Annotated in this window: 55 protein-coding genes and 1 tRNA gene (1 of these 56 running past the window's edge); 39 read left to right on the top strand and 17 right to left on the bottom strand. The window is 65.2% G+C overall.

Annotated elements, in window-relative coordinates:
- The 5 genes from AC1EJR_RS17560 to AC1EJR_RS17540 form a co-directional block, all read left to right on the top strand.
- On the top strand, positions 1-1,372 hold the 3' portion of the coding sequence (locus AC1EJR_RS17560) for an FAD-binding oxidoreductase (RefSeq protein WP_092300258.1). 20 nt of this gene lie to the left of the window's left edge; the window shows 1,372 of its 1,392 coding nt (coding positions 21-1,392); its start codon lies beyond the left edge, outside the window; it ends in the stop codon at positions 1,370-1,372.
- Positions 1,373-1,443: 71 nt separating this feature from the next.
- A complete protein-coding gene (gene arfB, locus AC1EJR_RS17555) occupies positions 1,444-1,848 on the top strand; it encodes an alternative ribosome rescue aminoacyl-tRNA hydrolase ArfB (RefSeq protein ID WP_092300419.1) in 405 nt (134 codons plus the stop codon).
- A gap of 186 nt (positions 1,849-2,034) precedes the next feature.
- Positions 2,035-5,238, top strand: coding sequence for a bifunctional cytochrome P450/NADPH--P450 reductase (locus AC1EJR_RS17550; protein ID WP_477113461.1), 3,204 nt, complete (start codon positions 2,035-2,037; stop codon positions 5,236-5,238).
- Positions 5,239-5,499: 261 nt separating this feature from the next.
- Complete coding sequence (locus AC1EJR_RS17545; protein WP_454757413.1) at positions 5,500-6,711, top strand: MFS transporter; 1,212 nt, start codon at positions 5,500-5,502, stop codon at positions 6,709-6,711.
- Positions 6,712-6,774: 63 nt separating this feature from the next.
- The gene (locus tag AC1EJR_RS17540; protein WP_092300250.1) at positions 6,775-7,800 is read left to right on the top strand and encodes a GlxA family transcriptional regulator; all 1,026 of its coding nucleotides are present in this window, start codon (positions 6,775-6,777) and stop codon (positions 7,798-7,800) included.
- Positions 7,801-7,827: 27 nt separating this feature from the next.
- On the opposite strand, the gene htpX is transcribed toward AC1EJR_RS17540, so the two are convergent.
- Both htpX and AC1EJR_RS17530 read right to left on the bottom strand, forming a co-directional pair.
- On the bottom strand, positions 7,828-8,706 hold the full coding sequence (gene htpX, locus AC1EJR_RS17535) for a protease HtpX (protein ID WP_477113460.1): 879 nt from the start codon (positions 8,704-8,706) through the stop codon (positions 7,828-7,830).
- 120 nt (positions 8,707-8,826) lie between these two features.
- Positions 8,827-9,162, bottom strand: a complete 336-nt coding sequence (locus AC1EJR_RS17530; RefSeq protein WP_477113459.1) for a hypothetical protein — start codon at positions 9,160-9,162, stop codon at positions 8,827-8,829.
- 176 nt (positions 9,163-9,338) lie between these two features.
- Here AC1EJR_RS17530 and AC1EJR_RS17525 point away from each other — a divergent pair, with 176 nt between their 5' ends.
- The 4 genes from AC1EJR_RS17525 to AC1EJR_RS17510 all read left to right on the top strand — a co-directional run bounded on the left by AC1EJR_RS17525 (position 9,339) and on the right by AC1EJR_RS17510 (position 11,256).
- Positions 9,339-9,773 carry a Cd(II)/Pb(II)-responsive transcriptional regulator gene (locus AC1EJR_RS17525; protein ID WP_092300241.1) on the top strand — a complete coding sequence of 145 codons (435 nt, stop codon included), beginning with the start codon at positions 9,339-9,341 and terminating at the stop codon, positions 9,771-9,773.
- A 125-nt stretch (positions 9,774-9,898) separates the two neighbouring features.
- Positions 9,899-10,045: a hypothetical protein gene (locus AC1EJR_RS17520; RefSeq protein ID WP_477113458.1), complete on the top strand. Its 147-nt coding sequence runs from the start codon at positions 9,899-9,901 to the stop codon at positions 10,043-10,045.
- A gap of 163 nt (positions 10,046-10,208) precedes the next feature.
- Positions 10,209-10,637 carry a nucleoside diphosphate kinase regulator gene (rnk, locus tag AC1EJR_RS17515; protein ID WP_092300238.1) on the top strand — a complete coding sequence of 143 codons (429 nt, stop codon included), beginning with the start codon at positions 10,209-10,211 and terminating at the stop codon, positions 10,635-10,637.
- Positions 10,638-10,902: 265 nt separating this feature from the next.
- Positions 10,903-11,256: a hypothetical protein gene (locus tag AC1EJR_RS17510; RefSeq protein WP_092300235.1), complete on the top strand. Its 354-nt coding sequence runs from the start codon at positions 10,903-10,905 to the stop codon at positions 11,254-11,256.
- A gap of 138 nt (positions 11,257-11,394) precedes the next feature.
- On the opposite strand, the gene ypfJ is transcribed toward AC1EJR_RS17510, so the two are convergent.
- From ypfJ to gcl, 6 genes are all read right to left on the bottom strand, one after another.
- Complete coding sequence (gene ypfJ, locus AC1EJR_RS17505; protein ID WP_092300232.1) at positions 11,395-12,279, bottom strand: KPN_02809 family neutral zinc metallopeptidase; 885 nt, start codon at positions 12,277-12,279, stop codon at positions 11,395-11,397.
- Between the two features lie 135 nt (positions 12,280-12,414).
- The gene (gene pyk, locus AC1EJR_RS17500) at positions 12,415-13,899 is read right to left on the bottom strand and encodes a pyruvate kinase (RefSeq protein WP_477113457.1); all 1,485 of its coding nucleotides are present in this window, start codon (positions 13,897-13,899) and stop codon (positions 12,415-12,417) included.
- Positions 13,900-13,960: 61 nt separating this feature from the next.
- Positions 13,961-15,292, bottom strand: coding sequence for a glycerate kinase type-2 family protein (locus tag AC1EJR_RS17495; RefSeq protein WP_477113456.1), 1,332 nt, complete (start codon positions 15,290-15,292; stop codon positions 13,961-13,963).
- A gap of 89 nt (positions 15,293-15,381) precedes the next feature.
- Positions 15,382-16,305, bottom strand: a complete 924-nt coding sequence (glxR, locus tag AC1EJR_RS17490; protein ID WP_092300223.1) for a 2-hydroxy-3-oxopropionate reductase — start codon at positions 16,303-16,305, stop codon at positions 15,382-15,384.
- Positions 16,306-16,362: 57 nt separating this feature from the next.
- The gene (hyi, locus tag AC1EJR_RS17485; RefSeq protein WP_477147322.1) at positions 16,363-17,145 is read right to left on the bottom strand and encodes a hydroxypyruvate isomerase; all 783 of its coding nucleotides are present in this window, start codon (positions 17,143-17,145) and stop codon (positions 16,363-16,365) included.
- A gap of 17 nt (positions 17,146-17,162) precedes the next feature.
- Entirely contained in the window at positions 17,163-18,947 is a 1,785-nt protein-coding gene (gene gcl, locus AC1EJR_RS17480; protein WP_092300216.1) for a glyoxylate carboligase, read from the bottom strand.
- Between the two features lie 295 nt (positions 18,948-19,242).
- Here gcl and AC1EJR_RS17475 point away from each other — a divergent pair, with 295 nt between their 5' ends.
- A complete protein-coding gene (locus AC1EJR_RS17475; RefSeq protein ID WP_441593529.1) occupies positions 19,243-19,923 on the top strand; it encodes a hypothetical protein in 681 nt (226 codons plus the stop codon).
- A 63-nt stretch (positions 19,924-19,986) separates the two neighbouring features.
- The gene (locus tag AC1EJR_RS17470; RefSeq protein ID WP_477105913.1) at positions 19,987-20,904 is read left to right on the top strand and encodes a LysR family transcriptional regulator; all 918 of its coding nucleotides are present in this window, start codon (positions 19,987-19,989) and stop codon (positions 20,902-20,904) included.
- Positions 20,905-21,087: 183 nt separating this feature from the next.
- Here the strand turns inward: AC1EJR_RS17470 and AC1EJR_RS17465 are convergent, their stop codons facing one another.
- Both AC1EJR_RS17465 and AC1EJR_RS17460 read right to left on the bottom strand, forming a co-directional pair.
- Positions 21,088-21,780 carry a GntR family transcriptional regulator gene (locus tag AC1EJR_RS17465; RefSeq protein WP_092300207.1) on the bottom strand — a complete coding sequence of 231 codons (693 nt, stop codon included), beginning with the start codon at positions 21,778-21,780 and terminating at the stop codon, positions 21,088-21,090.
- 62 nt (positions 21,781-21,842) lie between these two features.
- Positions 21,843-23,264, bottom strand: coding sequence for a C4-dicarboxylate transporter DctA (locus tag AC1EJR_RS17460; protein ID WP_477105914.1), 1,422 nt, complete (start codon positions 23,262-23,264; stop codon positions 21,843-21,845).
- A gap of 290 nt (positions 23,265-23,554) precedes the next feature.
- Between AC1EJR_RS17460 and AC1EJR_RS17455 the strand changes: the two genes are divergently transcribed.
- Both AC1EJR_RS17455 and AC1EJR_RS17450 read left to right on the top strand, forming a co-directional pair.
- Positions 23,555-24,823 carry an allantoate amidohydrolase gene (locus tag AC1EJR_RS17455; protein WP_092300202.1) on the top strand — a complete coding sequence of 423 codons (1,269 nt, stop codon included), beginning with the start codon at positions 23,555-23,557 and terminating at the stop codon, positions 24,821-24,823.
- An 84-nt stretch (positions 24,824-24,907) separates the two neighbouring features.
- A complete protein-coding gene (locus AC1EJR_RS17450) occupies positions 24,908-26,158 on the top strand; it encodes a M20/M25/M40 family metallo-hydrolase (RefSeq protein ID WP_477147337.1) in 1,251 nt (416 codons plus the stop codon).
- 89 nt (positions 26,159-26,247) lie between these two features.
- On the opposite strand, the gene AC1EJR_RS17445 is transcribed toward AC1EJR_RS17450, so the two are convergent.
- Positions 26,248-26,754, bottom strand: a complete 507-nt coding sequence (locus AC1EJR_RS17445; protein ID WP_477113455.1) for a MarR family winged helix-turn-helix transcriptional regulator — start codon at positions 26,752-26,754, stop codon at positions 26,248-26,250.
- 90 nt (positions 26,755-26,844) lie between these two features.
- On the opposite strand from AC1EJR_RS17445, the gene AC1EJR_RS17440 reads away from it, so the two are divergent.
- Genes AC1EJR_RS17440 through AC1EJR_RS17430 form a run of 3 tightly spaced genes read left to right on the top strand, consistent with a single transcriptional unit; the run spans position 26,845 to position 28,403 of the window.
- Positions 26,845-27,309, top strand: a complete 465-nt coding sequence (locus AC1EJR_RS17440; RefSeq protein WP_092300416.1) for a carboxymuconolactone decarboxylase family protein — start codon at positions 26,845-26,847, stop codon at positions 27,307-27,309.
- On the top strand, positions 27,306-27,761 hold the full coding sequence (locus AC1EJR_RS17435) for a GNAT family N-acetyltransferase (RefSeq protein WP_092300193.1): 456 nt from the start codon (positions 27,306-27,308) through the stop codon (positions 27,759-27,761). The genes AC1EJR_RS17440 and AC1EJR_RS17435 overlap by 4 nt, the downstream gene beginning before the upstream one ends.
- 3 nt (positions 27,762-27,764) lie before the next feature.
- Positions 27,765-28,403, top strand: coding sequence for an FMN-dependent NADH-azoreductase (locus AC1EJR_RS17430; protein WP_092300190.1), 639 nt, complete (start codon positions 27,765-27,767; stop codon positions 28,401-28,403).
- On the opposite strand, the gene AC1EJR_RS17425 is transcribed toward AC1EJR_RS17430, so the two are convergent.
- Positions 28,404-28,961, bottom strand: a complete 558-nt coding sequence (locus AC1EJR_RS17425) for an N-acetyltransferase family protein (RefSeq protein ID WP_477113454.1) — start codon at positions 28,959-28,961, stop codon at positions 28,404-28,406.
- A gap of 123 nt (positions 28,962-29,084) precedes the next feature.
- On the opposite strand from AC1EJR_RS17425, the gene arsC reads away from it, so the two are divergent.
- On the top strand, positions 29,085-29,444 hold the full coding sequence (arsC, locus tag AC1EJR_RS17420; RefSeq protein WP_454757408.1) for an arsenate reductase (glutaredoxin): 360 nt from the start codon (positions 29,085-29,087) through the stop codon (positions 29,442-29,444).
- Positions 29,445-29,541: 97 nt separating this feature from the next.
- Here the strand turns inward: arsC and AC1EJR_RS17415 are convergent, their stop codons facing one another.
- From AC1EJR_RS17415 to AC1EJR_RS17405, 3 genes are all read right to left on the bottom strand, one after another.
- The gene (locus AC1EJR_RS17415; protein ID WP_454757407.1) at positions 29,542-29,769 is read right to left on the bottom strand and encodes a hypothetical protein; all 228 of its coding nucleotides are present in this window, start codon (positions 29,767-29,769) and stop codon (positions 29,542-29,544) included.
- Positions 29,770-29,874: 105 nt separating this feature from the next.
- Positions 29,875-30,546, bottom strand: a complete 672-nt coding sequence (locus AC1EJR_RS17410) for a 3'-5' exonuclease family protein (protein WP_477113453.1) — start codon at positions 30,544-30,546, stop codon at positions 29,875-29,877.
- A gap of 10 nt (positions 30,547-30,556) precedes the next feature.
- Positions 30,557-31,207, bottom strand: coding sequence for an MBL fold metallo-hydrolase (locus AC1EJR_RS17405; RefSeq protein ID WP_477113452.1), 651 nt, complete (start codon positions 31,205-31,207; stop codon positions 30,557-30,559).
- A gap of 408 nt (positions 31,208-31,615) precedes the next feature.
- On the opposite strand from AC1EJR_RS17405, the gene AC1EJR_RS17400 reads away from it, so the two are divergent.
- Positions 31,616-32,281 carry a septal ring lytic transglycosylase RlpA family protein gene (locus tag AC1EJR_RS17400; RefSeq protein WP_477147336.1) on the top strand — a complete coding sequence of 222 codons (666 nt, stop codon included), beginning with the start codon at positions 31,616-31,618 and terminating at the stop codon, positions 32,279-32,281.
- 77 nt (positions 32,282-32,358) lie between these two features.
- On the opposite strand, the gene rsmI is transcribed toward AC1EJR_RS17400, so the two are convergent.
- Complete coding sequence (gene rsmI, locus AC1EJR_RS17395) at positions 32,359-33,294, bottom strand: 16S rRNA (cytidine(1402)-2'-O)-methyltransferase (protein ID WP_477147321.1); 936 nt, start codon at positions 33,292-33,294, stop codon at positions 32,359-32,361.
- 15 nt (positions 33,295-33,309) lie between these two features.
- Between rsmI and AC1EJR_RS17390 the strand changes: the two genes are divergently transcribed.
- The 18 genes from AC1EJR_RS17390 to AC1EJR_RS17305 all read left to right on the top strand — a co-directional run bounded on the left by AC1EJR_RS17390 (position 33,310) and on the right by AC1EJR_RS17305 (position 51,039).
- Positions 33,310-33,711 carry a YraN family protein gene (locus AC1EJR_RS17390; protein WP_477147320.1) on the top strand — a complete coding sequence of 134 codons (402 nt, stop codon included), beginning with the start codon at positions 33,310-33,312 and terminating at the stop codon, positions 33,709-33,711.
- Between the two features lie 30 nt (positions 33,712-33,741).
- A complete protein-coding gene (locus AC1EJR_RS17385) occupies positions 33,742-34,329 on the top strand; it encodes a phosphoheptose isomerase (protein WP_092300167.1) in 588 nt (195 codons plus the stop codon).
- Between the two features lie 186 nt (positions 34,330-34,515).
- Positions 34,516-35,331, top strand: a complete 816-nt coding sequence (locus tag AC1EJR_RS17380; RefSeq protein ID WP_255370963.1) for a BON domain-containing protein — start codon at positions 34,516-34,518, stop codon at positions 35,329-35,331.
- A gap of 21 nt (positions 35,332-35,352) precedes the next feature.
- On the top strand, positions 35,353-35,757 hold the full coding sequence (locus AC1EJR_RS17375) for a c-type cytochrome (protein WP_255370962.1): 405 nt from the start codon (positions 35,353-35,355) through the stop codon (positions 35,755-35,757).
- A 10-nt stretch (positions 35,758-35,767) separates the two neighbouring features.
- Positions 35,768-37,060, top strand: coding sequence for an FCSD flavin-binding domain-containing protein (locus AC1EJR_RS17370; protein WP_454757403.1), 1,293 nt, complete (start codon positions 35,768-35,770; stop codon positions 37,058-37,060).
- Positions 37,061-37,110: 50 nt separating this feature from the next.
- Entirely contained in the window at positions 37,111-38,004 is an 894-nt protein-coding gene (locus AC1EJR_RS17365; protein ID WP_477147319.1) for an EamA family transporter, read from the top strand.
- A gap of 226 nt (positions 38,005-38,230) precedes the next feature.
- Entirely contained in the window at positions 38,231-38,557 is a 327-nt protein-coding gene (locus tag AC1EJR_RS17360) for a c-type cytochrome (RefSeq protein WP_092300152.1), read from the top strand.
- A gap of 120 nt (positions 38,558-38,677) precedes the next feature.
- Complete coding sequence (soxY, locus tag AC1EJR_RS17355; RefSeq protein WP_092300149.1) at positions 38,678-39,133, top strand: thiosulfate oxidation carrier protein SoxY; 456 nt, start codon at positions 38,678-38,680, stop codon at positions 39,131-39,133.
- Positions 39,134-39,209: 76 nt separating this feature from the next.
- Positions 39,210-39,521 (top strand): thiosulfate oxidation carrier complex protein SoxZ, encoded by a 312-nt coding sequence (gene soxZ / locus AC1EJR_RS17350; RefSeq protein ID WP_092300146.1) that lies wholly within the window; start codon positions 39,210-39,212, stop codon positions 39,519-39,521.
- Positions 39,522-39,543: 22 nt separating this feature from the next.
- Positions 39,544-40,017: a DsrE family protein gene (locus tag AC1EJR_RS17345; RefSeq protein WP_092300143.1), complete on the top strand. Its 474-nt coding sequence runs from the start codon at positions 39,544-39,546 to the stop codon at positions 40,015-40,017.
- 135 nt (positions 40,018-40,152) lie between these two features.
- Complete coding sequence (gene soxA / locus AC1EJR_RS17340) at positions 40,153-40,992, top strand: sulfur oxidation c-type cytochrome SoxA (protein WP_092300140.1); 840 nt, start codon at positions 40,153-40,155, stop codon at positions 40,990-40,992.
- Positions 40,993-41,009: 17 nt separating this feature from the next.
- Positions 41,010-41,705, top strand: a complete 696-nt coding sequence (soxX, locus tag AC1EJR_RS17335) for a sulfur oxidation c-type cytochrome SoxX (protein ID WP_477113451.1) — start codon at positions 41,010-41,012, stop codon at positions 41,703-41,705.
- Positions 41,706-41,724: 19 nt separating this feature from the next.
- Positions 41,725-43,446, top strand: coding sequence for a thiosulfohydrolase SoxB (soxB, locus tag AC1EJR_RS17330; protein WP_477147318.1), 1,722 nt, complete (start codon positions 41,725-41,727; stop codon positions 43,444-43,446).
- A 77-nt stretch (positions 43,447-43,523) separates the two neighbouring features.
- Positions 43,524-43,599, top strand: a tRNA-Ala gene (locus tag AC1EJR_RS17325).
- A 112-nt stretch (positions 43,600-43,711) separates the two neighbouring features.
- A complete protein-coding gene (locus tag AC1EJR_RS17320; RefSeq protein ID WP_477147317.1) occupies positions 43,712-44,845 on the top strand; it encodes a site-specific integrase in 1,134 nt (377 codons plus the stop codon).
- 491 nt (positions 44,846-45,336) lie between these two features.
- A complete protein-coding gene (locus AC1EJR_RS17315; RefSeq protein WP_477113448.1) occupies positions 45,337-46,677 on the top strand; it encodes a DNA methyltransferase in 1,341 nt (446 codons plus the stop codon).
- 86 nt (positions 46,678-46,763) lie between these two features.
- Positions 46,764-49,250, top strand: a complete 2,487-nt coding sequence (locus tag AC1EJR_RS17310) for a sensor histidine kinase (protein ID WP_477147316.1) — start codon at positions 46,764-46,766, stop codon at positions 49,248-49,250.
- Positions 49,243-51,039 (top strand): hypothetical protein, encoded by a 1,797-nt coding sequence (locus AC1EJR_RS17305; protein WP_477147315.1) that lies wholly within the window; start codon positions 49,243-49,245, stop codon positions 51,037-51,039. The genes AC1EJR_RS17310 and AC1EJR_RS17305 overlap by 8 nt, the downstream gene beginning before the upstream one ends.
- 255 nt (positions 51,040-51,294) lie before the next feature.
- On the opposite strand, the gene AC1EJR_RS17300 is transcribed toward AC1EJR_RS17305, so the two are convergent.
- Complete coding sequence (locus tag AC1EJR_RS17300) at positions 51,295-51,573, bottom strand: antitoxin VbhA family protein (RefSeq protein WP_477113445.1); 279 nt, start codon at positions 51,571-51,573, stop codon at positions 51,295-51,297.
- Between the two features lie 476 nt (positions 51,574-52,049).
- Between AC1EJR_RS17300 and AC1EJR_RS17295 the strand changes: the two genes are divergently transcribed.
- The 3 genes from AC1EJR_RS17295 (at position 52,050) to AC1EJR_RS17285 (ending at position 56,248) form a co-directional block, all read left to right on the top strand.
- Positions 52,050-52,493, top strand: coding sequence for a hypothetical protein (locus AC1EJR_RS17295; protein ID WP_477113444.1), 444 nt, complete (start codon positions 52,050-52,052; stop codon positions 52,491-52,493).
- Positions 52,494-53,171: 678 nt separating this feature from the next.
- The gene (locus AC1EJR_RS17290) at positions 53,172-54,035 is read left to right on the top strand and encodes a hypothetical protein (protein ID WP_477113443.1); all 864 of its coding nucleotides are present in this window, start codon (positions 53,172-53,174) and stop codon (positions 54,033-54,035) included.
- 2 nt (positions 54,036-54,037) lie between these two features.
- Positions 54,038-56,248 carry a UvrD-helicase domain-containing protein gene (locus AC1EJR_RS17285; RefSeq protein ID WP_477113442.1) on the top strand — a complete coding sequence of 737 codons (2,211 nt, stop codon included), beginning with the start codon at positions 54,038-54,040 and terminating at the stop codon, positions 56,246-56,248.
- Positions 56,249-56,912: the final 664 nt, after the last annotated feature.

Genomic DNA, 56,912 nt, shown 5'->3' with positions numbered 1-56,912 from the left:
CCATCTCGACATGCTGCGCCAGTCCGTGCGCGGCAAGGTCCTGCTGCCCGCCGACCCCGGCTACGACACGGCCCGCACCGTCTGGAACGCCACCGTGGACAAGCGGCCGGCCGTGATCGTGCAGTGCACGGGCACCGCCGACGTGATCCAGGCCGTCAACTTCGCGCGGGACCGGGGCCTGGTGCTGGCCGTGCGCGGCGGCGGACACAATATCGCAGGCAGTGCGATCTGCGCCGACGGGCTGGTCATCGACCTCTCCGCGCACCGCAGCGTCCAGATCGATCCCAAGGAAAAAGTGGCCTGGGTCAGCGGCGGCGCCTTGCTGGCCGATTTCGACCACGAGGCGCAGGCGCTCGGGCTGGCCACGCCGCTCGGCATCAACTCCACCACCGGCGTGGCCGGGCTGACGCTCGGCGGCGGGTTCGGCTGGCTGACGCGCCAGTACGGCATGACTGTGGATAACCTGCTCGGCTGCGAGGTCGTCACCGCCGATGGCCAGCGCCGCTGGGCCAGCGCCACCGAGGAGCCCGACCTGTTCTGGGCCTTGCGCGGTGGCGGCGGCAACTTCGGCGTGGTCACGCTGTTCCAGTTCAAGCTGCACGATGTCGGGCCGATGGTCACCACCGGGCTGCTCGTCTTCCCGGCCGCCGAGGGCAAGTCGGTGCTGCGCCAGTACCGCACCTTCGCGGAAAACACGATGCCGGACGACCTGAACGTGTGGGTCGTGCTGCGCAAGGCGCCGCCGCTGCCGTTCCTGCCTTCCTCCGCGCATGGCAGCGACGTGGTGATCCTGGCCGTGTTCTACAACGGCGATCCCGACAAGGCCGACGCGGCCATCGCCCCGCTGCGCCAGTTCGGCCAGACCGTGGGCGAGCACGTGGGGCCGGCGCCGTACGCAGCGTGGCAGCAGGCGTTCGATCCGCTGCTCGGCCCGGGCGCGCGCAACTATTGGAAATCGCACAATTTCTCGCGCCTGGACGACGCCGCCATCGACGCGATGACGGACTTCGCGCTGCGCCTGCCGTCGCCGCTGGCCGACATCTTCATCGGCCAGGTGGGCGGGGTGGCCAACCGCGTGGCGCCCGATGCCACCGCCTACGCGCACCGCGACGCCCGCTACGTGATGAACGTGCACGCGCGCTGGGAGCGCAATGACGAGGACAACGCCTGCATCGCCTGGGCGCGCGACTTCTTCCGCGCGACCGAGCCGTACGCCACGGGCAGCGTCTACGTGAATTTCCTGACCGAGGAGGAAACCGCGCGCGTGGGCGCCGCCTATGGGCCGAACTACGACCGGCTGGCGCGCATCAAGCGTCAATACGATCCGCACAACCTGTTCTGCACGAACCAGAACATCGCCCCGGCGCCGTAGCGGCATTGCCCGACTGTGGCGGACACGTTCCGCCACACATCGCCGGCGCATGCGTTGCTATGATGGCGGCCATGGCCGGCGACTTCCTCATCCCTCATCACGAATACGAGATCACCGCGATCCGCGCCCAGGGCGCGGGCGGGCAGAACATCAACAAGGTGTCCAACGCGGTGCACCTGCGCTACGACGTACGCACGGCGTCGCTGGCGGCCGACCACAAGGAGCGGCTGCTGGCCCTGCACGACCACCGCATCACCCGCGACGGCGTGATCGTCATCAAGGCGCAGCAGCACCGCAGCCTGGAGATGAACCGCGAGGAAGCGGTTCGGCGCCTGCACGAGCTGGTGGAGAGCGTGGCCACGCCGCCGCGCACCCGGCGCGCCACGCGGCCCACGCTGGCATCGCGCAAGCGGCGCATCGAGGCCAAGACCCAGCGCGGCCAGATCAAGGCGCTGCGCGGGCGGGTGGTCGATTAGTCGTTAGTCACCCAGTCAACGCCAGTCACCGATCGGTCACTTTATTCGAACGTTTATTTCAAACGCACGGCGGATGCCTCGCGGCGGCGGGAATTGGAGGGCATGCTCGGTGTCCGCGCGTTGACTTCGCCCCCGAAACTCGGCGATTGTCTACGGCAGTCAAGACCCGCCCCCAGGCCCGCCCCCATGTCCATCGTCCAGCCCGCCGTTGCCCTCCAGCCCATTCCGCGCGACCCGGGCTGGCCCATCGTCGGCAATCTGTTCCAGATCACGCAGGGCGAGGTCGGGCAGCATCTGCTGGCGCGCAGCCGGCACCATGACGGCATCTTCGAGCTGGACTTCGCGGGGCGGCGCGTGCCGTTCGTGTCGTCCGTGGCGCTGGCCAGCGAGCTGTGCGACGCCACGCGCTTCCGCAAGATCATCGGCCCGCCGCTTTCCTACCTGCGCGACATGGCCGGCGACGGCCTGTTCACCGCGCACAGCGACGAGCCGAACTGGGGCTGCGCCCACCGCATCCTGATGCCGGCGTTCAGCCAGCGCGCGATGAAGGGCTATTTCGACGTGATGCTGCGCGTGGCCAATCGCCTCGTGGACAAATGGGACCGTCAGGGCCCGGACGCCGATATCGCCGTGGCCGACGACATGACCCGGCTCACGCTGGACACCATCGCGCTGTCCGGTTTCGGCTACGACTTCGACTCGTTTTCCAGCGAACGGCTAGACCCGTTCATCGTGGCGATGGTCGGCGCGCTGCAGGAGGCGATGAACAAGCTCACGCGGCTGCCGATCCAGGACCGCTTCATGGGCCGCGCCCACCGCCAGTGCGCCGCGGACATCGCCTATATGCGCAACCTGGTGGACGATGTGATCCGCCAGCGCCGTGCCGCGCCCACCGCCGGCATGGACCTGCTGAACCTGATGCTGGAGGCGCGCGACCCCGAGACCGACCAACGCCTGGACGACGCGAACATCCGCAATCAGGTCATCACCTTCCTGATTGCCGGGCACGAGACCACCAGCGGCCTGCTGACCTTCGCGCTCTACGAACTGCTGCGCAACCCCGGCGTGCTGGCGCAGGCCTATGCGGAGGTGGACGCCGTGCTGCCCGGCGACGCCGCGCCGGTCTACGCCGATCTCGCCCGGATGCCCGTGCTGGACCGCGTGCTCAAGGAGACGCTGCGGCTCTGGCCGACCGCGCCGGCGTTCGCCGTGGCGCCGTTCGACGATGTGGTGATCGGCGGGCGCTACCACCTGCGCAAGGATCGGCGCATTTCGGTGGTGCTGACCGCGCTGCACCGGGACCCACAGGTGTGGGCCCACCCGGAGCGGTTCGATATCGACCGTTTCCTGCCCGAGCACGAGGCGCGGCTGCCGGCGCACGCCTACATGCCGTTCGGGCAGGGCGAGCGCGCGTGCATCGGCCGGCAGTTCGCGCTGACCGAGGCCAAGCTGGCGCTGGCGCTGATGCTGCGCCACTTCGCCTTCCACGATCCGTACGACTACCAGTTCAAGCTCAAGGAAACGCTGACGATCAAGCCCGACAACCTCGTGCTGCGCGCGCGGCGGCGCCGCCCGCACGAGCGCATCGCGGCCCAGCCCGTGGCGGCGGAGGCCACGCCCGCCGCGCAGGCCGAGGTACGCGGCCACGGGCAGGCGCTGACCGTGCTGTGCGCGTCGAGCCTGGGCACCGCGCGCGAGCTGGCCGAGCAGATCCACGCCGGGGCGGTGGGCGCCGGTTTCGCGGCGAAGCTGCAGGATCTCGACGACGTCGTCGGCGCGCTGCCGGCGTCGGGCATCGTGGTGATCGTCGCCGCTACCTACAACGGCCGCGCGCCGGACTCGGGCCGCCGCTTCGAGGCGATGCTGGACGCCCACGCGGCGGCCGGCTATCGCGCCGATGGCCTCCGGCTGGCGCTGCTCGGCTGTGGCAATTCCCAATGGGCGACGTATCAGGCGTTCCCGCGCCGCGTGTTCGACTTCTTCACATCGGCGGGCGCCGTGCCGCTGCTGGAACGCGGCGAAGCCGATGGCAACGGCGACTTCGACCAGTCCGCCGAACGCTGGCTGGGCCAGCTCTGGCAGGCCTTGCAGGCCGAGGGCGTGGACCCGGGCGGGGCGGGCACGGGCGGCATCGTCGCGGAGGTCCGCAGTCTGGCGGCGATCCGCGCCGAGACGCTGCCGGCCGGGACGCAGGGCTGCACGGTCTTGTCGAATACCGAACTTGTGAACGATCCGAGCGGCCTGTGGGATTTCTCTCTTGAGGCGCCGCGCACCTCCACGCGCGACATCCGCCTGCAACTACCGCCCGGCGTGACCTACCAGACCGGCGATCACCTCGCCGTCTGGCCGCAAAACGGCGCCGCGCTGGTGGAGGCGCTGTGCGAACGGCTCGACCTCGACGCGAACGCCATGGTCACGCTCTCCGCGCCGCAAGGCACCGGGCGGGGCCTGCCGATTGGCCAGCCGCTCCCGCTGCGGCAGTTGCTGACACACTTTGTTGAATTGCAGGACGTGGTTTCCCGGCAGACGCTGCGCGGGCTGATGCGCGCCACGCGCTGCCCGTTCACGCAGCAGGCGCTGGCAATGCTGGCCTCGGACGATGCCGAGCGCGGCTACGCGGCGCAGGTGGCGGCGCGGCGGCTGGGTCTGCTCGACGTGCTGGTGGCGCACCCGGCGATCACGCTGTCGCTGGAGGGCCTGCTCGGTTGCGTGGTGCCGATGCGGCCGCGTTTCTATTCGATTGCCTCGTCGCCGCTGGTGTCGCCGGACGTGGCGACGCTGCTGGTCGGCACGGTCTGGGCGCCGGCGCTGTCCGGGCGCGGGCAGTTCCGGGGCGTGGCCTCGACGTGGTTGCAGGGGCTGGCGCCGGGTGCGCGCGTCGCGGCGTCCATCCGCACGCCGAACCCGCCGTTCGCGCCCGAGGCCGACCCGCGCGTGCCGATGCTGCTGATCGGCCCGGGCACCGGCATCGCGCCGTTCCGGGGCTTTATCGAGGAACGGGCGGCGCAGCGCGCGGCGGGGCAGGCCGTGGCGCCGGTGCAACTCTACTTCGGCTGCCGCCATCCTTCGCACGACTGGCTCTACGGCGACGAGATCGCCGCCTGGGCCGGGCAGGGCGTGGCCGAGGTTCATGTCGCCTATTCGGTGGTGCCGGAGGCGCCGCGCTATGTGCAGGATCTGCTCTGGCAACGGCGCGACGCCGTCTGGGCGCAGATCGAAGCCGGCGCCACGGTCTACGTCTGCGGCGACGGCCGACGCATGGCGCCGGCGGTACGCCAGACGCTGATCGACATCGGCACGCAGGTAGGCGGGATGGACGCCACGCAGGCGTCCGACTGGTTCGCCGGGCTGGTGGCGCAGGGGCGGTACCGGCAGGACGTGTTCAACTGACGGCGCGTATTGAGGTGCTGTCCCTCTCCCCCGGCCCCTCTCCCGCAAGCGGGCGATGGAGACCCCGCTCGGTTTGCCAATCGGCGAGGGAGACGACCCTTCGGTTTGCTMCCCTCTCCCTCTGGGAGAGGGGCCGGGGGAGAGGGCAGGCGCCTGCCGGAGCCCCACCGCTTCCTGGCAGAATTCGACGGATCATTGTCCGTCAGCCGCCCCGCGTCGCCCGTACGCTGGTAGCCATCCCACTCTTATCCGGAGAATCCGATGGCTACCTCCGCCATGCGGCAGGCGCGCGTGCTGGCGCTGTGCCAGGCGCTATACACCGCCGCGCTGTCCGTTGACCTGACGCTGACCGGGCTGGTCGGCTACACGCTCGCGCCGGACAAGGCGCTGGCCACCTTGCCGTTCGCGCTGATTACCGTGGCCTCGGCGCTGACCGCCATCGCCGCCGCATTCCTGATCGAGCGCTTTGGCCGCCGGCTGGCGTTCTCGCTCGGGGGGCTGGCCTGCGCGCTGGGCGGCGTGGTCTCGGTCTGGGCGATCTATACCCATCACTTCGTGTTGTTCTGCGTCGGCACGGCGCTGGTCGGCGTGTTCCAGGCGTTTGCGCGCTTCTACCGGCTCGCCGCCGCCGATGCCGCGCCCGCGCCGGACAAGCCGCGCGCCATCTCGGCCGTGCTCACCGGTGGCGTGGTCGCCGCCGTCTGCGGGCCGGCCATCGCCGCGTGGAGCGCGGACATGATGCAGCCGCTGCCGTTCGCGGGCTCGTACGCGGTGGTCGCCGTGTTCGGCGTGCTGACCATGCTGGTGCTGGCCTTCGCCTACCGCGAGCCGGCCTCGCTGGCCGCCGGCAGCGCCGCCAGCGATGGCCTGCCCGCGCGCCCGCTCGGCGAGATCGTGCGCCAGCCGATCTTCCTCGCCGCGTTCGCCAACAACGGCATCGGCAACGCGGTGATGATGTTCGTGATGACGGCCACGCCGATTGCCGCCGTGGCGTGCCAGCACACGATCACGCAGGGCGCGCAGATCATCGAATGGCACCTGGTCGGCATGTACGCGCCGTCGTTCTTCTCGGGCTGGCTGCTGCAACGCTTCGGCAATCCGGCGATGCTGGCCAGCGGCATTGCGCTGTCGGCGCTCGCGGCGGTGGTGGCACTGTGCTCGACCGCGCTGCCGGCCTTCTACCTCGCGCTGCTGTGCCTCGGCATCGGCTGGAATTTCATGTTCGTGGGCGGCACCACACTGCTGGCGGGCAGCTACCGCACCGCCGAGCGCGCGCGCACCCAGGCGACGGCCGAGTTTTCCGCCGCCGTGCTGACGGCGCTGGCCACGCTGGCGGCGGGGCAGGTGCTCTATCACTGGGGCTGGCAGGCTGTGAACGTGGCCGTGCTGCCGGCGCTGGCACTCGCGCTGGTCATCACGCTGCGCTGGCAGCGGCATGCGCGGCGGGTGGGGGCGATGGCGGCCCCGGCCTGATCGACAGCACGCGGCCCGGCGTATGATCGGGGCCACCTCATCCGTTCCCATCGCTCGATTCCCATGCCCACCGACCTCCATCTCATCGCCGCATCGCCCCGCGTGGTGGTGATCGTGGCGCCGGACCCGGCGCAGGAGCTTGACGTCACCGGGCCGACCGCCGTGTTCGGCGCGGCCAACAAGCTGTGCGGGCGGGCCGAGCCGTTCTACGACGTGCGCGTGGTCAGCGTCAGCGACGACGCCATCGTGCGCACCGAAAGCGGCGTGCGGATGCTGGCCGACGCGCCGTACCACCAGATCGCCGACGCCATCGGCCAGCCCATCGACACCCTGCTGATCTCGGGCGGCTCCGGCCACGCGGCGGCGTCTGACGACGCGCGGTTGATCGGCTGGATCCGCGAGCAGGCGCCCCGGGTGCGGCGGCTCGGCGCGGTCTGCACCGGCGCCTTCGTGCTCGCCCGCACCGGGCTGCTGGACGAAGCGCGCGTGACCACGCACTGGCGCCACGCGGACCGCCTGGCCACGCGCTACCCCCGGCTGACCGTCGATGCGGACCCGATCTGGATTCGCGCGGGCCGCTACTACACCTCGGCCGGCGTGACGGCGGGCATGGACCTGTCGCTGGCGCTGGTGGAGGAAGACCTCGGGTACGCGGTGTCGCTCGAAGTGGCGCGCGAACTCGTCCTGTTCCTGCGTCGACCGGGCAACCAGGCGCAGTTCTCCACCTCGCTGCGCGCGCAGGCGGCCGAGAGCGTGGAGTTGCGGGCCTTGCAGGGATGGATGGCGGATCACCTCGACCGCGACCTCTCGGTAGCCGTACTGGCCGAGCGGGTGGCGATGAGCCCGCGCAACTTCGCGCGCGTGTTCGCCAAGCAGGTGGGGGAGACTCCGGCGCGTTACGTGGAGCGGCTGCGGGTGGAGGCGGTGCGGCGGATGCTGGAGGCCAGCGACCGCCGGCTGGAGAGCATCGCCCACGCCACCGGCTTCGCCAACGCGGACGTCATGCGGCAGGCCTTCCTGCGGCATGTGCAGACCACGCCCGAACGCTACCGGGCCGCCTTCCGGGCGGAACGGGGCGCGGCGGCCTAGCGACCGCCGACCCGCGCCCTTATCCCATTAACGGCTGGATTGCAGCGCCGCGATGCGCTGTTCGATCGGCGGATGGCTCGAGAACATCGCCAGCCACTTGCGGCCGCCCGAGATCCCCATCGCCTGCATGTTCTGCGGCAGGCCATCGGCATCGAGGCCGCCCAGGCGGCGCAGCGCCGAGACCATCGGGGTGGGCGTGCCCATCAGGCCGGCCGCGCCTGCGTCCGCACGGAACTCGCGCTGGCGCGAGAACCACGCCACGATCACGCTGGCCAGGATGCCGAAGAGCAGCTCGCAGATCACCACGGTGATCATGTAGCCGATGCCGGGGCCGCTCGACTCCTCGTCGTTGCGGCGCAGCCACGAATCCACGAAGTAGCCGACCACGCGTGCCATGAAGATCACGAAGGTGTTCACCACGCCCTGGATCAGCGTCAGGGTGACCATGTCGCCATTGGCGATGTGGGCCACCTCGTGCGCCAGCACGGCTTCCACTTCGTCGTGGGACATCGACTGGAGCAGGCCGGTGGACACCGCCACCAGCGAGCTTTTTTTCGACGCGCCCGTGGCGAAGGCATTCGGCTCGCCGTCATAGATCGCCACTTCGGGCATCGGCAGGCCGGCCCGGGTGGCGAGTTTCTCGACGGTCTGCATCAGCCACAGCTCGGTGCTGGTGCTCGGATGGGTGATGATCTGGGCACCGACCGACCACTTGGCGATGGTCTTGGACATCAGCAGCGAGATGAACGAGCCGCCGAAGCCCATCAGCGCGGCGAACGCCAGCAGCATGCCGAGGTTGAGGCCGTTGGATGTCAGGTAGCGGTTCACGCCCAGCAGGCTGGCCGCGACGCTGAGGACGAGCATGACGGCGATGTTGGTCGCCAGGAACAGGAAAATACGTTTCATGGTGTGTGGGGCAAGGATAAAGACGCGGACGAGCCGCAGGCGCTCACGGCGCTGACTGGGCGCCGCACGACAAACGGAACGCGCACGGCCGGCCAGTGGCGGCCACGCGCGCAATGGGGATCAGCCGCGCGGCGGGCGCGGCAAGCGGGGAAGGTGGGGGTCCGGCAGCGTGATGCCGGCATAGCGCGGCAAGGCGCCGCGCACAGAGGGGGCGGCCACACGCGGCATCGGCGCGGGCAACAGCTGTTCGGCGAAGTCGGCGCCCGGCGGCGAGGGCTCGGCGCTATCGGCCGGCATCGGCAGGCGTGGCTCCGCCGGCGCGGCGAAGTCGGCCTGATCGGCCAGCACCGGGTCGGCGGCAATCATCACCGCCTGCATCGACGTCTCCACCTGGGCCACCGGCGTGCTGACGCCTGCCCAGGCCTGCAACGGCAGGAAGGCAAGCAGCACGATCATCAGCAGGAGCCGAAGCGGTTGCACGGAGCGGTGTGACGAGGGGGACGACATTGGCGTCGATTCTACCGCAGGGGGCTGGCGGCCGTTGCCCCGCAGCAAGCTGACGGCAAATCGCCTACACTCCCTCCGTAACCCTGTAATTGCTACAGGGATTTCCGAACCCGGAGAACCAGACCATGCGTATCGGCGAACTGTCCCGCCACAGCGGTTGCGACGTCGAGACCATCCGCTATTACGAGCGCGAGGGGTTGCTCGATGCCCCGCAGCGGGAAGACAACGGCTATCGCCGGTACGGCGACCCGCATCTCGTGCAGCTCAACTTCGTGCGCCATTGCCGTTCGCTGGGGATGAGCCTGTCCGATGTGCGCCGGCTGCGGGATTTCCAGCGCAATCCGTCGCTGGCGTGTGGCGATATCGACACGCTGCTCGACCGCCAGATCGACCAGATTCACGCCCAACGCGTGGCGCTGGAAGCGCTGGAAGGGCAGTTGCGTGCGCTGCGGCATACCTGCGAGAACCCGAACCCGCATCCGGCCAGCGAGTGCGGCATTCTCCAGAACCTCCAGCAGGCAGCCGAAGGGGCGGCCTGCGAATGTCATCCACGGCATTGATGTGATGGGCTCCATTGCATAAGAGCGTATCAATGCGGCGCATAGGGTACACCCTCAGCCCGCGCCATCGGACGGCTGTGCTAGCATGGCCGTTCGTTTTCCCTGCATCTCAGATCATTCTCACGATGTCCCGTCATCTGCCGTTCACCGCATTCGCCATGGTCCGCTTCCAGCGGCCGGCGGGCGCGTGCGTGCGGGTGAAGCGCATCGCCATGCGCAGCATCGACCGCCGGATCAACGCCCCGCTTGATCCCGCCCGGTTCCCGGCCTGACCGATCCCCACCAAGCGGGCCCGGCGCCGAACCGGGCCCGAGTCACCGCAGTTTCCATCCTGCCGGCGTCGCCCCATTGCGCCGGCCATTGAATTCCTGACACCCTGGCCGCCGCGCGCCTGAATCTGCGCTCGGCTGCCGCCTTGCGAGAGAGACCTTTGCCATGGCCAAGTCCAACGGCGTTTCCAGCAACGCCCCCACCCTGTACCTGACCGAACTGGACGTGACGCGCCTGGAAGGTATCGCCAGCCGCGCCGCCACCGCCGAACTCGACGAAATGCTGGACGCGCTGCTCACCCGCGCGGCCATCGTGCCGCCGGACGCGATCCCCAAGGACGTGGTGACGATGAACTCGCGCGTGGTCTGCGCACTGGAAGGGGAGCCGGCGCCGCGCGACTGGACGCTGGTCTATCCGGACGATGCCGACCTGGCCGGCGGCCGCCTCTCGGTGCTCTCCCCGGTGGGGCAGGCGCTGCTCGGCGCCCGCGCCGGCCAGACCGTGGACTACCGCCTGCCGGACGGCCGCCAGCAACGCGTGACCGTGCTGGAAGTGGCCTTCCAGCCCGAAGCCAGCGGCCAGTTCACGCTCTGATCTCGCGCTGATTCCCCCGGTCATCCGCCTGGATTGACCGGTCAACGCGGCTGGCACCCCGCCAGTCGCGCCCCCGCGGCCACCGTTCATCGGCAGGTCCAGCGTTTCACGGCGTGCAACGCACCATTCGTCGCAGCGGTATTTCTCGTTGGCGGCCGACCCACTAACCTTCACTCCGTGCTCAGATGGCAACGCAGATTGTTCATCCGGGCAGCAGTTCAGCTGTCTACATAAAAAAGCAGTGAATCAGTTGAAGGAGTCCCAGATGAACGCCAAACGTATCCTTGGCGGCGCCCTTGTGTTCGCCGCATTCGCAGCGTCAGCCGCGGCCATGGCCGCGCCGGCCGCCACCAGCAAGGCTGGTAAGTTCGACGTCTATGCCGATGCCTTGCGCACCGGCAGGTTCGATGTCTACACGGACGGTGCAAAAACCGGCCCGTTCGACACCTATACGGATGGCGCCCGCCAAGGCCCGTTCAACCCGTTCGGCGAAGGCACCCGGCAAGGCAAGTTCGACAGCTTCAGCGAAGGCAGCCGCACGTTCAGTGGAGAGATCTCCGCGACGCCGGTCGACAACTCGCGCAATGGCGACTTGTACGGCTACAACTATCGCGTCTGAACCTAGCTCGTCCTGACGGACAACGCGGCCACTTAGGTGGCCGCGACAGTTTTCTCTCCCACCTGCCCGGCCGACCTCCTCCTTCTCTCTCTCCGCCTGGGMAGGTGATTTTTGCTCCCGCCGTTCCCGCTTCCCCGCTTACAGCTTCTTCGCCGCAAACGTATCGCATTTGCGGATATCCCCCGTGGTCAGCCCCTGCCTGAGCCAGCGCACACGTTGTTCGCTCGTGCCGTGGGTGAACGCCTCCGGCACCACGTAGCCCTGCGCTTGCCGTTGCAGCCGGTCGTCACCAATCGCGGCGGCGGCTTTCAGTCCTTCCTCCACATCGCCCGGTTCCAGCAGTGCCTGATTGGCCTTTTGCGCCGTCGCGGCCCAGACGCCGGCCAGGCAGTCGGCCTGTAGCTCCAGACGCACGGATAGCTGGTTCGCCTGCGCCTCGCCCATGCGGCGGCGCGCGGCGTCCACCTTGGCGGACACCCCGAGCAGGTTCTGCACATGGTGGCCAATCTCGTGGGCAATCACGTACGCCTGGGCGAAGTCGCCGCTGGCGCCGAAGCGCTTGCGCAGCTCGTCATAGAAGGCCAGGTCGATGTAGACCTTCTGGTCACCCGGGCAGTAGAACGGCCCCATCGCCGACTGACCGGTGCCGCACGCCGTGGGCGTGGCGCCCGAGAACAGCACCAGCGTGGGCGGCGCGTAGCGGCGGTTCAGGTCGGTTTCGAAGATGTGCTCCCATGTCCGCTCGGTATTGCCGAGCACCTTGCGCGTGAACACGGTGAGCTGGTCGGTGGCCGGCGGGCGGTGCGCCTGGGACTGCGGCGCCTGCTGCGGCTGGCCCTGGATGACCGAGGCGCCCTGGAAAATCACCGACGGATCGACCCCAAAGAAATACGAGGCGGCCAGCGCGATAACGATGGTGCCGATACCGATCGATTTGCCGCCGATGGGGAAGCCGCCGCCGCCAAATCCGCCGCCACGGCGGTCTTCCACATTCTGGCTTTCGGCTTCGTCGTCGAGACGCATGAGGGCTCCGTCATAGCTTGTAGATCGGCGGCCACGTGGGGCCGCCATATGTCGGAGCAGTATAGCAATGGCGCCCGACGGTAGATGTCAGCCATCCACCGTCAGGTACATCCCTTAGTGGCCCTCAGCGGGCCCTCAGACCGCCGCCGGCTGGCGCAGCGCGCCGCCGATGCCGAGGTCCGCGTCCAGGCTGCCCGCCACTTCGGTGCCGACTTCGGCCACGCGCAGCAGGTTGGTCGTGCCGCCCTGGCCGAACGGCATGCCGGCCGCAATGGTGATCTGGTCGCCCGGCGCCGCGTAGCCTTCCACCAGGGCCGCGCGGGAGGCGGCTTCCACCATCTCGTCCACGCTCTGCACATCCGGGCTGACCGTCGAATGGATCCCCCAGGCCATGGCCAGCCGCCGCGCAATCTCAAGATTCGGCGTGATGCTGACGATGGGCGCGCACGGCCGCTCGCGCGCGGCACGCAGCGCTGTGGCGCCGGACGACGTGTACGTCACCGTGGCCACCGCGCCGATGATCTGCGTGACCTCGCGCAGCGCCGCGCAGATCGCATCCTGGCGCGTGGAGAGCGGCGCCTCGTGCTGCGCATCGATCATATTGCGGTACAGCGGGTCCTGCTCCACCTCGGTGATGATGCGGTCCATCATCGATACCGCCGGTACCGGATGCCGGCCGTTGGCCGATTCGGCGGACAGCATCACGGCATCGGCGCCGTCGTAGATGGCGCTGGCCACGTCGGAGGCCTCCGCGCGCGTGGGCACCGGCGAGTCGATCATCGATTCCAGCATCTGCGTGGCGATGACGATGGGTTTGCCGAGCTGGCGGCAGATGCGCAGGATGCGCTTCTGCACGCCGGGCACGCGCTCGGGCGGCAGTTCCACGCCGAGGTCGCCGCGCGCCACCATCACCGCGTCGGACACGCGCACGATCTCTTCCAGCTGCTGCAAAGCCGCCGGCTTCTCGATCTTCGACAGCACGCCTGCGCGCGTGCCGATGATCTCGCGCGCCTCGGCGATGTCCGAGGGCCGCTGCACGAAGGACAGCGCGATCCAGTCCGCGCCCAGCTCCAGCGCGAAGGCCAGGTCGCGGCGGTCCTTCTCGGTCAGCGCGGGGATGGGGATCACCGCGTCCGGCACGTTTACGCCCTTGCGGTCAGACAGCGTGCCGTTGTTGGCCACGCGCGTGGTGATGCTGCCGCTCGCCACGGCCACGATGTTCAGGCGCACCTTGCCGTCATCGATCAGCAGGGACTGCCCGGCACTGGCCGCGCGGAACAGCTCCGGGTGCGGCAGGTAGACGCGCGTGGCATCGCCGGGCGTGGGGTCGCTGTCCAGCACGAAGGTGTCGCCGGCCTTGACCGCCACCTTGCCCACCGCGAAGGGGCCGATGCGCAGCTTCGGGCCCTGCAGGTCGGCCAGGACGGCGATGGGGCGGCCGGTCTCGGCCTCCACCTGGCGCACGGCGTCGTAGCGCGCGCGATGGTCCTCGTGCGTGCCGTGGCTGAAGTTCAGCCGGAACACGTCTGCGCCGGCATCGAACAATTGGCGGATGACCGCGATGTCCGAGCTGGCGGGTCCGAGCGTGGCAACGATCTTGGCTTTGCGCTGGCGTCTCATGATGTCTCCTTCCTGTTTCCGTGGGGCTCTTGTGCGTCTTGTGGGGCGGCGCGATCCGGGATCAGACGATCAGGATCGCGCGGAAATCGTTGACGTTGGTACGGGTGGGGCCGGTCACGACGAGGTCGTCGAGGCCGGCGAAGAACCCGTAGCCGTCGTTGTTGTCGAGGTGGGCGCGGGCGGACTGGCCACGGGCGCCGGCCCGCGTCAGCGTGTCCGGGCCGAGCAGGGCGCCGGCGTTGTCTTCGGAGCCGTCGATGCCGTCCGTGTCCCCGGCGATGGCGTGCACGCCGGGCAGGCCGTCGAGCGCCACGGCCAGCGCCAGCAGGAATTCGGCATTGCGCCCGCCGCGCCCGTCGCCGCGCACGGTGACGGTGGTTTCGCCGCCGGACAGGATCACGCACGGCTTCTGGAATGGCTGGCCGCGCGTGGCGACCTGCCGGGCGATGGCGGCGTGCACTTCGGCCACGTCGCGCGCCTCGCCCTCGATGCAGTCGGACAGAATGTGCGCGGTCAGGCCCAGTTCGCGCGCCCGGGCCGCGGCGGCTTCGAGCGACTGCTCCGCGCTGGCCAGCGTGACGCTGCGGTGACCGGCAAAGCGCGCATCGCCGGGCTTGGGCGTCTCGCCGGCGCCGCTCTCCAAGTGCCGGCGCACGTTGGCGGGCACCTCGATCTGGTATTTGGCGATGACCGCGAGCGCGTCGGCGCAGGTGGTGGCGTCCGGCAGCGTGGGGCCGCTCGCGATCAGGGTCGGGTCATCGCCGGGAATATCGGAAATCAGCAGGGTCTCGACGCGCGCCGGCGCGCAGGCCAGCGCCAGCCGGCCGCCCTTGAGCGCCGAGAGATGCTTGCGCACGCAATTCATCTCGCCGATGTTCGCGCCGCTGCGCAGCAGCGCCTTGTTGACCGCCTGCTTGTCTTCCAGTGTCAGGCCCGGGGCCGGTGCCGCCAGCAGCGCGGAGCCGCCGCCGGAAATCAAGCAAAGCACGAGGTCATCGGCGGTCAGTCCCCGCACGGCTTCCACCATGCGTTGGGCGGCGCGCTGGCCTGCGGCGTCGGGTACCGGGTGGGCGGCTTCCACGACCTCGATGCGCCGGCAGTCGGCGCCATGGCCGTAGCGCGTGACCACCAGCCCCGACAGCTCGCCTTGCCAGTGCGCCTCCACGGCCTGCGCCATCGCGGCGGCAGCCTTGCCTGCGCCGATCACCACGGTGCGGCCCTTGGGGGGCGATGGCAGGTGCGGCGGCAGGCAGTGGGCGGCGCTGACGGACGCCACGGCCGTGTCGAACAGGTCGCTCAGCAGCGCGCGCGCGTGGCGGGGATCGCGGAAGTCAGGGAGGCTGCCTGGTCGCTGGGGCGACAGCAGGGCGGCGGTGGCGTCGGTGGCAAGCATGTGGGGTCCGGAAGGCAAGGCAAGACCCGGGCACGGGGCCCGGGCGGGTGAGGCTAGGTACGCTTACTTCGCGCTATTACATCGCGCTATTACTTCGCGCTTTTTGCGATCTCATGGTTMGACATGATCTCGATCGCCCGGCACAGCGCCGAGTGGTCGAGCTTGCCGAAGCCGTTGGCTGCGCATGCGTTGAACAGCTCCTGCGCGGTGGCCGTGTTCGGCAGCGACACGCCCAGCGTCTTGGCCCCTTGCAGCGCCAGATTCAGATCTTTCTGATGGAGTTCGATGCGGAAGCCGGGGTCGAACGTGCGCTTGACCATCCGCTCGCCGTGCACTTCCAGAATGCGCGACGCCGCGAAGCCGCCCATCAGCGCCTGACGCACCTTGGCCGGGTCGGCGCCAGCCTTCGACGCGAACAGCAGCGCCTCGGACACCGCCTGGATGTTCAGCGCCACGATGATCTGGTTGGCCACCTTGGTGGTCTGGCCGTCGCCGTTGCCGCCGACCAGCGTGATGTTCTTGCCCATCAGCTCGAACAGCGGCTTGACCTGATCGAACGCCTCGGCCGGGCCGCCCACCATGATGGTCAGCGAGGCCGCCTTGGCGCCCACCTCGCCGCCGGAGACCGGCGCGTCGAGGTAGGAGGCGCCGAGCTTGTTGATGCGCGCCGCGAAGTCCTTGGTGGCGATCGGCGAGATCGAGCTCATGTCCACCACGATCTTGCTGTAGCTGGCTTCCTTGCCGGCCGTCTTGAGCGCCGCCGCCACGCCCTTGTCGGCGAACAGCACCGCCTCCACGTGCGGGGTGTCCGGCACCATGATGACGATGATGTCCGCGCGCTTGGCGACTTCCTCGGCGCTGGTGCACACTGTCACGCCGGCATCGACCAGTGCCTGCGGCGCCGGATTGACGTCGTGCACGAACAGCGTGTGCCCTGCGGCGCGCAGGTGGCCCGCCATCGGCGCGCCCATGATGCCGAGGCCGATAAAGCCGACGTTTCGTTGATCTGCCATGGAATGTCTCCTCTCTAATCTATCGAAAAATTCTTGAATGTCTGCGGGGCGCGCGGCTTACTGCACGCCCATCGCGGCGCGCCAGCCCAGGCCGGCCTCGGTGGTGGTCTTCGGCTTGTACTCGCAGCCGATCCAGCCGGTGTAGCCAATCTCGTCCAGGTAGCCAAACAGGAACGGGTAATTCAGCTCGCCCGTGCCCGGCTCGTTGCGGCCCGGGTTGTCCGCCAGCTGCACGTGGCGGATCTTCGGCAGGTTGGCCTTGAGCGTCGCGGCGATCTCGCCCTCCATGCGCTGCATGTGATAGATGTCGTACTGCACATACAGATTCGTCGCATTGACTTGACCGATCAGGTCCACCGCCTGCTGGGTGCGCGAGAGGAAGAAGCCGGGGATATCGAAGGTGTTGATCGGCTCGATCAACAGGTCGATCTGCTCCTTCGCCAGCGCGGCGGCCGCGAAGCGCAGGTTCTCCACCAGCGTCTCGTTGGCCTGCTCACGCTTGACGTCCTGCGGCAGCTTGCMGACCAGGCAGTTCAGCTGGCGCACGCCGAGCACCTTMGCGTACTTGATCGCCTCGCCCACGCCTTCCTGGAACTCGCCCACGCGGTCCGGGTGGCAGGCGATGCCACGCTCGCCGGCCTCCCAGTTGCCGGCGGGCAGGTTGTGCAGCACGAGGTCCAGCTGGAACCGGCTCAGCCGGTCGGCAATCTGGTCCGCATGGAACGCGTACGGGAACAGGAACTCCACGCCCCGGAATCCGGCGCGGGCGGCGGCCTCGAAGCGGTCCAGGAAGGCCACTTCGTTGAACAGCATGGTCAGGTTGGCGGCGAGCTTTGGCATGTGTGTCTCTCTCCCGGTCAGGCGGTGGCCACTTCTTCGGACAGGATGGCCTCGTCGGCGTCCTCGATGTCCTCGATCGGCTCGAACTCGTTGATGTTGTCGATCTCGGTACCCATCGCGATATTGGTCACGCGCTCCAGGATCACTTCCACCACCACCGGCACCGAGAACTCGGCCATCAGGTCACGCGCCTCGGCGAAGGCCGGCGCGATGTCCTCGGGCTTGTGCACGCGGATCGCCTTGCAGCCGAGCCCTTCCACCACCTTGACGTGATCCACGCCATAGCCGTCCAGCTCCGGCGCGTTCACGTTGTCGAACGCCAGCTGCACGCAGTAATCCATCTCGAAGTTGCGCTGCGCCTGACGGATCAGGCCGAGGTAGGAGTTGTTCACCACGAGGTGGATGTACGGCACCTTGAACTGCGCGGCGACGGCCAGTTCCTCGATCATGAACTGGAAGTCGTAGTCGCCCGAGATGGCCACCACGTCCGATTCCGGCGAGGCCGTCTTCACGCCGATGGCGGCGGGGATCGTCCAGCCGAGCGGGCCGGCCTGACCGCAGTTGATCCAGTGGCGCGGCTGGTTCACCGACAGGAACTGCGCAGCGGCGATCTGCGACAGGCCGATAGTGCTGACGTAGCGCACGTCGCGCGGGAAGTACTGGTTCATCTCGCGGTACACGCGCTGCGGCTTGATGGGCACGTTGTCGAAGTCGCTCTTGCGCTTCATGGTGCGGCGGCGCTTCTGCACATCGGCCACCCAGGCCTTGCGGCACGGCAGGCGGCCGGCCATCTTCATCTCGCGCGCCACTTCCACGAACAGCTCCAGCGCGGCCTTGGCGTCCGAGACGATGCCGAGGTCCGGGCCGAACACGCGGCCGATCTGCGTCGGTTCGATATCGACGTGAACGAATTTCCGACCCTTCGTATAGACATCGACGCTCCCCGTGTGGCGGTTGGCCCAGCGGTTGCCGATGCCCATCACGAAGTCGGACGCCAGCAGCGTGGCATTGCCGTAGCGGTGCGAGGTCTGCAGGCCGACCATGCCGGCCTGGAGCGGATGGTCGTCGGCGAGCACGCCCCAGCCCATCAGCGTCGGCACCACCGGCACGTTGACCAGTTCGGCGAACTGCACCATCAGGTCGGCCGCATCGGCGTTGATCACGCCGCCGCCGCAGACGATCAGCGGGCGCTCGGCCGCGTTGAGCATGGCGATGGCCTTTTCGATCTGCGCGCGCGAGGCGGCCGGCTTGTACGGCTGGAGCGGCTGGTAGGTCTCCGGGTCAAATTCGATCTCGGCCACTTGCACGTCGAACGGCAGGTCGATCAGCACCGGACCCGGGCGGCCCGAGCGCATCAGGTGGAACGCCTGCTGGAAGACCTGCGGCACCAGCGCCGGCTCGCGCACGGTCACGGCCCACTTGGTCACCGGCTTGGCGATCGATTCGATATCGACGGCCTGGAAATCTTCCTTGTACAGCCGGGCGCGCGGGGCCTGGCCGGTCACGCAGAGGATGGGGATGGAATCCGCCCAGGCCGAGTACAGGCCCGTGATCATGTCCGTGCCGGCGGGGCCCGAGGTGCCCACGCACAGGCCGATATTGCCCGGCTCGGCACGCGTATAGCCCTCGGCCATATGCGAGGCGCCTTCCACGTGGCGGGCCAGCAGGTGCTTGATCGAACCGGCCTTGCGCATGGCCGAGTAGAACGGGTTGATCGCGGCGCCGGGCACGCCGAACGCGGTGGTGATGCCTTCCTTCTCCAGCACGGCGATGGCCGCGTCAACTGCTCTCATCTTCGGCATGTCTGTCTCCAGGGATCGAATTGAAATGGGTGAAATGTCCGCTGGCGTCGATCCTATGCCCGCAGCGGGGCGCGGATAAACAGAAGGGCGATCAGTTGATTCGATACCTGGGGTATGCAATGACCTCGCCGGCGCCGCTATGAAGTGACGAATTCAATACGTTGCAGTGCGGAATCCGCGTCCCCCACAAGCGTGGGGGTTGGGTCGATTTGGGGTGGATTGGGTGCAATTCGGGCTTTCGGTAGCAGGCCGCCCCAGCCAAAATAGCGGGCTCTGTTCTCGCCATCGCCTTGCCATGTACACGCGGCTGCCGTCCACCTATGAATTGATCGAAGCGCTCCAGGCCGGACCCGCCGAGCGCGCGCCGGACAGCCGGCTCGCGGGCGTGCTCTGGGCCGGCTTCGTGCTCGCGCTGGTGCCGGCGCTGGTGGCCGGGGGCGGGCTGGTCTGGTGGCACGAGATCCTCGGCCAGGCGCCGCCCGTGTGGCTGCCGCAGGTGTTCCACGGGCTGCTGGCRGTGTGCGGCGTGTTCTACGTGGGCGCGTGGCTGGTGCGCCTGCTGGTGCGGCGCGATGCGCTGCGGCATCCGCTGCGCTGGCTGTCGCGCCGGGTGGATGTGGAGAGCGATGCCGAGGACGCGCTGGTGCTTCGGCTCGGGCGTGTTCCCGCGCTCCAGTTGCGCGCGCGCCAGCGGCGCATCGTGCTGCAGGCGCGGCTCTGGGAAGGCGCCGCCCGCACGGTAGCGCTGGTGCTGGCGCTCGGCCCAGCGGCGGCCGTGCTGGCCGATGGGCTGGTCGTGGCGGCGCCCGACAAGGGGCCCGCGCTGGTGGCCGTGTACGGCGCCGTGCTGGTGGCCGGCGCGGCGTTCGCCCTGTTCGCCCAGTTGCAGTGCTGCGCGCCGCTGCGGCGGCTGGCCCACGTGCTGGGCGAGGCCGCCGAGATCAGCGACGCGCTGTTGCGCAGCCGCCCCAGCTGACCCGCCGGGGCTGCGAATGCCTCACAATGTGCCAGCAGGAGACAACCGGCTTGACTGGCCCATATGGATAAACTCAAACAAATCGAAGCCTTCATCGCCGTGGTGGAACATGGCAGCATGGCCGCCGCCGCGCTCACGCAGAACGTGACGCCGGTGATGATCGGCCGCCGCATCAACGCGCTCGAGGCGCGCATCGGCGTGAAGCTGCTGCACCGCTCCACACGCCGCATCGTCGTGACGGAGCAGGGCGCGGCGTTCATGGAGCAGTGCAAGAAGGCGCTGTCCGACCTGGACCGCGCCGAGATGCTGATTGCCGAAGGCAAGCACAAGGCCACCGGCCACCTGATCGTGTCCGCCCCGGCCGCGTTCGGCCGCAAGCATGTGGCGCCGCACGCGCCGGCGTTTCTGCGTGCCAATCCCGAAGTGCAGATCTCGTTCAACCTGACGGACCGCGTGGTGGATCTCGTGCGCGAGGGCTACGACGTCGGCATCCGCATCGGCGGCGCCATCGACCCGAATTTCGTGGCGATCAAGCTCGCGACGAACAAGCGCGTGGTCTGCGGCACGCCGGCCTACTTCGCCAAGCATGGGGTGCCGCACACGCTCGAGGATCTGGAGCGGCATAACTGCCTGGCCTTCAACCTGCAAGGCGGGCAGCAGCGCGGCTGGTATTTCCAGCAGAACGGCAAGACGGTGACGGTGCGTGTGAATGGCAACCTCGATTGCAACGACGGGGAATTGCTGCACCGCTGGACCGGCGAGAGTCTGGGACTGGGCTGGCGCTCCACCTGGGAGATCCTGCCGCAGCTGGAGAGCGGCGAGTTGATCACGGTGCTCGACGAATACGCGCTGCCGGACTACGACATCCTCGCGGTGTACCCGCAGCAGCGGCCGGTGCCGGCCAAGATCCGCTTCTTCATCGAACACCTGAAGACAGCGTTCGCAAAGCCCGGCTACTGGACCGGGCGCGCCGAAGCGTAAATCGGGGCCGTAAACGAAAAAGCCCGCAGCCGTTGCGGTCTGCGGGCAGCCCTTCTTGCGAAGGGCGGGGAGAGCTCATGAAGTGCGCCCCCGCAACTTCATGGCGAGAGGAATGATGCGCCTCCCGCCGCGTTTTGGACTTGATCGCCGTCAAGCGCCAGGCATTCCCTGACGATGCAGCGATCAGGCCAGCAACGCCGTCACCAGATCCTTGCCGCGCGATGCGCCCGGCACCTCCTCAAAGTGCAACGCCGCCTCCACATGCGCGAGGTGATCGACCATCAGCGTGACTGCCCGCTCCGCATCGCCCGCGCGCGCGGCGTCGATGAACTCGCGATGCTCGTCGGAGGAACACGTGGCATCGCGCCGGCTCTGGTACAGCATGGTGATGACCGCGCTGCGCATGGACAGCTCGCGCATGATCTCGGTCAGCACGTTGTTGCCAACCACCTCCGCCAGCACGATGTGGAAGTCGCCCAGCAGCCGGGTGCGCACCTGCGCGTCGTTGCCGCCCAGGGACTTGCGCTCGGCGGCCAGATGCTTGTCGATGCGCTTGTAGTCCGCCGCCGTGGCCTTGGCCACGAACTCGCGCGCCAGCGCGGCCTCCAGGATGCGCCGCACCGCGAAGACTTCACGCGCCTCCTCGGCACTCGGCTTGGCGACGAAGGCGCCCTTGTCCGGCACGATCTGGATGACCTTGTCCTTGGACAGCATCAGCAGCGCGGCCCGCACCTTGGTGCGGCTGACGCGATAGACGCTGGCCAGCGCCTCCTCCCGCAGCTTGGTGCCGGGGGGCAGGCGGTGCGAGACGATGGCGGCGACGATGTCGTCGGCAATCGCCTCGGCGGTCATGTCTGGATCGATGTGCTCGGGCATGGTGTCGCGCCTCTCGCCTCTGGGGGCGGACCGGCGCGGTGCGGGATTGGGAATGCGTGATTCTAGCGCCCCGCGACCGTGCCAGGCAGCGGCGCACCCACGGGGACTTTCCCGGTGTCCGCGCCGAGGCTGTCGCCCAGCGCCTCCAGGCCCGCGTCGAGATCACCCGCCGGAATCGTGCCGTTGAGCACCGCGTGGGCACGCTCCCGGTCGATATCCTTCTCCCAGGCCGCCACCACCACCGTCGCCACGCAGTTGCCGATCAGGTTGCCCACGGCGCGCGCGATGCCGATGAACCAGTCGACGGACAGCACCAGCACCAGGCCGATGGCGGGAATCGCCGGATGGGCCGACAGCGTCGCCGCCAGGATCACGATGGCCGAGCCCGGAATGCCGTGCGCGCCCTTCGAGGTGACCAGCGCCACGGCCAGAATGCCGAGCAGGTCGCCCAGCGCAAGCGGCGTATTCGTGGCTTGGGCGATGAAGACCGCCGCGAGCGTCAGGTAGATCGAGAACGCATCGAGGTTGAACGAGTAGCCGGTAGGAATCACCAGCCCGACCACCGACTTGCGCACGCCCATGAATTCGAGCTTCTTCATGACCTGCGGGAGCACGCTGTCCGAGGACGCCGTACCCAGCACCACCAGCAGTTCAGCCTTCAGATAGCGGATCAGCTTGATTACCGAGAACCCGCAGATCCGCATGATGGTGCCGAGCACCACGAGCACGAAGATCGTCACCGCGCCGTAGAACAGGATCACCAGGAAGCCGAGCTGCTTGAGCGAGCCGATGCCGTACTTGCCCACCGTGAACGCCACCGCGCCGAGCACGCCCAGCGGGGCCAGCTTGATGATGAAGCCCATCATCTTGAACAGCGTGTGGGAAAAGGTGTCGATCAGGCGCACCAGCGGCTTGCCCGGCTCGCCCACCAGCGACAGCGCGCAGCCGAACAGCACGGAGACCAGCAGCACCTGGAGCACGTCGCCGTTGGTGAAGGCGCCCATCACCGTGTTCGGGATCAGCTTGAGCAGGAAATCGACCGTGCCGGCGCTTTTCACCTTCTCGGCGTTGTCGATATAGGCGGCCATGGCCGAGATATCGAGCGTGCGCGGGTTCACGTTCATGCCCGTGCCGGGCTGGAACACGTAGGCCAGCACGATGCCCAGCGCCAGCGCGATGGTCGTGACGATCTCGAAGTAGATCACCGCCTTGATGCCGACCCGGCCCACCTTCTTCAGCTCGCCGGCGCCGCAGATACCGGCCACGACCACGCAGAACACGATGGGGCCGATCAGCATCTTGATCAGCTTGATGAAGGCATCGCCAAGGGGCTTGAGCTTGGCGGCGAACTCGGGAAAGCAGAGCCCGAGCAGGGTGCCGAGCACCAGGGCGATCAATACCTGGCCGAATAGCGAGCGAGTCAAGCGGCTAAAACTGCGGGCATGCAGGCGAGGGGGGCGCTGCGCGGGAAGGGATTGCTGCATCGTTGTCTCCGTGCCGGGCGGGTCCGGAATGGCCTGCCCTGATCTGGGTTTGGGAACGCCACGCCACCCTCGGCCGGGCTCGACAGGATTGTCGATAAACGATTGTCCGGGCGGGATTGTCGGTGCGTGCAGGCCAATATAGTGCATATCATTTTTGTATGCAATTTTTGAATTCACTGTGCTAACATGAATCGCAGAGAATAGAGCTTCGGCACCGGGCGCCCGCCCGGACTGGCGCCCCCGCCAGGACCCTCAGCGCCGGGCTACATGTAGATCGCAGGAGACCCGCTATGGCAGTAACCCCGGCAGCAACCCCGACGACTTTGGCCCCGGAGGCCGGCGCCCGCATCATGGCCTGGGCCGACGCCCTGGCCGTCCACACCGAGCAGCCCGGGCTGCTGACCCGCACCTACCTGACCGACGCCCACCACGGCGCCGCCGCACAACTAGCCGAATGGATGCGCGAAGCCGGCATGACCGTGCGCCGCGACGCCGCCGGCAACGTCATCGGCCGCTACGAAGGCACCTCGCCCGACGCTCCCGCGCTGCTCACCGGCTCCCACTTCGACACTGTGCGCGATGCTGGCCGCTATGACGGCAACCTCGGCGTGATCCTGCCGATTGCCTGCGTGGCCGAGTGGCACCGCCAGGGCAAGCGCTTCCCGTTCGCCATCGAGGTGGTCGGCTTTGCCGAGGAGGAGGGCGTGCGCTTCAAGGCGACGCTGCTGGGCAGCCGTGCGATTGCCGGCACCTTCGACACCAATGTGCTCGACAACGTCGATGACTCCGGCAAGACCATGCGCGAGGTAATGCGCGCGGCCGGCTTCGACGCTGCCGAGCTACCCGCCGCCGCCCATGACCGCCAGCGCGTGCTGGGCTTCGTCGAGGTGCATATCGAGCAGGGCCCGGTGCTGCTGAACGAGGGCCTGGCCGTGGGCGTGGTCACCGCCATCTCGGGCGCCACGCGCTTTATCGTCGAACTGGAAGGGCTGGCCGGCCACGCCGGCACCGTGCCGATGGACATGCGCCGCGACGCCGCGATGGCCGGCGCGGAGATCGGCCTCTATATAGAGAAGCGTTGCAGCGGCAAGCCGGGCCTGGTCGGCACGGTCGGCCAGTTCAACGTGCCCAATGGCGCGACCAACGTGGTGCCGGGCCGCGCCGTGTTCTCCATCGACATCCGCGCCGGGCAGGACGCCGAGCGCGAGGCCGCCGTCAACGACGTGCTGGCCGAGATCGAACGCATCGGCGCGCGCCGCAACGTGCGCGTGCAGGTGCGCAAGACCCACGAAGCCAAGAGCGTGCCGTGCGCGCCGTGGCTGCAATCGCAATGGGCCGCCGCCGTCGAACGGCAGGGCGTGCCGGTGCGGCACCTGCCTTCGGGCGCCGGCCACGACGCCATGGCGATTTCCGCGATTGCCGATGTGGCGATGCTGTTCGTGCGCTGCGGCAACGGCGGCATCAGCCATCACCCCACCGAGACCATGACCCCCGAAGACGCGCAGACCGCCGCGCGGGTGTTCGCCGATTTTGTCGAGCACTTCCAGCGGCAGCAGTAAGCCCCGGCGGTACCACGCAGCGCGCCCAAGCCATTTATCGAACAAATCCGAATCCAGAGCCAGAACATGACCGCACGAGACAACATGAACCCCATCGAGACCACGCTCACGCAGACCATCGACGCGCTGCGTCCGCAGCAGGAGGCCTTCCTGGCCGAGCTGGTCAAGGTGCCGTCCGACAACCCGCCTGGCGACTGCGACGCCCACGGCAAGCGCGCCAGGACGCTGCTCGAGGGGCTGGGTTTCCAGGTGGAAGCGCACAAGGTGCCCGAGGACAAGGTCCGCGCGGCGGGCATGATCAGCGCCACCAACCTGCTGGTGCGCAAGACCTTCGGCAAGGGCGGCCCGACCATCGCCATGAACGCCCACGGCGATGTGGTGCCCCCGGGCCTGGGCTGGACCAAGGACCCGTACGGCGGCGAGATTGCCGACAGCGAGCACGKCCCGGTGATGTATGGCCGTGGCGTGGCGGTGTCCAAGTCGGACTTCGCCACCTACGCCTATGCGGTGCTGGCGCTTCAGGAAGCCGAGAAGCAGGGCGCCAAGCTCAACGGCACGGTGGAACTCCAGTTCACGTACGACGAGGAAACCGGCGGCGACATCGGCCCGAAGTTCCTGCTCGACGAAGGGCTGACCAAGCCTGACTACGCGATTTCGGCCGGCTTCTCGTACGGCATCACCTCGGCCCACAACGGCTGCCTGCACGTGGAAGTGACCGTCAAGGGCAAGCAGGGCCACGCGGCGATGCCGCACACCGGCGTGGACGCCATCGAGGCCGCCACCCACATCCTGCAGGCGATCTACGGCCTGCGCGCGGAGCTGGCCACGCGCAAGAGCAAGGTGCCGGGCATCGACACGGCCACGCTGAACGTCGGCCTGATCAAGGGCGGCATCAACACCAACGTGGTGCCGGACCTGGTCACCTTCCGCGTGGACCGCCGCATGATTCCGGAAGAGATCGGCTTCGATGCCGAAGGCGAACTGCGCGCCGTGGTGGAGCGTGCCGCCAAGGACCGCCCGGGTATCGAGGTCAAGGTGGAACGCATCATCCTGGCCGAGCCGCTGTCCGAGCTGCCCGGCGTGGAGAAGCTGATCGGCGCGCTCAAGAGCCGTGCCGAGGCCGTGTTCGGCGTGGAGATCCCGGTGCAGGGCGTGCCGCTCTACACCGACGCCCGCCACTACACCAGCCACGGCATTCCCACGGTGCTGTACGGCGCCGGCCCGCGAACGCTGATGGAGGCGCGCGGCCACAACTCGGACGAGAACCTGCGCCTGAACGACCTGAACCGCGCGACCAAGGTGGTGGCGCTGGCGCTCTCGGACCTGATGGCCTGATTCCGATGGTCTGAGCGCCTGTAAAGAACCCTTTGTTGTGACTTGCGGCCCGCGCGACTTCCGTCTCGCGGGCTTTTTTCATGGCCCGGCTAGGCGGTCAGGCCCTCTTCGGGCGATGCCAGGCTGACCAGCCAGCGCCGCACCACCTGTTCTTCCTCGGACGTCAGCCCAGCGCGCAGATCCTCGTCGACCTTTGTCGCACGCGCCTTGCAGCCCGCCAGCAAGGTGCGGCCGGTCTCGGTCAGGGCGATGGTCTGGATGCGCCCGTGCACCGGATGCGGCGTGCGGGCGATGGCGCCCACCTTTTCCAGGTTGTTCATGATCACGCTCACGGTCTGCGGCGTCAGCAGCGCCAGCCGCGCCACGTCCGCGCCCGAGATGCCCGGGTAGGCGCCTAGCATCGTCAGCACGAAGAACTGCGGCACGGTCACGCCGAGGTCGTCGAGCGCGCGTTCCATGCGCAGCCGGTTGGCGGCGCTGGCCTGCCGCAGCAGGTAGGCCAGATAGCCGCTCTCGCCGCGCTTGCCTTCGCCGGGCGCCGGAAGGCGTGACGCCTCCGCCGCTGATGCCCCTACTTGCGCTGTGGTCTTAGCCATAATGTCAAAGCTCTTATATCATGTTCGAACTCTTACATCTTACCTCAACCGACCGACCGGGCCAACCGGACCAAGGAGCACGACATGACGATGGATTTCCAACAATTTACGGCGACAGCCCCCGATGTCTACGCCGCACTGGGCGGCGTGGGACGCGCGGTGGACGCGTCCGGCCTGGACAAGGCGCTGACCGAACTGGTGAAGCTGCGGGTCTCCCAGCTCAACGGCTGCGCGTTCTGCCTGCAATTCCATCTGAACATCGCGCGCAAGCTCGACATCGACCCGCGCAAGTTCGATCTGCTGGCCGGATGGCGCGACGCCGGCATCTACACCGTGCGCGAGCAGGCGGCCCTGGCCTTGGCCGAAGCGCTCGTCCGCATGACCGACCACGCCGCGCTGGACGCCGCGCAGGCGCAGGTCAAGGCGGTCTTCACGAAGGAGGAACGCGTGTTCCTGGCCACCGCCATTGCCGCCATCAACGCGTGGAACCGCATCGCCGTGGGGCTGCACTTCCCGCCGCCGGCCGCCACGCCCGCCACCGGGAGCCGCGCATGAGCACCGTCGTCAAAGAAATCGACCTGATTCAGATTCGTCGCATCGACACCGGCGGCGAAGTGGCGGCCTGTTTCCCGCTGATGCACCAGCTCCGGCCGCATCTGGCCGATGCCGATGAACTCGTGGCGCGCTGGCGGCGGCAGGCCGACGTGGGCTACCGCCTGGTCGGCCTGTGGGATGACGGCCAGCTCGTGGCGCTGGCCGGGTACCGGATGCAGGAGAATCTCGTCTACGGCGATTTCCTGTATGTGGACGACCTGGTTACGGACGCCAACATACGCAGCGCCGGGTACGGCCGGATGCTGATGGACTGGCTCAAGGAAGAGTCCCGCGCGCTCAATGCCCGCCTGCTGGTGCTGGATACGCCACTCACCAACGTGCTGGGCCATCGTTTCTATTACCGTAACGGTCTGCTGGCCCAGACGCTGCGCTTCAAATATCAATTGGACTGAGACATGACGACATTGCTCCACCTGAACGTCAGCCCCCGGGGCGAGACGTCGCACAGCCGCCGCGCGGCCGACTGGATTCGCCAGAAGCTGGCCGCGCAACACGCGCCGCTGACCGTGCTCGAACGGGACCTCGCCGCCGACCCGCTGCCACCCATCGGCGCGGCGTTCACGGAAGCCAACATGGCCGGCGCGGCCGGGCTGCTGAAGGAAGGGGAGGTGCCGCCGGCGCTCGCGCTGTCCGAGACGCTGATCGCGGAACTCGAGGCGGCCGACATGGTGCTGCTGGCCACGCCGATGCACAACTTCACGGTGCCGGCCACGCTGAAGACCTGGATCGACCTCGTCGTGCGGCCCGAGCGCACCTTCCGCAGCTCGCGGCAGGGCAAGATCGGACTGCTGCGCGACCGGCCCGTGCTGGCCGTGGTGGCCTGCGGCGGCCCGGTCCGCGAGGGCCCCGGCAGCCAGCAGGACTTCCTGACGCCTTACCTGAAGTACGTGCTCGGCACGATCGGCCTCACCAGTGTGGAAGTGCTGCGCATGGACAACACCGCCCGAGGTCCGGAGTACATCGCCCACGGGCTGGAGCACCTGCAGACCTGGGCCGATGCCACGCTGCCGGGGTTGGCGGTGGCTGCCGCCTGATCAGCCGGGCACCGAGGCGTCGCCCACCCCCAGCGGGCGCTGCATCAGCACCGTGTCGATCCACTGGCCGTGCTTGAGTCCGACCGATTCGAGCCGGCCCACCGTCCGGAAGCCCAGCCGCTCATGCACGGCGACGGACCCGGCACCCTCGCCGCTGGCGGTGATGGCCACCACAGCCACCATCTGGCGCCACGGCCCGGCCTCGCAGCGGGCAATCAGTTCGGCCAGCAGCGCGCGGCCCAGGCCCTCGCCGGTATGGCGATGACCGATATAGATCGAATCCTCGATAGCGAAGCGGTAGGCGCTGCGCGCGCGGTAGGACGACGCGTAGGCGTAGCCCAGCACCTCGCCATCCCGCTCGGCGACGATGTACGGCAGGTGCTTCTTGAGTACCTCGCCATACCGCAGGCGCATGTCGTCCACGGACGGGATCACTTCCTCGAACGAGGCGCGCCCGTGCTCGACATGATGGGCGTAGATGGCATGGATGGCCGGCACGTCGTCGGGCGTGGCATCGCGGAGGTGGAAGGGCTTGCGGGGGACGGATGATTCGGACACGGTGTTTCGGAGGCAGTCAGACCAGTCAGGGAAATCTTGTGCGAAGCACATTCCGTACCTTACCGCGTCGCGCGCGCAGGCGCTTGTATATAGTGCGGTGATATTTATCCGGAGAACGCCACCATGATCACGATCTACCACAACCCCCGTTGCTCGAAGTCGCGCGAGACGCTCGCGCTGGTCGAGTCGGCGGCGCAGCGTCTGGGCGAGCCGGTTGAGGTGGTGGAGTACCTGAAGCAGCCGCCCACACTGGCCACGCTGCGCCAGCTCCATACGATGCTGGGCCTGCCGGTGCGCGAGATGCTGCGCAGCAACGAGGATGTCTACAAGGAGCTCGATCTGGCCGACCCCGGCCTGACCGACGCCGAACTGCTGGCCGCCGTAGCCGACAACCCGATCCTGCTGCAACGCCCAGTGGTGGTCCGCAACCGCCAGGCMGCCATCGGCCGCCCGCCCGAAGCCGTGTCGGCCCTACTGGACTGACCGGCTGCACCAATTCGGGGCCCGAAATAGAACCGGCCTCCCGCAAGGGGAGGCCGGCCGGTCAGACAGGCGATTCGCGTCAGGCGAGTCGTCGTAATCAAACACCCAGCCAGTGCAGGGCCTCCTGACCGAAAGCGATGGCGGCGAGCACCACCAACAGCGTCACCAGCGTGACCGTGCTGACATAGACCGTAGCCTTGGCGATTTCCGCATCCTCGCTCGGAGAATGCGTCCGGGTGATGGCGGAAGTGCGCGCGTGGGTGCGGTGTGGCCAGTGCAGTCTGCCGCTCAGGTCCTTGAAATGGAGATCGGGATGGAATCGCATGGCACACCTCCTCGGGCGTCGGTAGCCGCTTCAACAGCCACTTCTACTATAGGCAAACGCCACGGGAAACGCGCCGTTTCCTGCGACCGCCGGGGCGTACCCAGTTCAGCGTTCGACGGTTGGATGTGAGCTATCGCTATCGCTGGAATCCGCGCCAGAAGCAGAATTTGCCGAAGCGACCGTCGCCAGCACCGCTTCCCGCGCGCGCAGCTCGGCCAGCATGTTGCAGAACAGGGCGCCCTGCTCGAGGGCGTCGTCCAGGGCGATGTGGGTGTGTGGCAATGGGTCGTGCCAGTGGGCCGGGAAGGCCGGCTTGACCGACTTCCGGTACGGCCGCCCGGTCAGCGCGAAGCCGAGCGTCTTGATGTCCAGCGCCGCCCAGCCGAAGGGCGAGCGGCCGGCGTACCGCATCATGTACCAGAACACCCAGGTGAAATCGAAACCGGCCGGAAAGGCGATGAACACCGGCTTGCCCGGCAGGCTTTCCACCCATTCCACGTAGCGCGGCATCACATCCTCGGGGCGTTCGAGGTCGCGCCGGCACGCCGCCCAGGCCTCAGGCTGGGTCTTCCACCACTGCATCTGCACCGGATGGCCGGCGGCGCCGGGCAGGGTTTCGAGGTTGGCGGAGAAGGTGCCGAGCACGGTCTTGTCGGCCAGCATCGCCGCCGAGGCGAACGAGAGCATCGAATGCGGGCCCGGGATCGGGCCGTCGGCCTCCACGTCGGTGCTGACGTAGATCTCGGGACGGGTATCGGGTGCCTGCTTCTTCGCCATCGGGGTGATTTCAGGCCGCGTCGATCAGGTGATCGGCCACGTAGGGGTTGTTGCGGCGTTCCTCGCCGAAGGTAGACACCGGGCCGTGCCCGGGCACGAAGGTCACGTCCTCGCCCAGCGGCCACAGCCGCGTGCGGATCGAGCGGATCAGGTCGGCGTGGTTGCCGCGCGGGAAATCGGTGCGGCCAATCGAGCCCGCGAACAGCACATCGCCGACGATCGCCAACTGGTTGGCGCGCGAGAAGAACACCACGTGGCCCGGTGTGTGGCCGGGGCAGTGGTAGACCTCGAGCGTCTCGCCGCCGAACGTCACGGTGTCGCCGTTGTCCAGCCAGCGATCCGGCTCGAACGCCTCCGCATGGCCGAAGCCGAAGCGGCGCGTCTGGTCGGGCAGTTGATCGATCCAGAACCGCTCGGCCTCGTGCGGCCCCTCGATCGGGATGTCGAGCTGGCGCGAAAGCGCCGCTGCGCCGGCGCAATGGTCGACGTGACCGTGCGTCAGGAAGATCTTTTCCAGCGTCACGCCTTGCTCCGTGACGGCGGCCAGGATGCGGTCGAGGTCGCCGCCGGGGTCGCACACGGCGGCACGGCCGGTGGTCTCGTCGATCCACAGCGAGCAGTTTTGTTGGAACGGGGTGACGGGAATCAGGAGGACTTTCATGGGTCGATGCGGGCGCTTTGTCGTGTGCGCCACGGCACGGTCTGGCCGAGGCGGTCATTGTAACGTCGCCCCATGGCCCCCCGTCTCAAACGGGTGTCAGACGGGTTGAGACGATTCTGAAAGTGAATTTCAAGACACTCATAAATGCGCTTGTCATATTCGGCGCAATCCCTTGTCAGGCTTTGCATTGCGGGGATTCGTGCCGATCTTCAAAGCCACTTGATTAAATTTCGTAACAAAATCAAGGATGTAGCGCTCGGACACCGATGTTAGACTGCGCCCATGTTCAATTTGCCCGTATCTCGTCCGGGGTTTGGCCTCGCACGCGCGACGCAACGCGCGACCCCCGCCAAACCGGAAACTAACCGCTTGCTGCGTCGCTGCGCGATCCTCGTATCGGCGCTGGTGATGGCCGCCTGCGCGACGCCGCCGGAGAGCGACTCCCAACAAAACGCCGACGCCAATGGCGCGGTGCCCACGCGCGCCGCCAAGGCGAAGCTCGACAAGTCCGKCGCTCGCCCCGATGAGCGCGGCAACTGGGATTTGTTTGGCTGGGGCAAGGATGACAACGCGCCGTCGCAATCGTCGCTGGACGGCCTGCGCCCGGATCTGGGCACTTTCGAGCAGCGCGGTACGGCGTCCTGGTACGGCAAGGGCTTCCATGGCCGCAAGACCGCCAATGGCGAACGCTTCGACATGCGCGCGATGACTGCCGCGCACCCGTCGCTTCCGCTCGATAGCTGGGTACTGGTGCGCAATCTGCGCAACGACAAGGTGGCAGTGGTGCGGATMAATGACCGCGGCCCTTACCACGGCGGGCGGGTGCTCGATCTGTCCTATGCGGCGGCCAAGCGGCTGAGTTTCGTCGAACGTGGCGCCACGCAGGTGGAAATCCGCCGGCTGTCGCGCACGGAAGTCGCGGCGCTGGGTCCGCAGCTTGAGGCGGGCGGCAACGAAGCCGGTGACGGCAGCGGCGCCGACGACCTGCCCGAGACCGCCAACACGCTGGTCCCGGCCAAGTCCAAGGCCAAAGCGCGGATGGTCAAGACGACCACCAAGCGCAAGCCCCGGTAGGCACCCTGATGCGGCCTGGCGTGATCGACTCCCGTTCCACCGCCAGCCCGCTCCCCCCTCTCCCTTTCAGACTTTTCTCATTCCTCGCTGTCGCTGTCGTCACCCGCGTCAGTTTCGGCGGCGCGTTGCGCCAGCGCCAGCCGGTAGAGCGCATCGGTCTTCGCACCGGTGATCGCCGCCGCCAGCTTGGCGGCGCGCTTGGCCGGCAGCTCGGCCACCAGCAACTTCAGCACGCGCTGGGCCTCGGCATCGGGCGCATCGGCATCGGCATCTTCGGCGCGCCCCGCGCCTTCCACCACCAGCACGAACTCCCCCTTGCCGCGCGATGCCTCGGCGGCCAGCCACGCCGGCGCCTCGGCCACGGTCAGCACCGGCGTCTMCTCGAACAGCTTGGTCAGCTCGCGGCCCACCAGCARCCGGCGCGTGCCGGGCAGGGCGGCGGCCAGTGCCGCCAGCGTGTCGGCGATGCGGTGCGGCGCCTCGTAGACCACCCAGGCGTGGTCCAGGGCGGCCAGTTGCGCAATGGCGTCAGCGCGGGCCTTGGGTTTGCCGGGCAGGAAGCCGATGAACGTGAAGCGGCCTTCGCCGGCTTCGAGCATGTCGCCGGCCACGGACAGCGCGGTCACGGCGGCGCTCGGCCCCGGCAGCGGCACCACGCGCAGGCCGGCCGCCCGCACCGCTTCCACCAGCCGGGCGCCAGGGTCGGAGATGCCGGGCGTGCCCGCATCGGACACATAGGCAATGCGCTCCCCGGCGGCCAGCCGGGCGACGATCTTCACCGCCGCTTCGCGCTCGTTGTGCTCGTGCACGGCCACCAGCGGCCGCTGCAGGCCCACGCGCGAGAGCAGTTGGCCGGTGTTGCGGGTGTCTTCGCAGGCGATGGCGTCGGCCAGCCCGAGCACATGCAGCGCGCGCAGGGACAGGTCGGCCACGTTGCCGATGGGCGTGGCCACCACGTACAGCGTGCCGGGCGGGTAGGTCTGGCCGGCGGCCAGCGAGGTCCAGTCACTCATGCTTGAGAACTTCCGTTGATTCGCTCATTCAAAACCACCACGACCGCGCGCGGCGCGGCGGCCGAGGATCGCGCGCTGGCCTATCTGCTCAGGCAGGGGCTGGCGCTGGTGGTGCGCAATTATCGCTGCAAAGGCKGCGAGATCGACCTCGTGATGCGCGCCGCCGATGGCACGCTGGCGTTCGTCGAGGTCAGGCAGCGCAGCGGTCGTGCCTTCGGCGGTGCGGCGGCCAGCGTCACGCCGGCCAAGCAGCGCCGCGTGCTGCGGGCGGCCGAACACTACCTTGGCACGCTGGACCACACGCCGCCGTGCCGCTTCGACGTGGTGGCGCTGGAGCCGGGGCACCTGGCCTGGCTGCCGAACGCATTCGATCAAAACACCGGGAGTGACGATGGCGCGTCTTGGGCTGCGTCATAATGCGCGGGATTGGGCAGAAGTCAAAGAGCCATGAGTATTGAAAGTATCGAACAGCATTTCCTGGACAGCGCGGACACCAAGCGGCAGGCCGCCACGCTGATGGCGCCGCATATCGACGCGGCGGTGGAGCGCATGGTGGCCGCGCTGACCAGTGGGAACAAGATCCTCGTCTGCGGCAATGGCGGGTCGGCCGCCGACGCCCAGCACTTCGCCGCCGAACTGATCGGCCGCTTCGAGCGGGAGCGGCCCGGGCTGGCGGCGATTGCCCTGACCACGGACAGCTCCATCCTGACCGCCATCGGCAACGACTACGATTTCACGGTGGTGTTCTCCAAGCAGGTGGAGGCGCTGGGCCAGCCCGGCGACATCCTGTTGGCGCTCTCCACCTCCGGCAATTCGGCGAATGTGATCGCGGCCATCCAGGCGGCGCGCCAGCGCGACATGAGCGTGGTGGCGCTGACCGGCAAGGGCGGCGGCAAGATCGCCACGCTGCTGGACGAGTTCGACATCCACCTGTGCGTGCCGAGCGACCGCACCCCGCGCATCCAGGAAGTGCACCTGCTGACGCTGCATTGCCTTTGCGACGGGATCGACGAGGCGCTGCTGGGCGAGGCATAGGGCCTGGCGGATAGGGAGCGGGGAGGTTATCCCGCGTTATCCACAGGATTTGCCCAAGATATTCACAGGAATTGCGGCGTCATCCACAGAGTCATCCACAGCGCCGCGCCGGTTTCGTCATATTTCCGCATCATTCCGTATCCAGCCAAGGACCGCATGACTAACGTAACGACCGCAACCACCGCAATGACCCAGAAGACCACTCCGGCGCGCGTGGCGCGCACGGCCATCACCGTGGCCGCACTGCTGGTGTCGGCCACGCAACTCGCCGGCTGCTTCCCGGTGCTGGCCGGCGCGGTCGGCACGGGCGTGGTCATGGCCACGGACCGCCGTCCCACCGGCACCCAGGCCATCGACCGTGGCCTGCAGCTCGAGATCGACAACACGCTGGACGCCAAGTACAGCGGCCAGGCCCGCGTGGACGCCGCCGTGTTCAACCGCAAGGTGCTGCTGGTGGGCGAGGCCAACAACGCCAATACCAAGCAGCAGGTGGAGCAGTACGTGAAGAGCCTGCCGAATGCGCGCGAGGTGATCAACGAACTCGAAGTGGCTTCCACGCCGGGCTTCATGGCTCGCAGCAACGACGCCTACCTGACCAGCAAGGTCAAGACCTTCCTGGTGACGGCCGATGGCGTGCCGGCCAATTCGATCAAGGTGACCACCGACAAGAGCGTGGTCTACCTGATGGGCGTGGTCACTGCCGCCGAGGGTGACCGCGCCACCGACGTGGCCCGTAACGCCAGCGGCGTGCAGAAGGTGGTCAAGGCATTCGACTACGTCAGCGAGGCCGAGCGCGCCCGCCTGGACGCCACCGCCAGCTCGCAGAATCCGGATTCGGGCAGCCAGTCCGTGGGTACGCCGGCGCCGGTGCAGACCGTGCCCGGTACCGCGCCGAACGCGCCGGTGACCTCCGATGCGCCGGCTGGCACCGTTACGACGGCGCCGGTCGCGGCCCCTGTATCGTCCCCGACGGCGCTGCCGCCGGGCCGCAACCTGCCGTAGGTCTCCCCAAGGAGCTGAACCATGCGCCCCCTCCCTCGCCACAAGATGTCCACCGCACGGCTGGCCTTCTGGATTGGCGGATGGGTGGCGCTGGCGGCCATCGCCACGATTGGGGCGGCGTTCGCMCAGACCGGCACGTCCGGCCCGGCCAGCGAGGCGCGCACCACAGTGGAGGCGCAGTCGGCGCGCATGCAGCAGGCACGCAACCAGGCCGCCTCGTGCGCGGCCTGCCATGGTCCCGACGGTCGCGCGCCGGCCGATAGTCCCGTCCCGGGACTCGCCGGCCGGCCCCGCGCGGAACTCGTCGAACTGATGCTCAACTACAAGAACGGCAAGCTGCCGGGCACCGTGATGCCGCAGATCGCCAAGGGCTATAGCGATACGGAGATCCTCGGCATCGCGTCCTGGTTCGCCGATCAAAAATAAGAAGAACCTCATGCGCCGACGCGCCGCTTTGGGAATATTGGGATCGCTCGGCGGCGCCGCCGCGCTGGGCATGCTGACCCCGCGCCAGGCCCGCGCTGCCGCGCCGGCCCGGGTGGTGGTCATCGGCGGCGGCTTTGGCGGGGCAACGGCCGCGCGCTACCTGCGCCACTGGAGCCGGGGCGCCGTGGATGTGACGCTGGTCGAACCCGACGCGGCGTTCGTCTCCTGCCCACTCTCGAATCTCGTGGTCGGCGGCCAGCGCGGCATGGCTGACATCACACTCCCCTATGACGCGCTGGTACGCCGGCATGGCGTGCGACATGTGCGCGATACGGCGCTTGCGATCGACCCCGCTACGCGCACCGTGCGGCTGGCCGGCGGCGCCACGCTGCGCTACGACCGCCTCGTGCTGTCCCCGGGCGTGGAGATGCAGTCCGGCGCGATACCCGGCCTGGCGCAGCCCGGCGGGGACCAGATCCTGCACGCCTGGAAGGCCGGCCCGCAGACCGACGCGCTGTTCCGCCAGTTGGCGGCGATGCGCGACGGCGGCACCTTCGCCATCACCATTCCACTCGCCCCGTACCGCTGCCCGCCCGGCCCGTACGAGCGCGCCTGCCTCGTGGCGGACTACCTGCGCGCGCACAAGCCGCGCAGCAAGGTGCTGATTTTCGACGCCAATCCGGACATCACCTCCAAGGGCGCGCTGTTCCGGCAGGTCTGGGAGACCCGCTACCGGGGCATGATCGACTACCGCCCCCAGCACGAGACCGTGGACGTGGACCCCGCCACGCGCACCCTCAAGTTCGAGGTCCAGGACGACGAGCGCGCCGACGTGGTCAACCTGATCCCGCCGCAACGCGCCGGGGCCATCGCGGTGTCCACCGGGCTCGCCACGGCCAATGGCCGCTGGTGCGAGGTCGATTTCCTGACCATGGCCTCGCGCGTGGCGCCCGAGATCCACGTACTGGGCGATGCCGTGCAAATCGCGCCGCTGATGCCGAAGTCCGGCACCATGGCCAACCAGCACGGCAAGGTGGCCGCCGCCGCCATCCTCCAGCTGCTGGCCGGGCAGGCGCCCGACCCGACCCCACTGTATACAAACACCTGCTACAGCTTCACGTCCGCCGACGAGGCCATCCACATCGCCAGCGTCCATCGCTACGACGCGGCCGAGCGGACGATGGTMACGGTGCCCGGCGCCGGCGGGTTATCCACAGCCCCGAATGCGCTCGAAGGGCGCTACGCATGGGCCTGGGCGCGCAGCATCTGGTCCGACATGCTGGGCGAGGTGCTGGTAGGCTAGCGGGTTCCGGTGTGTTGCGCCTCCGTGACACGCCGCCCCCGATACCGACCATGCAAGCCAAAGACCGCCTTCTAGCCCTCGCCATCATCGTGGTGTGGGGCGTCAACTTCGTCGTCATCAAGGTGGGCCTCGCCGGCGTGCCGCCGATGCTGCTGGGCACGCTGCGCTTCGCCCTGGTGGCATTCCCGGCCGTCTTTTTCATCCCGCGCCCGCGCATTCCGCTGCGCATGCTGCTGGCCTATGGCGGGTTTATCAGCCTMGGCCAGTTCGCCTTCCTGTTCTACGCGATGGCGGTGGGCATGCCGGCCGGGCTGGCGTCGCTGGTGTTGCAGTCTCAGGTGTTCTTCACCGTGGCGATTGCCGGGATGTGGCTGGGCGAGCCGGTGCGCTGGCACAACGTCGCCGGCATGGCGATTGCGGCTGGCGGGCTGGCGCTGATCGGCAGCGGCGCGGCGCACGGCCCGGGCGGCATGAGCGTGGCGGGCTTCGGGCTGACGCTGTGCGCAGCGTTCTGCTGGGCCTCGGGCAATATCGTCAGCAAGAAAATCGGCCMGGTGGACCTGCTCGGGCTGGTGGTCTGGGGCGGGTTGGTGCCGATCGTGCCGTTCGCGCTGCTCTCGTACTGGTTCGAAGGCCCGGCGCGGATCACGGTGGCGCTCGGCCAGATCCCGATGATGAGCGTGCTGGCGATCTGCTACCTGTCCTTCGCGGCCACGCTGTTCGGCTACACCATGTGGGGCCGGCTGCTCACGCGCTATCCGGCCAGCAAGGTGGCGCCGCTGACGCTGCTGGTGCCGGTGGTGGGGCTGATMTCGGCCCACGGGCTGCTGGGCGAGGACTTGTCGCTGGCGCAATGGCTCGGCGCGCTGGTGGTCATGGGCGGGCTGCTGCTCAACGTGTTCGGCGGGCGGCTCGGGGCAGGGCGGCGGCTGGCGCGGCGTTGATATCCGGGGGTTAACCCTTGATTCGACAGCGATTTCCCGTGGTTTTGTGAATACCCTTATCACTGCCGCATCCGTAGGCCGATGGATTATTGAGGCAAAATAGCGGACTGGCCGCACCTGCCCGCAGAGGCATCGCCCCAACGGCGGCCGAGCGTGCCGCGCCGCCCGACCGATGAAGCGCGGCCTTTGCCGTCCCCACGGCTCAATCCGTTTGGAGCAACACAAAATGAAGCAGTTTGTCATCGCCGCCGCGCTGTTCGCGGCCGCTGCCTCGGCGCACGCCGTGGACGCCGCCCGTGCGCAGGAGATTGCCAACAAGAACGCCTGCATGGGCTGCCATCAGGTGGACAAGAAGCTGGTGGGCCCGGCCTACAAGGAAGTGGCCGCCAAGTACAAGGGCGACAAGGGTGCCCTGGCCAAGTTGTCGGCCAAGGTGAAGAGCGGCGGTTCGGGCGTCTGGGGCCCGGTGCCGATGCCGGCGAATGCCGGTGTCAGCGACGCCGATATCAAGACGGTAGTGGAGTGGATCCTGGCCGGCTCACCGGCCAAGTAAGCCCCATCAGGTATCGCGGGCCGTCCGGCAGCGCCGGCGGCCCGCGCTGTTTCCGGCAGACCCGGAAGCGGCGGGCAGTATGAGTACCGGGGTCGGCAGCAAGCAAGTACGGGACAGAGCATGAATCAAAAACGACGACAAGTATTGCGGGTATCCGCGGTGCTCTCGCTGATGGCGGCCACGGGCCTGATCAGCGAGGCGCAGGCCGCGGAGTGGAACAAGACGGCTTTCGACGGCAAGAGCGTGGCCGATGTGATCAAGGCGCTGGGCGGCAGCGGCACCGAGAAGAGCGGCGCCATCACGTTCAATGCACCGGATATCGCCGAGAACGGCGCCGTGGTGCCCGTGGCCGTGACCAGCACGCTGCCGGACACCGAGCAGATCGCCATCCTGGTTGAGAAGAATCCGAATACGCTGGCGGCCGATTTCACCATCCCGGCCGGCACCGAGCCGTTCGTCTCCACGCGCGTGAAGATGGGCCAGACGTCCGTCGTGTACGCGGCGGTCAAGGCTGGCGGCAAGTGGTACGTGGCATCGAAGGAAATCAAGGTCACGCTGGGCGGCTGCGGCGGCTGACGCCTGCGCCCCCCATCGGACCGATTTCCGCGATTTATCCCAAGCCACCCCGAACCACCCCGAGCAGGAGAGCCAGATGGCAGACCCGATGCGCGTCCGCGCCACCGAGAACGGCGGCGTCGTAGACGTAAAGATTCTGATGAAGCACGACATGGAAACCGGCCAGCGCAAGGATGCGGCCGGCAAGACGATTCCGGCCTGGCACATCCAGACCGTGATCGCCACGTACAAGGGGCGCGAGGTGTTCAACGCCCAGTTCGGCCCGGCCGTGTCGAAGGACCCGTTCCTGAACTTCAAGTTCAAGGGCGGCGCCAAGGGTGACAAGGTCACCGTGACCTGGGTCGACAACCGGGGCGACAAGCGCACCGACGAGGCCACCATCGCCTGATCGGGCGAAGCGAGGAAGCAGCATGCGGCGAGCATTCATTCGGGCCACGGCGGCGTTGGCTGCCATCGGCCTTTCGGCCAGGGCGGCGGCACAGCAGGCCCCGGCCCCGGCAGGCACGGCAGCCAAGAGCGCCAAGGGCGGACGGGTCAAGGTGGTGTACCAGTTGTCCGAGGGCATCGACCAGGCCGTGCGCGCCATGGCCAACCTGCGCAATCACCTGAACGCGGCGCCGGACACCAAGATCGTGGTGGTGGCGTTCGGCTACGGCGTGGACTTCCTCGTGGAAGGCGCCAAGGATTCGCGCGGCAACACGTTCGAGGCCGCCGTGGGCGCGCTGGGATCGTCGGGCGTGGAGTTCCGCGTCTGCCGCAACACCCTGACTGCGCGCAAGATTTCCGAGCAAAGCCTGCTGATGGACGCCAAGATCGTGCAGGCCGGCGTGGTGGAAATCGCCCGCCTGCAGTTCGACGAAGGCTACGCGTACCTGAAGCCCTGATCGTTTTGCCTGACATCCGGCCAGGAGCCAAAGTAGCCGGATGCCATTCGGACAGTGCAATAGAACAGTGATGCACCGCCCAGCCTCTTGATGAAGGGCTGACGCCGGCGGCGCCATCGCGAGGAGAAGCCCCCAATGCGCAATACCCGTCGCCGCCTGCGCGGCACCGTGGCGCTGGCCGCCATGGCCACCGCCGCCGCCTCGCTGGCCGGGCTGGCCCAACTGGCGCAAGCCCAGGGCAGCACCGCCGAGGAAATCGCCAAGTATCGCCAGATGCTGGCCGAAGGCAATCCCGCCGAACTCTGGGAAGCCGCCGGCGAGGAACTGTGGAAGAAGCCGGCCGGGCCGAAGAACGCCTCGCTCGAACAGTGCGACCTGGGCAAGGGCCCGGGCGTGACCAAGGGCGCCTACGCCGAGCTGCCGCGCTACTTCAAGGACGCCAACAAGGTGATGGACCTCGAGCAACGCCTGGCCTGGTGCCGGGTGACGCTGCAGGGCCTGACCCAGGAAGAGGCGACGAAGCAGCCGTTCTCGGCATCGGGCAAGTCGTCCGACATCGAGCGGCTGGCGTCTTACCTGACCGGCGAGTCGCGCGGCGTGAAGATGAACGTGCAACTCACGCACCCCGAGGAAAAGCGCGTCTACGCGCTCGGCCAGAAGATGTTCTTCTACCGGGGCGGCGCCTACGACTTCGCTTGCGCCACCTGCCACGCCGTGGACGGCCAGCGCATCCGCCTCCAGGACCTGCCGAACCTGCTGGAGTCGAAGGGCGCCCAGGCCGCGTACACCACGTGGCCGGCGTACCGCGTCTCGCAGGGCGAGGTCCGCACCATGCAGCATCGGATTTATGACTGCCTGCGCCAGCAGCGCTTTCCCGAGCCCGCCTATGGCTCCGACGTGATCACCGCCCTGTCGATGTTCCTGGCGAAAAACGCCAACGGCGGCACGTACGACGGTCCCAACATGAAGCGCTGAGGCACGGAGAGCACACGATGACGCGATACCAATCGATGGCGCTGACCGCCGTCGCTACCCTGGCCCTGGCTGCCATGGCCACGTTCAGCCTGTCGGCCCTGGCCCAGGAGGCCGCCAAGCCCGCCCGCGCCACCAAGTCGGCCAGCGCGGCCACCACCGCCAAGGTCACCGACGCCGACGTGCGCCAGATGATCGAAAGCTCCTTCACCTCGAAGGGCCCGGCCACGGTGGAGGGCGTGATCAACCAGGATGGCGCCCAGAAGGCCTGCAGCCAGTACCCGGACCGCACGCGCGTGCCGGCCACCATCGCCAAGAAGGTGGAAGCGGCCGAGCTGAAGCAGGTGAAGTATCCGGCCGACAGCAACTGGATCGGCGACTGGAAGGAGGGCGAGAAGATCGCCCAGAATGGCCGTGGCATGCAGTTCACCGACCCGGTGGGCGGCGTGAACGGCGGCAACTGCTACGCCTGCCACCAGATGACCAAGGCCGAGATCTCGTTCGGCAATATCGGCCCGTCGCTGTACCAGTACGGCAAGCTGCGCGGCAATTCGCCGGAGGTGGTGAAGTACACCTGGGGCAAGATCTGGGACTCCAACGCCTACAGCGCCTGCTCCAACATGCCGCGCTTTGGCCACAAGGGCATCCTGACCGAGCAACAGATCCGCGACGTGATGGCGCTGCTGCTGGACCCGGCATCGCCGGTCAACCAGTAAGGCCGGCGCGGCTCCGGGCATGAATCGACGCGAATTCCTGCAGGTGCTGGCCGTGGCCGGCGCGGGCGGCATGGCCTTGCCCGCCGGCGAGGCCCAGGCCGCCCGCGCCGCCCAGCAGTTCTACGACGTGCCGCGCCACGGCAACGTCCACCTGCTGCATTTCACCGATTGCCACGCCCAGTTGCGGCCCGTGCACTTCCGCGAGCCGAGCGTGAACCTCGGCGTGGGGCCGTGGGCGGGCAAGCCGCCGCATCTGGTGGGCGAGGCGTTCCTGCGCCAGTACGGCATCCGCCCGGGCACACCGGCCGCGCACGCGTTCACCTCGATCGATTTCACCGAGGCCGCGCGCCGCTACGGCAAGGTCGGCGGGTTTGCCCACCTCGCCACACTGGTCAAGCGCCTGCGCGCCAGCCGCCCCGGCGCGCTGCTGCTGGATGGCGGCGACACCTGGCAGGGCTCGGCCACCGCGCTGTGGACCCAGGGCCAGGACATGGTCGATGCCGCGCTGCAACTTGGCGTGGACGTGATGACGCCGCACTGGGAGATGACGCTCGGCGCGGATCGCGTGAAGGAAATCGTCGGCAAGGATTTCAAGGACCGCGTGTCCTTCCTCGCGCAGAACGTGAAGACCAACGATTTCGGCGATCCGGTGTTCGATCCGTACGTGATCCGGCACATGAACGGCGTGCCGGTGGCCATCATCGGCCAGGCGTTCCCGTACACGCCCATCGCCAACCCGCGCTACCTCGTGCCCGACTGGACCTTCGGCATCCAGGAAGAGAGCCTGCAACAGGTGATTGACGACGTGCGCGGCAAGGGCGCCCAGGTGGTGGTGCTGCTGTCGCACAACGGCATGGATGTGGACCTGAAGCTGGCCTCGCGCGTGCGCGGACTGGACGCCATCCTGGGCGGCCACACCCACGACGGCGTGCCGGCGCCGGTGCCGGTGAAGAACCCGGGCGGGACCACGCTGGTCACCAACGCGGGCTCGAACGGCAAGTTCCTGGGGGTGCTGGATTTCGACGTACGGAATGGCAAAGTCGTCGATTTCCGATACAAGCTGCTGCCAGTCTTCGCCAATTTCCTGCCCGCCGACCCGGACATGGACGCGCTGATCCGCAAGGTGCGCGCCCCCTACGAAGCCAAGCTCGGCGAGGTCCTGGCCGTGAACCGCGGCCTGCTATACCGGCGCGGCAACTTCAACGGCACCTTCGACCAACTGATCCTGGACGGCCTGATGGCGGTGCAGGACGCCGAAATCGCCTTCTCCCCGGGCTTCCGCTGGGGCACGACGCTGGTGCCGGGCGAGCCCATCACAATGGAAGCCCTGATKGACCAGACCGCCATCACCTACCCGTACACCACGGTGACGGCGATGACCGGAGAGACCATCAAGACCGTGCTCGAGGACGTGGCGGACAACTTGTTCAATCCGGACCCGTACTACCAACAGGGCGGCGACATGGTGCGCGTGGGCGGGCTGCAGTACACCATCGACCCGAACCAGCCCATGGGCCAGCGCATCAGCGACATGCGCCTGGCCGGCCGGCCGCTGGACGCCGGCAGGACCTACAAGGTGGCCGGCTGGGCCCCCGTGGCCGAAGAAGCCCGCCAGACCGGCGGCCCCCCGGTGTGGGACGTCATGGCGCAATGGCTGCGATCGAACAAGGAAGTCAGCGCCCGACCGCTGAACCTGCCCACCGTGCGCGGCATGGACGGCAACCCCGGAATGATGGGCTGAGGTCCTTTCTCCGATGTGCAGTGTTGGGCGGACGCAATTGATACCCCGCGCGGAGTTCGGTTAGAATCGTCCGTCACGGGCCGATAGCTCAGCTGGGAGAGCGCTGCGTTCGCAATGCAGAGGTCGGGAGTTCGATCCTCCTTCGGTCCACCAGTCAAATCAAGGGCTTAGCGGTTCGCTAGGCCCTTCGTCTTTTCCGAAGTCGATTTATTGTCCAAAATCTGTCCAACTGGCTCTCATGGGCCGGACCAACAAGAGGCAATGAATGGCATCGTTCMGCAAGCGCGGTGAGCTGCAATGGCAGGCTCGAATTTCACGCAAGGGGTTTCCACCGCAGGTCAAGACATTCAATACGCGATCTGACGCGGAGGCTTGGGCGCGGCAGATCGAATCTGAGATAGACCGTGGTGTGTTTGTCAGCCGAACGGAGGCGGAGAACACCTCTCTGTCCGAGGTCTTGAGTCGGTACGAGCGCGAAATCCTCCCAGGGAAGAAGGGCGCCTCGCCAGAGCTGTCAGTGCTTCGTATATGGCAGGCAACTGACCTGTCTAACCGTGCTATGGCGGCAGTGCGTGGCACCGATGTGGCGAAGCTCCGTGATGATTGGCTGAAGGATCGAAAACCGGCGACCGTGCTTCGCCGGCTCTCTGTCCTATCCCACGTATTCAATATTGCTCGAAAGGAATGGGGCATGGAGAGTCTCTCGAACCCTGTCGAGTTGGTTCGTAAGCCGCAGCCAAACAACGCGYGGACGAGACGAATCGCGATTGGGCAGCCCTTTCGCCTCGTTGGTAGTCCAGAAGACGCCGAGGTGGCACGCGGCGCACGAGATGGTGAACTGGATAGGGTCGTAGCTGCCAGCGGCTCGACATTGCTGCCGTCCATTATCGTGCTGGCAGTCGAGACCGCGATGCGCCGCGGCGAGATTGTTGCCCTCTTATGGGAGAACGTTGATCTTCAGCGCCGCGTTGCGCATCTTCCGGCCACAAAGAATGGTAGCGCGAGAGATGTGCCGCTATCATCACGTGCCGTGGCAGTGTTTCAAACACTTAAACAGGTTCGGGTTGACACCAGAGACGGGTCGCTTGATGTGGACGTGGCTGCCGAGGGGAAGCACGTATTCGCTATTCGCAGCGATGCCGTCACCCGAGCCTTTGAGAGGGCGGTAGAACGTGCACGTAAGCGTTACATAGAGGAATGCAAGGAAGCCAATCAGCGACCGGATGGCAAGTTTCTGACGGACTTACGCTTTCACGACTTGCGGCACGAGGCAACCACGCGCCTGGCCTCGATCTTTCCGATGCACGAGCTGACCAAGATCACGGGGCATAAAGACCCTCGCATGCTCATGCGCTACTATCATCCGCGCGCCGAGGATCTAGCGAAGCGGCTGGCCTAGGCGCACTCAGATTTGAATGCCCGCCTTATACGGTGACGGGGACGTCCGCTCCTGAAAACGATAGGGATCACTGCCGATCCGAGAGAATAGACAGCTGTAACTAAGGGCGACCGCTCGACTGGAGCTTCAAGCCCGCTGGCCCGACGCCCTCGTAAGCGCCGCAGAGTTTTCCAAACTGACGCCTAGGAGAGGTAGATCGAGCCGCCAGCCCTCGTCGCGATCCGACATGGTTTGTTATCAAGCAGTACCGTTATACTTTGTCTCGAAGTGCTCCAGGAGCCATAAATTACCTATCGGCCCGCTTGAAACTGAGCGCGGTGCGGCAAGGAAACAACATGTCAGATGACCTTTCGAAACATGGATGGCTTGATGTGACACAAGAATTAACATATCGGGAAGGTTATTCACACCAGCCGCACAAAGATTGACCTGGTCTTTGTGCTTAATACTGGCTATATTCCTGGCCTGTCAGATGGTCAACAGAAACATACATGTTAGAAAGCTATACGGACGACCTGCTGCTACACGAGTTGGAACAAGCCCAGGGGGCCGAAGATAGTGATTTCTGGTCATTCAGGAAGACGGCACAGAGGCGAGGGGCACATGCTCTAGTACATTACCCCGCCATGATGGTTCCTGATCTCCAGGGAACGATCCTCAGGGCGATTCACGCCGCTTCACCAAACTCCCAAACGGTGTTAGACCCGTTTGTAGGGTCGGGTACCGTTCTGGTCGAGGCGATGCAGCTCGGTTTTGATTTTTGCGGAGTTGATATTAATCCGCTGGCAGGCTTGGCCTGTTTGGCAAAGGCCGGGCCCTATTTCGTGGCGGCGTTCCACGATAAAGCCGCTTCCCTGGAGGCTGCCATTGCAGCCGATCGAAAAGTACATATCGCACGTAATTTCCCGGGGCGAGACAAGTGGTTTGACGTCGATGTTGCATTCGAGCTTGAAAAAATAAACTATCACATTCGTCGAGAGCCGTCCCAGTGGGCTCGTCGCCTATTCTGGCTGGCCTTATGCAGAGTCGTCAGAGCAAAATGTAATTCACGTATTTCTACCTATAAGCTTCATATAAAAAAGCCCGTAGAAAACCCGGCAAATGAAATTTCTGTCGCCCAGTCCTTCTCTGATGCTATTAGTTTATTCGCTTCGAGTCTTGAGGCTCAGCGTGAAAAATTTCTTGAGAGCCAAGTGCTTTCGCGAGGGCGGTATATTCGCGACGTMGACATTCATATAGCCAGCAATAAAGAGTGGGGACGAGAGAGACAAAATCCCGGTTTCGATATTGTAATGACATCACCTCCGTATGGTGATAACGCTACGACCATCCCGTACGGGCAATTCGCGTATCTTCCGCTTCACTGGATAGATTTAGATGACGTAGATGATAATTTAGATCTGTCGTTACTAAAAAATACACACGCAACTGACTCGGCGAGCCTTGGTGGGTCAATTAAAAGAGCATCTGAAAAATTCGATGAGCTTTCGGATCTGCTGCCAGCAGCTCGGCGATTCGCTGCAGCAATAAATAAAAGTAAGAGCGGAAAGGCAAGATTTGCTGCCTTCTTTCATGATCTTATGCTCTCGGTAAACGCGATAAGCGCTAGAACCGCCCCAAATGGCTATCACGCATGGACAACTGGGAATCGCCGAATATCCGGCCTGCTCGCACCGATGGATGAGATGCTTGCCGAAATGCTCGAGCTGAACGGCATAGATGTGGTGGGACGGATTCGAAGAAATATCCATTATAAAAAAATGGCTAAACGCAACGATTCCACCGAGACAATGACCTCTGAGGTGATTGTCCTGGGAAAAAAGAGGGCATAAATAAAATGCTGACTTCGCCTTCCAACGATGCTGGATCGTCAGATAAAGATCGGTCGTCTACTCCACATTTGAGCATATCATCGCACGTGGTTGTCCAACTTGGATTGGAGTTGGTAACCGATGTCGAGCAAGCACTGCTTGAGCTCGCAAAGAATGCCTATGATGCAGACTCGCCTGAATGTGAAATAACAGTAGAGCCGGACTGGATGCCGTCGGACGGCGATCCGATATCCTCCCATCTGAATATCTTCAGCAAAGCAAATTCCGATAATCAGGTGCCGGTGGGCCGCGTCCTCGTACGTGATTACGGATTGGGTCTCTCACCGGATGCCGTAACGCACGGTTGGCTTAGGATTAGCGCCTCATTGAAAAGGGTTACGGCTGCAGGTGCAAAACAGAAGACCCCCAAGGGGCGAACACCAGTTGGTGATAAGGGTCTGGGCCGGCTTGCTACCATGAAAATTGGAAACATTCTACGCCTCAAGACTTCCCAGGATGGGGAGCGGCAGTGGCGCACCATTTCCTTTTCCTGGTCCGATTTCACCCCGGATCGGACATTAGAGCAGGTTCAAGTAGTAGAGGGAACAGAGGCCAAAAGCGAAGACGACGAAGCTGGCACCATCATTGAAATTATCGGCCTTCATGATCGCGAACGCTGGACAAATATCGCCAATTTTGAACGTGAGCTAATTCCGAATCTCTCTTCATTGATAAGTCCTTTTCGCACGCAAGACAATTTCAAGATTGCAATAAAAGTCGGTCGCACCACGTACGAGCTCGATACGCTAGAGGAAGACGTTTTGAATCTTGCTTCAGCAAGATTTGAATTTAAATGGGATGGTAAGACGCTAAGCCAAAACGCTTGGGTAGCCCCGTCCTTATTTAGAGGMTCTACTAGTCCCGTTGATCAGAAGAAGTATGAMATTGCGTTTAATCAGGTCAACAGAGAAAATCTATTGAAGTTCCTGTGCGAGCGTCCACGGCTCAGGGGGCGAAATGCAAGTGCTTCAGTACCGGCTCCGTGGCTACTTCAATTTGATCAGGAAAGCTCCTTTGAAAAATTCCCTGCCGATCGCCAGTTTCCTGGCGCTGTAGATCCCGGTCCCTTCGAGGGAACTATCCACTACTTCCTATTTAATAAGTCCACGAAAGAAAAACTGCAGCAAACTGGGGTCAGCGTACCTCAACTCCAGGCTATGGCGAATATTGCGATTTATCGGGACGGTTTTAAAATACGTGCACAGCGCGATTGGCTGAGACTATCGGACAGCGCGACTTCGGGCGGCTCCTATTATGAGTTGCGTCCGAGTAACACGATTGGCTTCTTTGCGCTGACAAATGAATTAAACCACGGGCTAGTCGAAAAATCGGATCGCGAAGGGTTCGTCGATAATTCGGAGCTAAGGGGATTCATGGCTCTTACCCATCGCTGCAAAGATTACGCCAACTCGATTCTGGAGGCTACTCGTAGAAGTGTGAACGAATTCATCACCACGGTTGTTTCGCAAGATGACGTCCCACCTTCCGCCGAGAAATTAGTCCGCAGACTCACAGAGGTTGATAAAACGTCAAAACAAAATCTCGAGCATGCAAAACAGACTCTCTCCAGTGCTTTATCCGGGCTCGATCACGTTAAATCAACCCTAGCAACTACTGGTAGAGTTTCTGCCTCGAATGAGGGTCCTTCCCTAACGACACTGCTCGGGAATGCGACCGGTGACCTCGATCGTGCTGCGGGCGCTATTGTGGCGATTGAAAATTCGCTGAAGGAATATGGTGCCACAAGCAATGCATTACAGCTCGTTCAGCGTGATGATTCGGAGATCGCGACACGACTGCTTGAGGCTGCGGCAGTCGGCCTTTCTGCAAGATCGCTGGCTCATGAACTGCATTTCTATGTAAATCAATTGCGTGGTGCAATTGAAACTCTGAATCAGAGAAATCGAGAACTGAAGGATGCCGTAATTCGTGGTGCGATTCGTCAACTTACGAGCACTACGAGGGAGCTCACAAAGACTGTAGCCGCCATCGATCCGCTTTTGCCCGGTAGCCGTAGTCTAAAGGAGAAGCTTTCGGTTCGGCATTTACTAGAGGAGTATGTGGCCTCCCGTGAGGCGTCAGCTGCATCAGCAGAAGTAAGAATATCTTATGTGCCCGAGGAGGGCGCTGACGACCTGAATATCCATTTTAGTCGATCACGCTTCCTTCAAATAGTCGAAAATCTCTACAATAATAGTTTTTATTGGCTTAGGAAGGGTCCGCTGCCAGACAAAACCGTTCGGGAGATATTAGTTCGGTCTGGCCCTCATGGGTTCTCCTGGGCAGACTCGGGGCCTGGTATTAGTCCGACATTGGAGGCTTCCATCTTCGAGCCCTTCGTATCGGGAAAGCTACTTGGCGAGGGCCAGGGTTTAGGTCTACATATTGTCGCGACGTTTCTTGAGGTTGAGCGATGCTCCATTTCTCTTAGTGACGAGCGAAACCCACTTGGGCGCAGATATGTGTTTGTCATTGATCTGAGACCGGTGTCGACTAGTCATAAACAGCCTACATTATTTAAAAATAATGGATAAATTCAGAGAATTGATGCGACGGCTAAAAATCAAAGCCGTTTATTGGGTCGACGATGAAAATTCGGTGCCGGCTGAACAAGATTCGGAGCGCCTAATATCCGCGTTCGCCGATGCATTTGTCGCCGGAGACGAGGCTGAGCGCAAAACGTCGCTCGCCACGCTGTTGAAAAGTGACAGCATGCGCGATGTAGGGCAGCAGATACAGAGAATTGGAAAGTCGGATGATGATGATCTAGCTAAGACTGAGCGAGTCATCGCCGAACTGCGGAAATTTTTGGGAACGGTGACCGACCCCAAGGCTATTTTGCTGGAAATGCTCCAGAAACTACCTGGTCCTTTATCTCCTCAGGAAAAGGAAGAGCTCACAAAGCTATTCCGTGAGACAGATGATCTGCCTTGGAGCTGGGCGGCCCTATCATTTTCGAGTTGGAACAACGCATACAAGAACATTCTTAACCGGCACTCGGTCGACGAAGCCGCTCTTCTTATTGTCGATCTTCAGAACGGGAGAGAGGCGACGAGCTTGGACGGCTATGAAGTACTAAAGCAGGTGGCAATGGCTGGCGTGAGTAGGCTGTCTTGCCACGTTATCGTCCTTACTTCGGCATGCTCAAGCAAAGAAGAGTTCCGGAGTGGCCGAAAATTAACAGAAGACATATTTGACGGAGCCCAAGACAAGCGGGTTCCTGTGTTTGTCGTATCAAAATCTCGTTTCTCGGACGAGCAAAATGGGGACGCCATGGTAAGCGCGTTTGCCAACGTCCTTGCCAGAGCGGATCTTTCACTCCTGCACTTGCAKCTGTCGAGAGAGGTACACGATCATCTTGTCAGCTCTTTGGACATCGCCGCGAATGCGTTAGATCGACTGACCATAGAGGAACTGATGTTTGCAGTTACGCATACCTCTACGGAAGAGGGAGTGCCCGAAATTGAAACGCTTGCGCGCATAACGGCAATAGCTCAACGTGAGGCGTTTCAGAGGGCAATCGTGGAGAGTGCATCTCTGCGGCAGACCTTGATTGAGCTGCGGAATGCCGAGATTTCGATTGACCGCAGTCATTTATCTKATGACAGACAGATCATTCAACTGCGATTCGCGGAGCTGTACGACAAACCGGAGGCCGTAAATGGGCTCTTCAGCGCCATAGCTCCCGGTGATCTCTACTCCGTAAGACAGATGCAAAGTAAGCCTACTGGTGAAGGCGGATTGCCCGACGACGCGGTGGAGGCACGTGAGGACATATATGTACTGGTCGCCAACGCTTGTGACCTTATGCTGCGCCCGACTGGCGAACGCAATCTTGCCGTTGGAATCCTCCTCAGACTCAATGAGGGGGCATCCAAAAGCCCATTTTCCTTCGAACTGCCACACCTAGATCTCATCCCGCTCAGCGGTTCATCTGTCAAGAGTTTAGATCTCCGGCAATTTGTTGCCGTCCCGCTGGAGCTGCTTGATTTGTGTTGGACGAGTTCTGACGGCACTTGCTCTTGGAGTAATGCGGAGCCGGACGGCCTTTTGCCAAAGCTGATAAAGTCGCAGCGCGAGAGATACAATATATTGTTAGAATATTTTTCCGGTGCCAAAAGGGAAGACCTTTCAGCGCTAGCATTTCCATTGGCTGCATCTTGTGAGATTGTAGTCGAGGGAGACGAGCGTGTAGCTCGAGCAACTTTCGGGGTACGCCGTGTCGGGAGACTCTCCTATGCGCACGCGTCACAGTTAGTTCATCGTTTCGCCGGCGCATTCGGACGCCCCTCTGCTGAACATGATTTCGCGAAACACAAGTAGGGATAAGAAAGAATATCTCCAAGTTTCTTGTTTATTTACCTAACCCAGGACTCGGATGCAAATCAACAGGGGAGCATCCAGACGGGATGCGCACCAAAAGTGGTCAGAGAGGGCCCGACATTTCAATCACACAGTATCGCGGCATCGGAGCAAAATGCGTTATTCCTGACACAATGGAAATCGCCCTTGATTTCCGCGATACCGATAGCGAATATCCTCTCGCATCGCCCTCCAACGGCGGTACGGCGCATAATTCTAGGGGGACATTTTGTTCGGCGGATTATTTTCATCAGCGTCGTAAATAGCCTTGATCGCTGCAACGTGCTCATCCCCAGTCAACTCGCCTTCGACAAATTGTCGATTTATTTTCTCGACCTCCGGGGACAACACAAAGCCCTCGAAGCGCACACTACCACGTGCGTAGTCAACGGCTGCCTTGCGACGAGCGCGCTCTTGGTCATCTATCTGGGACGCCGGCTTTCGCAGCGCGGAGTCAGGGTCAGCCTTAGGAGGCCCATTTTTACGGCTCTTCATCACTGCATCCTATCAGTAGAGGATCGCTCTCGGTCTCCACGACTCGCAATGCAGTCGGAGCACCCGCTCCCCTAGTGGGGTATCCGCCAGAACCATCAAGCGCTCGCCCGGTGGATGGTGCGACGCTTCTGGCGATTGCTGTTTTTGTCATTGACTTCGATTTACTCCCTGTCCACTTGCAGAATCAGGTCATGCCTGCCGGTTGTCGGCGATCACATGGGGACGGACGCGGCCTGGTCGTTGGCACGCGCTTGCTTCATCCATTTGTGCCACAAAGGCGGCCCAAATGCCTATCCTGCCCTAAAATTAACCCGCCTACTTAGCAGTGCGATCTACAGGACATTTCCAGTGCAACTTTCGTGCTTTGCCGGCGCAAATTTCGTGCACTTATAGTCCATTTTCAGTGCGCTAAACGTTGACAATAGTGCGTTATTAGTGCACTAAGAATGCTTTTTCAACTCTAGTGCGTTATTTCGATGGACAAAAAGACCGTTGCTGAATGCCTCGTCGCGCTGGCTTCCGACGATAAGAAACGATCAAAGGCCGCCCGCTTGCGGGACGTGATTGATGAAGTTGAAGCGACCTTGGCCGCTGGCGTTTCGCGCTCGGCTGTGATCGAGGAACTAGCCAGGCATGGCCTGGAAATGACCCCATACACCTTTGATTCAACGTTACGCCGGATTCGCCAAAAACGCGGCAAACCGTCGATCGCTCAGGCAAATCTAGTCGGGCACCCTGCCCGGCCAGCGTCGCCCGTGGAAGCCGCCTCGATTGTGGAACCCCCTACCGATGCCGGATTATCGGCAGGTGTCCCGTCGCACAATCCAGCGGACATTGATCGCATCATAGGCAGCAAGCCTGACCTCGATGCCTTGGCAAAACTGACGAAAATGAAACATAAGCGAATGTCGTTGTCGTGAACTTCTCGGGCAGCGTTGACATTGACGCGAAGGCAGTGAGGGCCTGGAAATGACGTTGCCAATTTAGGGGACAGGATCAGCACAGCGTGCGTCCATCATTCAGACATCTGAGTACAAGGTCCACAGACATACGAGCTTGCGTGAGCTATTTTTTAACGTGAATTCATCCCCCTCGCGTCAATGAGTCAGATATTGACGCCCGCAGATTGGCATGGTGGGCATTCTGGTAGTCTTTCCTGCACCATGGAGTGACACGGGGTAGTCCGTATCTGTTTCGAAAACGGGGGCCACTGTCCGCGCATGGCGCGCCGCACAACGAGCGGTATCCGTGTCGTGCGCAGCGCTGAAATTTGGTTCATCGCCGATTTGCGGGGAGGCCGTGGGCGTCACAGTACACCTCAGCCGTTCGCCATCTCGAAGTCAGCGACCAGTATGGCTCGCCGGCGGCTACCGAKAGCAACGCGTTGCAATTGCGGCTGTACGAGGTACTGCCGCCGTCGGTCTTTCACGCAGCGCGTCGAGCCGCGCCAGCKACCGCTTCTCTGCTGTTCGAACTCACCTCAGCGCAAGACTTGCTCATCGCTCGGTCTTGTGCCCAGGCCGCAACATGGGTGAGTCGCCATCATGTAACATTCTGGGTGCACATGGGCACCACTGCCCCATCCAGAGACAAGATGCATGACGGGCTTTTTCACGCAGATCGAAGACACAGAAGAGGTGCGCCAAGGYGACATCATCCGCAAGCTCAATCCCAAGACCGGCGAAGCAGAGAAGCTGGGAATCGTGATCACGGCCGATTGCGATATCGCCCAAAGGAAAGCCGGTGAACGCTACACCTGGTTGGAAATCGTGCCCATGGCAGCCTATATCGAAGGCCCCTGGGCGCAGGAGCAGTTGCGCAAGCTATCCGAGAAGCGTTCCAAGGCGATATGCGAGCATCTCAATAGCCAGATCCGCAAACTGCAACCGGGCCTTGCGGCACTGACACATGAGTCACTGGTGCAGTGGCTGCGCAGCAAGACTGCCGAAGAAATCCTGGCGAGCGCCACCGGCAAGGCGCCAACCGCAGATGGCAAGCCGCTGCGCGACCTCCAGGGCTTCGCGCTCACGGTGAGCGCCGACGAAACCCAGAGCGCTTTCAGCCGTTTGAAAGCCGCCTGGACACTCTTCGGCGTCGAAGAGAAGAACCAGCAGGAAAGCGTGCGCAATGCCTTAAAGGACGGCGGCGGCTTCCAGGACTATTTCGTGCTTCCGGAGCTGCCCCGACAGACCGGTCTCGGCTTTGTGGTGATGCTGCGCTCGATGTGGACCATCATGGCCTCCGACCTGTATCTCACCGAGCAGGACGCGCGCATCCATGACCGCCCGGATGCTTTCCATCGCCTGGGGCGCCTCAACGACGGCATCCGCTTCTCGATCACTCAAAAGCTGGCATTCCTGTTCTCGCGCATCGGCATGCCCAAGACTTTCGAATCCGCCTGCGAAACAGCGGCCGAACTCACGGTCGAGGAATTTTTCAAGAAAAACGTGCAGGAGGCATGACCATGACGACAACCGTATCCGCCCTCGTCATTGACCAGAAGGCCATCAGCATCCTGGACCGGGCATTCGTAGAGGATGCCTGGCTGCAGAAATTCGAAGTGCCGCAGAACACCGATGGCCTGCGCCGTGTGGAATCGAAAGACATCGTCTACCTGCTGTCCGAGGATGCCGACCTGGATGATGGCTACCTGGTAATCAACACTGCCGTGTTCGCCCCTGCGGCCGGGCTTGCCAAGCCACGCACGGCCTTCGAGCGGGTGATCCGCGTGGCGTTGCGCCACTTCGACCGCAGCATTGCGATTCCCATCCAGTGGCAGCCGTATCACAGCGGCTCCCGGCTTTCGGTTTTCGCACAGCCCTCCCGAGACGCCCAGCAACGGGTCTACTTCGACCAATCGCCCGATGGCACCGGCAATCTCTACGCGTTTGCTGTCACTAGCAACCCAGAAGACCTGGATGGAGTGCCGGAGGACAATGCGCTGTATCAGCGCGCGATAGAAGGCATCTGCGATGCCCTGCTGGCGGACCCTCCGGCCGCCCCCCCCGTCGGCAACTTCGGCGTCCTGCTGTCGGAGCCATTGGGCGTCCGGCTGGCGAGTGCGGGGACATTGCAGGAGTGGTACGAGCAGCGCCTGAACCGCGAGCAACGCGTATTTGTCGATCGGCCGCATGACCGGCCCGTGCGGCTACGTGGCGCCGCCGGCACCGGCAAGACGCAATCGATGGTGGTGAAGTGCCTGCGCGATCTGTACGCCGACGCGGACGGCGACAAAACCTTCGCATTCCTGACCCACAGCTCGGCATTGGCCCATACGGTCGTGCGGGGCATGCTCCACGCACTGGACCCCACGGAACGCTGGACATCGTTGAAGACGCCCTCCGGGCAACCCAGGCTGTGGATCGGCACCATCTACGAGCTGGCGCAAGAGAAGCTGGGCTACGAGAAAAAGGGCCTGAGGCCCTTGTCGCTGGACGGCCGTGATGGACGCGAATACCAGCGGATCCTCATCGCGCAGGCCATCGACCAGGTTGTGAAGGATCCTCGTATCGTGCTGGACCTGTTCCCCGGCTGTCCGGATTTTCAGGAGCGCCTGAAGAATCGCGGCGAAGACGCCTCGCTCATTGACGAGCTCATGAACGAGTTTGCCTGTGTGCTGGACCTGGAAGCCATCAGAAAGGACACCCAAGAGGCCCACCGCTATGCGCGTGGCTCCAGGGAGCCCTGGCAGATGGTTCTGCCAAGCGAAGCCCACCTCCGCGTGGTCCTGGAGATCCACGACATCTACCGGGCGCTGCTGCGGGCGGCGAAGATGCTGAGCATGGACCAGATGATCGCGGACTTCGACGGCTACCTCGGCACGCACGAGTGGGGGGCCTTGCGCGAGCGCGATGGATTTGACCTAGTGTTCGTCGACGAATATCACTACTTTACCCGCGCCGAGGCCATGTTGCTCCACAACCTGTTCAAGACGCGGGCGCAGGTCGGCGGCCGCTGGCCCTTGCTCATGGCCTACGACATCAAGCAAGGCACCAACGACGTCGCCTTCAGCGGCGGGATGGAGAAATTCCGCAACCCGGGCGTCGGCGAATCCGTGCTGACTGAACTCAAGCAGGTCTATCGCTCGACGCCTCAGATCACTGCGTTCCTGCGCGACCTCGACGCTTCTTTCCCGGCCATGGACCTGGAGGGCGAGTACGCGACTTACGTGGCCGAGTCGCAGCAGGACGACGGCGAAACGCCGACCCTGACCGTCTACGAAACCGACATCAGCCTGGTCGACAGCGTCTTTGAGCAGGCCACCCGCATGGCGCGCGACATCGATGGTGGCGGCAGCCAGGTGGCGGTGCTGTGCCTGAACGAGGCGCTGTTCGACAAGATCCACGTCGCCGGCCGCGTTCGGGAAAAATTCGTGCCGATCACCACCCGCGAAGACCTCAAGGAGCTGCGCTACGCCAAGAGCAAATGCGTCTTCAGCATGCCGGAATTTGTGGCGGGGCTGCAGTTCCACACCGTGTTCCTCATTCATGCGGATAGTGCGGACTACGACGAAGACCAGGGTCAGGGCACGCGCCGGCGCTATGTGTCGCGCGTCTACCTCGGCGCCAGCCGGGCCGCGCGCATGATCCTGCTGTCGAGCTCCAAGGAACACGGCGGGCCCAGCCAATTGTTGGCCGCGCCGCTGGCCAACAGCACCCTGCGGCGCGTTAGCTGAACCCAGCCGCACTGCAGCAAGACGACGTCAAGGCCTGCCGGGACACCCGCCGGGTGCCGTCAGGCAGCCAATGCACTGGCGCTGGCCCCAGGCAGCCCCGGGCGAAGCCCGGTGCCCTCGGCACGAGTTAGCGCCAAGATGCGGACTATAGCGACCCACGCAGGGAGCCCGCTGTGGCGGAGATCCTTCGGCTCAAGCAGCGGCCTTCGGCAATGGACAGTTGCTCAACTGCGGCCGCATCGCACAGGCTTTGCCGTGGATACAGCCGGCTGCTCGTGATCGTGAAACCGTACGCAGCTTCTTTGGTGAGCGCCTCGCGGGAATCATGGAGGGGCCCGTTCAAGGGCTGTCAGAGCCCTCCACCACCCATGACTCTGTCACTGGGACGGTTGTTCGAGCGTAGACAGGACGACGCCCTGGATGCGCATTAGGGGAAGAAAGCTTCACGACCTGCGGTGGGGGCGCGCCGCCATMCCAATGTCGCAGTGCCAGCCGCGCATCGCGACCTACCGGCGGCCTTTGTTCAGACTGCAAGGCGACCGGCCGGCCGCGCAAGGAAGGTCGGTCATGTGAACGTCAGCTCTACGGCATCCGAATCAGCACGGCGGATGTCTCTTCAGGGTCGGCAGCGCCAGTTGGCGCCGCACGCCTATGTGGTGCGTCC

Source organism: Cupriavidus sp. 05T42 (assembly GCF_056396345.1).
This window is presented reverse-complemented; position numbering and strand designations above follow the sequence as displayed.

Bases quoted from the DNA above. Each gene is read 5' to 3' on its own strand.
- arfB (WP_092300419.1), top strand. From the start codon at position 1,444: ATGGCCGGCGACTTCCTCATCCCTCATCACGAATACGAGATCACCGCG.
- AC1EJR_RS17550 (WP_477113461.1), top strand. From the start codon at position 2,035: ATGTCCATCGTCCAGCCCGCCGTTGCCCTCCAGCCCATTCCGCGCGAC.
- AC1EJR_RS17545 (WP_454757413.1), top strand. From the start codon at position 5,500: ATGGCTACCTCCGCCATGCGGCAGGCGCGCGTGCTGGCGCTGTGCCAG.
- AC1EJR_RS17540 (WP_092300250.1), top strand. From the start codon at position 6,775: ATGCCCACCGACCTCCATCTCATCGCCGCATCGCCCCGCGTGGTGGTG.
- htpX (WP_477113460.1), bottom strand. From the start codon at position 8,706: ATGAAACGTATTTTCCTGTTCCTGGCGACCAACATCGCCGTCATGCTC.
- AC1EJR_RS17530 (WP_477113459.1), bottom strand. From the start codon at position 9,162: ATGATCGTGCTGCTTGCCTTCCTGCCGTTGCAGGCCTGGGCAGGCGTC.
- AC1EJR_RS17525 (WP_092300241.1), top strand. From the start codon at position 9,339: ATGCGTATCGGCGAACTGTCCCGCCACAGCGGTTGCGACGTCGAGACC.
- AC1EJR_RS17520 (WP_477113458.1), top strand. From the start codon at position 9,899: ATGTCCCGTCATCTGCCGTTCACCGCATTCGCCATGGTCCGCTTCCAG.
- rnk (WP_092300238.1), top strand. From the start codon at position 10,209: ATGGCCAAGTCCAACGGCGTTTCCAGCAACGCCCCCACCCTGTACCTG.
- AC1EJR_RS17510 (WP_092300235.1), top strand. From the start codon at position 10,903: ATGAACGCCAAACGTATCCTTGGCGGCGCCCTTGTGTTCGCCGCATTC.
- ypfJ (WP_092300232.1), bottom strand. From the start codon at position 12,279: ATGCGTCTCGACGACGAAGCCGAAAGCCAGAATGTGGAAGACCGCCGT.
- pyk (WP_477113457.1), bottom strand. From the start codon at position 13,899: ATGAGACGCCAGCGCAAAGCCAAGATCGTTGCCACGCTCGGACCCGCC.
- AC1EJR_RS17495 (WP_477113456.1), bottom strand. From the start codon at position 15,292: ATGCTTGCCACCGACGCCACCGCCGCCCTGCTGTCGCCCCAGCGACCA.
- gcl (WP_092300216.1), bottom strand. From the start codon at position 18,947: ATGCCGAAGATGAGAGCAGTTGACGCGGCCATCGCCGTGCTGGAGAAG.
- AC1EJR_RS17470 (WP_477105913.1), top strand. From the start codon at position 19,987: ATGGATAAACTCAAACAAATCGAAGCCTTCATCGCCGTGGTGGAACAT.
- AC1EJR_RS17465 (WP_092300207.1), bottom strand. From the start codon at position 21,780: ATGCCCGAGCACATCGATCCAGACATGACCGCCGAGGCGATTGCCGAC.
- AC1EJR_RS17460 (WP_477105914.1), bottom strand. From the start codon at position 23,264: ATGCAGCAATCCCTTCCCGCGCAGCGCCCCCCTCGCCTGCATGCCCGC.
- AC1EJR_RS17455 (WP_092300202.1), top strand. From the start codon at position 23,555: ATGGCAGTAACCCCGGCAGCAACCCCGACGACTTTGGCCCCGGAGGCC.
- AC1EJR_RS17445 (WP_477113455.1), bottom strand. From the start codon at position 26,754: ATGGCTAAGACCACAGCGCAAGTAGGGGCATCAGCGGCGGAGGCGTCA.
- AC1EJR_RS17440 (WP_092300416.1), top strand. From the start codon at position 26,845: ATGGATTTCCAACAATTTACGGCGACAGCCCCCGATGTCTACGCCGCA.
- AC1EJR_RS17435 (WP_092300193.1), top strand. From the start codon at position 27,306: ATGAGCACCGTCGTCAAAGAAATCGACCTGATTCAGATTCGTCGCATC.
- AC1EJR_RS17430 (WP_092300190.1), top strand. From the start codon at position 27,765: ATGACGACATTGCTCCACCTGAACGTCAGCCCCCGGGGCGAGACGTCG.
- AC1EJR_RS17415 (WP_454757407.1), bottom strand. From the start codon at position 29,769: ATGCGATTCCATCCCGATCTCCATTTCAAGGACCTGAGCGGCAGACTG.
- AC1EJR_RS17410 (WP_477113453.1), bottom strand. From the start codon at position 30,546: ATGGCGAAGAAGCAGGCACCCGATACCCGTCCCGAGATCTACGTCAGC.
- AC1EJR_RS17405 (WP_477113452.1), bottom strand. From the start codon at position 31,207: ATGAAAGTCCTCCTGATTCCCGTCACCCCGTTCCAACAAAACTGCTCG.
- AC1EJR_RS17385 (WP_092300167.1), top strand. From the start codon at position 33,742: ATGAGTATTGAAAGTATCGAACAGCATTTCCTGGACAGCGCGGACACC.
- AC1EJR_RS17380 (WP_255370963.1), top strand. From the start codon at position 34,516: ATGACCCAGAAGACCACTCCGGCGCGCGTGGCGCGCACGGCCATCACC.
- AC1EJR_RS17360 (WP_092300152.1), top strand. From the start codon at position 38,231: ATGAAGCAGTTTGTCATCGCCGCCGCGCTGTTCGCGGCCGCTGCCTCG.
- soxY (WP_092300149.1), top strand. From the start codon at position 38,678: ATGAATCAAAAACGACGACAAGTATTGCGGGTATCCGCGGTGCTCTCG.
- soxZ (WP_092300146.1), top strand. From the start codon at position 39,210: ATGGCAGACCCGATGCGCGTCCGCGCCACCGAGAACGGCGGCGTCGTA.
- AC1EJR_RS17345 (WP_092300143.1), top strand. From the start codon at position 39,544: ATGCGGCGAGCATTCATTCGGGCCACGGCGGCGTTGGCTGCCATCGGC.
- soxA (WP_092300140.1), top strand. From the start codon at position 40,153: ATGCGCAATACCCGTCGCCGCCTGCGCGGCACCGTGGCGCTGGCCGCC.
- soxX (WP_477113451.1), top strand. From the start codon at position 41,010: ATGACGCGATACCAATCGATGGCGCTGACCGCCGTCGCTACCCTGGCC.
- AC1EJR_RS17300 (WP_477113445.1), bottom strand. From the start codon at position 51,573: ATGAAGAGCCGTAAAAATGGGCCTCCTAAGGCTGACCCTGACTCCGCG.
- AC1EJR_RS17295 (WP_477113444.1), top strand. From the start codon at position 52,050: ATGGACAAAAAGACCGTTGCTGAATGCCTCGTCGCGCTGGCTTCCGAC.
- AC1EJR_RS17285 (WP_477113442.1), top strand. From the start codon at position 54,038: ATGACGACAACCGTATCCGCCCTCGTCATTGACCAGAAGGCCATCAGC.